This window comes from Gemmata obscuriglobus (assembly GCF_008065095.1).
GTDB lineage: Bacteria > Planctomycetota > Planctomycetia > Gemmatales > Gemmataceae > Gemmata > Gemmata obscuriglobus.
This window is the reverse complement of the sequence record NZ_CP042911.1, coordinates 7933642-7991312: the sequence shown is the minus strand read 5'-3', so window position 1 is coordinate 7991312 and position 57671 is coordinate 7933642. Positions and strand designations below refer to the sequence as shown.

The window sequence follows — 57671 nt, the reverse complement described above, 5'->3', positions numbered from 1 at the left end:
CGGCCACCGCGTCCGGGTCTGTCGCTTCGCGCGCCTCAAGCGGGAGCAGCACCACGAGCCGCTTCGCGCCGTTGGGGCGCCCGGGGAGCAGTGCGTAGAACTTGTCGAGGTACGTCGGGTTCTCCAGGCACGCCGCCAGGAGCGCGTTCAGGAGCGCGGGGCCGAGCACGCGCTGCACCGATTCGGCATCGGGCGCGGACGGCTCGAGCACCACCTGTAGCGTCGTATACGGGTTCACGTCGAGCGACTGGCGGATCAGGCGCGCGATTTCGGCGCTGTGCCGGGGCAGGTCGGCGGCGCGGAACCAGAGCGTGAGCGCCTGCGCCCGCTCGGCCGGGGCCGGGGCGGTGTCGCGGGGGCCGTCGAGGTCGACCCGCCACACGCGGGTCCGGTCGTGCGGGCCGAAGTCGAGCACCGGCGGCGGGGCGGCGTCGAACTCCACGTCGAACACGTCCTGCGCCTCGTGCATGAGCCCGAGCAGCGCGGCGCGGTCGAGCGTGGGCGTGCGGAGCACGTAGTACGGCGGGCGCGGCTGGAAGTGCAGCCCGAGTTCGCCGGCCTCGTGGCGGAACGCCGTGCCGGGCAGCACCGCGAGGTTGAACACCTGCGCGCGCGAGTACAGCCCGCCGTCGCGCAGGTAGCGGAACCCGCGGCGCACCGACTCCTCCGTGTCGCCGGGCAGCCCGACGATCAGGTCCACCGTGACGCTGATTCCCGCGTCGATCAGCGCGCGGACGCCCTTCTCGAACGCCTTCAGGTTGTTCCGGCGGGCCATCAGGTCCATCGCGTCACGCTCGACCGACTGGAGCCCGACCTCCACCTCCGTGAACCCGGCTTCGGCCAACAGGGACGCGATTTCGGGGGTGATCCCCTCGGCCCGCAACTCGCCGAAGTACTTGAACTTGCGCCCGGGGTTGCCCCGCGCGAGCAGCCGGACGAACTCGGCGAAGTCCTTCCGCTGGTTCAGGGTGGGGTCGAGCAGGAACACCTCCTCGGCGCCGCGGGTGCGGGCGTGCGCGAGGCTGGCGCTCACGAGGTCGGTGGAGAGGTAGTACTGCTTGTCGTAGCTCTTGGGGTAGTAGCAGAACTTGCAGTTGAACACGCACCCGCGGGTCGTTTCGAGCAGCAGCATGCGCTCGTCGGCGGCGTCGAGGACGCCCGCGAGGTACGGCGACCCGAGCCGGTCGAGGTCGGGGAGCGGGGTGCGGAACTTCGGCGCCAGTTCGGGGCGGAACCGCTCGCCCGCGCCGGGCGGAACGTACAGCCCGTCGATGCGGACCGGGGGCACGTCCTCCCCGCCGAGCAGCCCGAGGAGCAGCGCGGCGAACGTCTGCTCGCCCTCGCCCACCGCCGCGAAGTCGTAGTCGGCCGAGCCGAGCACCCAGGCGTTGTCGGTGGTGATCTCCGGCCCGCCGACCAGCACCTTCACGCCGGGCCGGAGCCGCTTCAGCTCGCGCGCGACCCAGAGGGTGCGTTCGACGTTCCAGAGGTAGCAGGTGAAACCGACGAGCCACGGCCCGCGGGCGGCGAGCGCCTCGGCCAGCGCGCGGTCGCCGAGCGTGTTGGCGAGCGGCGCCGGGAACACCTCGATGTCGTAATCGGCGCCGAGCCCGCGGGTTTCGGCGTACAGCTTGAGGTACGCCCCGGCGAGCGGCACGTTTCCCCGGATGGGGGCCGGGCCGAGGGGCGGGATCGGCAGTTGGACCAGAAGGACGCGGCGCGTGCTCATGCCCTGATTGTAGCACCCCCGCGGGCCGCTACGCCCCGGGTACGGTCGAGGCGAGAGCCGGGTATACGAGAACGCCCTCGACATCGATCCCGCCGAGGCGCGAGCCATCGAACCGGGTCATGAACGGGGACGGCTTCGGCTGCCACGGCTTCGGCTCGATCAGCTTGGCCGCCGCAACCGCCATCGTGTCGGACGGGGACACGAGCCGCACCTCGAACGGATCGAGACCTACGTTGTCAAATCGGCGCTCGTGCAACGTGAGATCGCGGTACGCCTCGTGCCCACCCTTTTCGTCAACGACCGGTGACGCCAAGTAGAGGAACCACTGCTCGTCGCTCGGCCGCGCCCAAAACGCCACCGCGATCGGGAACCCGACCGCGGACAGTTGCGCGAGGAACCGTTTGCCGGCTTCAACGCGCTCGGTCACCAGTGCGTCTTGATCCACGCGAAGACTCCATCAGAAGGGTCAACAACCGCCGCGTAGAGTCGCCGCGCCTCAGGTTCCGTGACCCGGTGATACCGTTTGTGCTCGGACCAGTCCTTGACCGTCTTCCAGTTGACATCGAAGTTGACGTTCGCCGCGGCGAAAGCGGTACGCGCCGCACTTAGTTGAGCGAGGTCGACTAACGGCTCAATGGCGTGAGTGTAGCAGTTGTGCGAGAAATCCTTTTTGGGGAACGCGTCGGTCGCCATCAGCACTTTGATGATACACGCCTTGAGCGCCAGCTCCACCGCGTACCCGGTTAGGTAGTACGCCCCGTCCCAGTGCCCGAGATCGAGGAGCGCTTTCGCCTCGACGAGGCGCACCTCGGCCAGTTGCTGGAAGTCCGCTCGGGTCTGGATGGGCGTACTCACGTTCCGACCTCGGTTCGGCGCCGTGATAATAGCCCACGGCGCCGCAATGCGGAAGGGGCCAATTACACCGACGGGCACGCGAGCGTCGCGCCGCCCTGCCGCGCCGACGCCAGACACGTGTCCATCACCACCTGCGTCTTCAGCGCGATCTCGCCCCACGTCGGGTCGGGCGTGCCGCCCAGGACCAGCCCGCTGAACGTGCGGACCATGTTGGTCTCTTGCGCGTCCGGCGCGCCGTCGCTGTACTCGGTCACCGCGAACCGCTTCGGGTGGCTCTCCCAGTGGTACCGGGTGCCCTGCACGTTGAACACCGGGCGGTCCGCGACGAACGCCGCCTCGCACCCGTAGTACGGGAGCACGAAGTCCTGCACCGCGATGCTGCCCTTCGTGCCGCTCACGTGCGCCCACTGCTGCAGCTCGGTGTTGAACGAGCAGTAGAACGCCGCCGACACGCCGCCGTCCCAGAACAGCTCGCCCGAGAACTCCAGCGGCACCCCCTGGTGCTCCGTGAGCAACCGCCCGCTCACCTTCGCGGGCATCTGGTACTTCATCACGAACAGCGAGAAGCGGAGGTTGTACCAGCCCAGGTCGCCCAGCGCCCCGAGCGGCTCCAGCGCCGTGCTGACGCGGATGTTGTTCTTCAGGAAGTCGTCGCCGGCCGCGAAGGTGAACTGCGTCGCGATGCGCCGCAACTGGCCCACCGTCTCGCCGTCGTCGATCGTGCGGCGGAGCAGCGGGAGCCGCTTCCCGTGCATGAACATCACGCCGTCCATGAACTGCACGTTGTTCGCCTGGCAGGCGTTGAGCATCGCGCGCAGCTCGCCGGCGTCGGGGCCGCAGGGTTTCTCGCACAGCACGTGCTTCCCCGCGCGGGCCGCCTTCACCACCCACTCGCGGCGCACGCCGGTGGGCAGCGGGATGTACACCGCGTCCACATCGGGACTCTTCAGCAGCTCGTCGTAGGTGACCGCGGCCGGGGCGGTCGGGAACGGGCACTCCGCCTGGTTGGCGTCGATCCACTCTTTCGCGCGGGCCGGCTCACGGCTGGCGACGGCGGTCAGGGTCGCGTTCTCCGCGAGCCGAATCGCCTTCCAGTTCTTGCGCGCAATGTTGGCGGCGCCCAGAATCCCCCACCGGCACTGAGAAGCCATGTCCTGCTCCGAGTTGCAACCACGAACCCAAGTGGAAGGGGTACGCGGCGCGGACGGCGTCGGCCACCCGGAGGCGCGCACCCGAGCGCGAGGGGCGCGCGGGTCGGTGCGGTCACGCTCGTTCGAGGAGCGCGGCCACCTCGTCCCACCCGAGCGCCCGGGCGAGTTGGAGCGGCGTCAGCCCGAGGTCGGTGACCGCGCCCGCGTCGGCGCCGGCCTCCAACAGCACCGCGACCGTCGCCGCCCCGCCCGCCGCGGCCTCCTGGTGCAACAAGGTCCACCCGTTGCCGTCGGTTTCGGAGAGCGCGGCCGGCTCCTGCGCCAGGTGGTCCCGGAGTGACGCGGCGAGGTTCTCGTTGAAGGTCGCGTGTTCGCTCTCGGTCGCGGTTCGAATCTGGAGCGGGTCGCCGAAGTCGAGGCCCCAGGCCGCGTCGTGCTCGCGGCGCTCGCGCGCGTCCATCCGCGACCGCATGAGGTTGATCGTGTAGCCGCCGAATGCGGCGCCGCTAATGGCGTACATCCAGTCGCTGATCTGTTCCAGCGGGACGCTCACCGCGTCGCCGGCCGCAACCGTCCGCAGCCGGTTCGGGCTGTTCACGAGCGTGCCGCTCACGGTCCGGCCGTCGAAATCGATGTCCGACAGCCACATGTGTTCGGTGTCCGAACCGCCCACGTCGGAAAAGGGCGCTTTGACGCACGCGAGGTCGAGGGCGGGAACGATCCGCCGCCGGTCGCGGGCCACCTCGCGCCAGAAGTAGCGGAACGCGGCGCGTGCGGACTCGTAAGCCCGCTGCATCGCGGGGTCGCTGTTGTCGAACATGAACACCGGGGACGACTCGCTCACGCGAAGCTCCTCTGTTCCGTGGCACCAACCAGGTCTCACGCCGCGCAACTTAGTCGATCACACGACGCGGCACAATCACCGTTCCCGCCGCGGCCGGGCGCCTCCAAAACACGACTTCCCCGGTTAGGTTTCGACCTGTCCCCCGTCCCCGTTGGGCGTAAACTCTAGTTCAGCCCCTCGCGTTCCACCCCGGAAGGATATTGCATGCGTTCGCTACTCGCGCTGGCCGTGATCGCCGGGCTCGTCGCCCCGGCCGCCGCCGAAGAGAAACTGAAGGTCGGCGACAAGGCCCCGGCGCTCAAGGCCACCACGTGGCTCCAGGGCGCCGAGGTCAAGGAGTTCGCCACCGGCAAGGCGTACGTGGTCGAGTTCTGGGCCACCTGGTGCGGGCCGTGCATCGTCATGATGCCGCACATGGCCGAACTGCAGGCCCACTACAAGGACAAGGTCACGTTCATCGGTCACACCTCCAAGGACGACAACAACACGCAGGAGAAGGTGGCCGCGTTCGTCAAGAAGCGCGGCCCGAAGCTCGGGTACACGTTCGCCTACGCGGACGAGCGCGCCGTCTACGACGCGTGGATGACGGCCGCCGGGCAGCAGGGCATCCCGTGCTGCTTCGTGGTCGACACCGCCGGCAAGATCGCGTACATCGGGCACCCGATGTTCCTCGGCGCGGTGCTGCCGAAGGTGGTCGCGGGCAAGTGGACCCCCGCCGACGTGGAGGGGCTCAAGGCGGTCGAGAAGGAAGTGGACGCGGTGTTCGAGGCGACCGGGAAGATGGACCCGGAGGCGTTCCTGAAGGCCCTGGCCGATTTCGAGGCGAAGCACCCGGACCTGGGGCACATCCCGTACTTCGACGCCCCGAAGCTGGTTTCGCTCCTCAAGGCCAAGAAGACCGACGAGGCCAAGAAGATGGCCGAGGCGCTGCTCGCCAAGGGCATCGCGACCGAGGACCCGAGCGTGCTGCGGAACGTGTCGGGGCCGCTCACCAGCCCGTTCGCGCGCGACAACAAGGAACTGGTGGCCCTCGGCGTGAAGGCGGCCGAGACGGCCGTGAAGCTCGCCGGCGATAAGGACGCGGTCGCCCTGTACTTCCTGGCCGAGGCGTACTTCGCCAGCGGCGACAAGGCGAAGGCGAAGGAGACCGGCGCGAAGGCCGTCGAGGTGGCGGACGGCGGCCTCAAGAAGCAACTCGAGAGCATGACCAAGAAGTACAGCGAAGAGAAGAAGGACGAGAAGAAAGAAGAGAAGAAGTGACCGGACTGGCGGCCCGCGGCAATCGCTGCCACGGGCCGCCCTCGCTCTCGCGAACGCACTTCACGCACTCAAATCACGCCCGCTGAACGGATTATCAAGGTTACCTGCCCCGGCTCCAGGGCTGCGGACGTGACGCACGGCGAGGACCGGTGCCGGGTGCGGCGCGGTCACGCCCCGCGCGTGTTGGCGTCGCTGCGGAACGTAGCCGTGTCCCTGTTGCGGAACGCCAAACATTCCGGTGTGACGGCCGCGACCCGGGCCATAGTCGCCCGCCCCGCCCTCGCGCGAGACCTGCTTACACCTTGCCCGGCTTCAATCTCTGAGCGACTCCTGTGTGACCAACTGGAAGGCTTCACACCTCACCACACCCGCAATCCGGTAGCGTGAGGAAATACAGTAACGCGCGCCGGTCACCCATCGCCGCCGCAGAGCCCGCCGGTGCCGAACCCGCGGCCCGCGAGCAAACTTTCGAGCTTCGCCACGAGCCGGCGCAGTTGCTCTTGCTCGTCGGCGCTCAGCGCGCGGAACAGCTCCGCCACCTTGTCGAGGTGCCCGCCCGAAGCCATTTCCAGACCGTATTTTGCTCCCGCCGGGGTCAGCTCGATCACCGTCGCGCGGCGGTCGGTCGTGTGCGGCACCCGGCGCACCAGCCCCTCGCCCTCCAGCGCGTCCACCAGCGCGGTCACGTTCCGCGCGGTCACGCCCAGCTCTTCGCCCAGCTCGCTCATGATCTTCGGGCCGGACGAGTGCAGCGCCCCGAGCAACTTCATGCGCGGGAAGCTCACCCCGCTCTCGGCGAAGCACGCGCGCAGCCATTTGTAATACACCGGCCCGAACGACGCGAACGCGCGAGCGAGCATCAAGGCGTCATCCGGTTCGGGAGGTGGTTCGGTTGGCATTGCTGAATAGGTACATTATCCGTTATTTCAGAAACACGGGCGGGGCGCCCGCGGTAGTGCTATTGTCCGGGTCCGAAGTGCGAACACAACACGAAGGCACAAAGGAGGAGCGATGGACCTCACTTCCGACGGCTTCGAGGCCGAACGGCCGCAACCGATCCGGTCGGGCTGGCGGCGCGCGCTGCTGATTTTCACCGCCCTCGGGGCCGGCGGCTTCGCGGCCGGGCGGATCGCGTACCGGCTCGATTCGGTCACGTTGCCCATGTCGCTGGTCATGTTGAGCACACTGGCCCCGTTCTTCGCCCTGCTCGGGTTCGGGCTGTGGTGGCTGGTCTTCGGCGACTACGGCCGGGTGACGCGCGTCCTCTTGGCGCTCGCGGCGGCGGCGGTGGTGGTGGCGGTTCCGTTCCTCGCGCACGGCTTCTGGGTCCCGCAACCGGGCGGGATGAAGATGTTTGGGCTCATCTGGGGAGCGCCGCTCGCGACCGCAGTTGCCGGCCTGGTGCTGGCGTTCGTCCCCGCACTACGCGGGTGGCCCGCGATTCTCGTGGCAATGGTTGCGGTAAGCCCGTGGCTGTTGACGCGCACGGAGGGCGTGACCGGGGCGTTCGACCTCGACGTCTCGTTCCGCTGGAGCACCCCGCCGACAGCCGCGGCGGAAGAGCAGCTCGCGGGCCGCGCGACGGTGGCCCCGACGGCTGCCGTCGCGGACGTGCCGGTCGGCCCGGCCGACTGGACCGGGTTCCGTGGCGCGGACCGCGCGGGCGTCGCGCCGGTCGCCGCGTTCCAGGGGTGGGACGGGACCGCGCCGAAAGAGCGCTGGCGGAAGAACCCGATCGGCCCGGCGTGGTCGTCGGTGTGTGTCGCGGGCGACTTTCTGTTCACGCAGGAGCAGCGCGGCGAATCGGAGTCCGTGGTCTCTTACCGCACCGCCGACGGCACAGAAGTGTGGGCGCACGGCGACGCCGGCAAGCACACCGACTGGGCCAGCGGAGCGGGTCCCCGCGCGACCCCGACGCTCGCAAACGGGCGGCTGTTCGCCGCGACCGCGAGCGGCGCCGTTGTCGCGCTCCAGGCCGGCTCCGGCGCGCCGCTCTGGCGCGTCGATCTGAAGGAGAAGTACGGGGCCACCAAGCCGCCGTTCGGGTGGTCCTCGTCGCCCCTCGCGGTCGGTGAGCTGGTGGTTCTGAGCCCGGCGGCGCCCGAGGCCCCGCGGCTGGTGGCCCTCTCGGCCGCGACCGGTGAACTCAAGTGGCAGACCGAAGCGAAGGGCACCTACGGGTACTCCTCCCCGCAGCTCTCGACCGTTGCGAACGTGCCGTTCGTGTTGATGTTCAACGGCGAGGGGCTGTTCGCCCACGACCCCGCGACCGGGGCCGAGGTGTGGCGCTACGACTGGAAGGTGCAGGCCAACGAGCCCGCAACGGTTCAGCCGTTGGTGCTCGCGGGCGACCGCATCGTGATCGGGGGCGGCATCAAGGGCACCGGCACGCGGTGCCTGGCGGTCGCCAAAAGCGGTGAGAAATGGTCGGTGACCGAGAAGTGGGCCACGACGAAGTTCACCCCGGTGTTCAACGACGTGGTGCGGTTCGGCGATTTCCTGTTCGGCCTCGACACCGGGCGGCTCGTGTGCCTCGATCTCGCGAGCGGCTCGATCCGGTGGCGCGAGGGGAACTACGGCTCGGGCCAGTTGCTGCTGGTCGGGGACAAGTTGCTCGTTGCGTCGGAACAGGGCCGGCTGGCGTGTGTGGCCGCGAGCGGCGACGAGTACGAAGAGCTGTGGGCGCTCCCCGCGGTGAAAGGCAAGACCTGGAACCACCCGGTGGTCGCGGGCGGGCGGCTGTATTTTCGCAACCCTACGGAGATGGCGACTTACGATTTGCCCGGGTATATGGGTAGAAAATGAAATTGCGGGTGAACCTGTTCGCTCACCCGTGCATCTTTCCGACACCCTTCGTGAGGAGCCGCGGCGATGACCGACGACACGTTCCTGACCCGGTTCGAACAGTGCTCGCTGAACCGCGCGGACTGGACCCACGAGGCGCACGTCCGCATGGCGTGGCTGTACGTGGCCCGGAGCGAGACGTACCGGGCGGCCCGGATGAAGGTGCGGTCGGGGATCAAGAAGCTGAACGCGGCGTTCATCGCCCAGCAGAACGCGCCGTGCGGCGCGACCCGCCCGGCCGAAGAGGTCGCGGCGGCCGAGGAGAAGCCGGCGACCGGGTTCCACGAGACGATCACCACCGCGTTCGTGCGGCTGGTCGCCTCGCGCATGAAGCCGGGCGAGAAGTTTTCCGGGTTCCGCAAACGCAACCCGGACCTGTTCGACCGGAAGCTGACGGCGCTGCTGGCCCACTACTCGCCAGAGGCGCTCTTCTCCGAACAGGCGAAGACGCAGTTCGTTGAGCCGGACCGCGAGCCGCTCCCGAAGCCGTGGCTCGCGGCCGTCGCGGTATGAGGGCAGATGGGTTCACCACAAAGAGGTTCTCCGCTTGCGGGGAACCTCTTTGTGGTGAACCCGTCTGCCTTTTCCCTCACTTCTTCTCTTTGACGTACCACTCGCGCCAGGCGGTCGCGGCGGCGGTCTTCTGCTCGGCGGTCGGCACTGCGGGCGGGCCGAAATCTTTACCGGTCAAGCTCTTTAACCCGGCCTTCGCGGCTCGCGTTACTGCGTCGTCGGCGTCCGTGATCGCCGCGATCAGGTCCGGAATGTGGTCCTTGTCATCCTTCATCGCGCAGGCGAGCGCGGCGGACCGGCGTAGCTCGGGTTCGTCGGTTTTGAGCATCGCGCGGAGCGTCGCGGCGTTCATGCGGCACAGCCGTTCGGTCAGTGCCTCGCGTGCCGCCGCCTTTCGGTCGCCCGCGGAGTGTGTCGCGGCGAGCACCAGAGCCCGGGTTTGGGTGGTCCCCTTTGCGTCGCGCGTTTCGGCGAGCAGCTTCGCCCAATCGCTCCCCGACGCCTTGAGTATTTTCGACGCCAGCGTGATCGCCTCGTCGCCAGTCGGGTTCGGCAGGTCGATCGTCTGCGCGGGCACGGCCGTGCTCGTTCGGGTCGGCACCACATCGACCGGCTTCTGCACCCCGGCCCGCATTTCCGTGCTGGTCGGGTCTTTTTGGACCTTGGACGACAGGTCACGGGCCAAATTCGACCGGCACAGGAACAGCACCGCGAACGGCGTGTTCACTTCGGCACCGTAGGAACCGCCGATGGTCCAGGTGCCGTCGCGGTTCTGCGACCGCACCAACGCGGTGGACCCGATGTCGTACCAGTCGAACCCGCCGATTTTCTCCTGGCCGTACACGACCCCCACGCGTTCGAGGGACCACAGGAAGTACAGGTCACCGATGCCGTGCCCGCCGCCCTCGCTGGCGAACAGCAACCCCTTGCCGGTGCGGATCTGGTCGGCGATGGTCAGCCCCAGCCCGGCGAAAGCGCGCTGCACCACCGCGTCGCGCTCGTCGGCCGGTCGGGCGGGGGCCTTTTTCGGCGCCGGTTCTTTCGGCGCCGGCGGGTTGTAGAACGGGTCGTCGAGCTTGTCGGACTTGGCCGGCTCCTTTTTGGGCGGTGGCACCTCCGCCTTGAGCCGCCGCTCCTCGCGCCGGGCCACCCCGGTGGCCATCCCCAGCAGCCCGGCGCAGTACATCGACGGGCTGCCCACCCCCATCCCGGCCGCCGCGACGCCGCCGCTGTACGCCCAGTTGCCGGTGCGCCCGTCTTGTGAGGCGATGAACCGCTTTTCGATCAAATCGAGCGCGGTGTCCACGGGCACCCCGTGCTTACGCGCCATCCACATCGCGATCACCGCGAACTGCGTGTTCGAGTTGTCGTCCGTCATCCCCGCGCCGTTGGTCTGGGCCTTGGCCGCCGTTAACGCTTGCCCGTACCGCTCCGCGTCGGTGTGCAACTTGGGCGGCTTCCCGGCGGCGCCGGCGACCAGTTGGTTCGCCTTCAAATTGGCCTTCAGCCAGTCCACGTCGGTCTGCGGAATCGAGGGGCAGCACTCGTAGGTCCACCCGCCACCGGCCGTTTGTCCGACGAGCAGCCGGACCGCGAGCATCTGAATGAGGGGCACGTCGTTCGAGTCCCCGAACCGGTCCAGGAACATGAGGGACAGCGCGACGTAGTAGGTGCGGTTCTGCGTGTACGCGTGGGTCCGGACCGTGTTCGCGATGGATTTCACGGCGGGATCGTTGACCGGGGTGCCGGCTTCGAGCAGCGCCAGCCCCGCGAGGCACGCCGCGCCGAGGGTGGTGTCCTGGGCGCCGATCGCCGGCCCGCCCTTGTCGTATCGGGCTTTGAGGGCGGCGGTGCCGGCCTGGATCGCGCGGTCGATCTCGCGCGGCGTGGCCCCGTGCGCGGTCGGCCCCGGCACCGCGAGCAGCCCCGCGAAAAGAACGGTGAGACGGGCGGCGGTTGCGATCACAACGCGGTCCCTCCGAACACGAGCGAAATGGTGAGCCCTATTCTAACATCGTGGCGAGTGCGACGCGACCGCGAACCGTTCCGCTCGCGCCGGGGCGCGGGTTTGGTACTGTAACAGGAAACGACCACACCTCACCCCCAAGGCTCCGATGGCGAAGTTCTTCAAGTATAAGTCGGTCGCGGACCTGGAAGCGGAAAACGCCCGCCTCGGCACCGACCTGCGCTTCTCCGACGACCTGGCCCCCCTGTTCCGTCCGATCGCCGTCGGCCCGCGCACGGCCGGCAACCGGTGGTGCGTTCACCCGATGGAGGGGTGCGACGGGGAACCCGACGGCGCCCCCGGCCCGCTCACCTTCCGGCGCTACGCCCGGTTCGGGGCGGGCGGCGCAAAACTGATCTGGGGCGAAGCGTGCGCGGTCACGCCGGGGGCGCGGGCCAACCCGCGCCAGATCGTGCTGAACCCGAACACGAAGCCCCACTTCGCGCGGATCGTCGAGGAGTGCCGCGCGGCGCACCGCGGCGCCAACGGGACCGATTCGGACCTGCTGTTCGGGCTGCAACTGACGCACTCGGGCCGGTACAGCCACCCGCACCCGATCATCGCCACCCACGACCCCGTTCTCGACCCGCGCACCGTCGCGAACAAGGCGACCGGTGAGAAGGTGACGGCGGACTACCCGCTCATCACCGACGACGAACTCAAGCGGCTCGTGGACGATTACGTTGCGACCGCGAAGCTCGCGGTAGAGGTCGGGTTCGACTTCGTCGACGTGAAGCAGTGCCACCGGTACTTGCTCAACGAACTCCTCGGGGCGCGCAACCGCCCGGGGCCGTACGGCGGCAGCTACGAGAACCGCACCCGGTTCGCCCGCGAGGTGATTCAGGCGGTTCGCGCCGCGGTGCCGGCCCACGTCGTCGTCGCCACGCGAATGAACCTGTTCGACGGCATCCCCTTCCACAAGGGGGAAGACGATGCCGGCGCGCCGGACGCGCACGCGCTGCCGCTCGTCAACGGGTGGGGCATGTCGGAGACGGAGCCGTTCGCGGTGGACCTCACGGAACCGCTCCGGTGGATCGGTGAGATGCGCGCCCTGGGTGTGACGCTCGTCAACGCGACGATGGGCAACCCCTACGCGCAGCCGCACTACGGGCGCCCCTTCGAGTACCCGCCGCCGGACGGGTACGAGTCGCCCGAGCACCCGCTGATCGGCGTGGACCGCCACTTCCGCGCCGCCGCCACGGTTCAAGCGGCGTACCCGGATCTGGCCCTTGTGGGGACGGGGTACAGTTACCTGCAAGAGTTCCTGCCGCAGGCGGGGGCGGCGAACGTGCGCGACGGGCGCATCAACATTGTGGGGGTGGGGCGCGCAACGCTCTCGCAGCCCGACTGGGTGCGCCAGCTCCTCGACACCGGTAAGCTGGACCGCAAACGGGTGTGCCGGACGTTCAGCTACTGTACGGCCCTGATGCGCACGAAGCAGCACCCGCTGGGCCAGTACGAGACCGGGTGCCCGCCGTTCGACAAGGAGGCTTACGGCGACGTGTGGAAGGAAGTGCAGCAGTTGCACGTGAAGAAAGCGTAACCAGAGGGCGCGACAGCAAGGCACTTGCTTGCAGGCCAGCCCCAAGCCCGGTATAAGTCTTTAGGCTTGATACCAGGCTTGGGGCTGCTGGGCGTTCCTTCGCACACCAAACACTGGTTCGGCGAGGGAGGGCGATGGGACATGGGGCGGTGGGGCACCGACACCTTCCAAAGCGACGACGCCTGCGAGTACGCCTGCGGCCTTGCCCGGCAACTCGTCGCCGAGCTCGACCGGTTCGCGGCCGATCCGGAGTTGAACGTCCACGACGTGGACGACGAGGTGGCGGCTCGGCTGGTGGTACTGGCTTTCCTGGTCGAGCGGTGCCGGGCGCACGTGGACGCGGCAATCGTGGCCCGGTGGTCGGCACGGTTCCTCGGGGTATGCGACTCGGACGAGGGGCTGGACAGCTACTACCGGGATGAGGACGTGGCACCGCGGCGGGCCTCCATCGCGGCGCCGCTGGAGGCGATGCAGCAGAGGGCCGGGTAAGGTGTTCAGGCCGAACCCGGCGCTGCACCTGACACCGCCATGTAGTTTGGACGGCATCGCTCATCGGGTGATGGTGGTGCAGGTGGGCTGTTCGTTCGGCACCCGAGGGCGCAGGCGCGCGTGCGGCGGTAGCCCAGTGGAGACGGCACCTGTCCCGTCGCGTAACCGCGTCGGGCCGGGGTGGGGTTCACCTTCGGGTGACGACCTTCGCGGGTTCGAATCCCGCCCGCCGCATTCGTGTCCCGGGAATGCCGTGCATCGCGCATTCCCTGCGCGGCCGAGGCCGCCCCAGACGCTGCACCTGACACCGCCGGCTGATTCGGGACGCACCGCTCATCCGGTGATGGCGGTGCAGGTGAGTTCATTGTTCGGCAAGGGAGGAGCGATGCGGGTGGGTAAAGGCGAGCAGTCGTCGCGGCGGTGGAAATGGGTTGCCGTCGCGTCGATGGTCGCGGCGGCCGGTCTGCTCGCCGCTCTGGTGGTGGCGGTTGCGGCCCCCGTTCGACTCACCCGCATGACCGACGACCGGCTGCTCGGCACCTGGCAGTCCGACGCCGACCGGACCGTCGCCGGCATCCGGGAGCGGAAGCCGGTGGACGACAAGCAGGAGGCCGCCCTCCGCACCCTGTTCGGCAAGCTGCGCGTGACGTACACCGCGACGGCCCTCACGACCGACCTCAACGGCCAAGCGGAGACGGACCGGTACGCCGTGCTGGGCAAGGACAAGCACTCGGTCGTCATCCGCGAGATCAAGGACAAGCCGTCGCCGCTGGACGGCGTGATGGAACTGAGCGAGTTCACGATCATCCAGTTCGACGGCCCGGACGCGTACTGGGTGACGACCCAGATCGGCGGCATCCGCGAGTACTTCAAGCGGGTCCGGTAGCGGCTGGCACCAAAGGCACGCCGCCTCCGGCGCGGCACCTGACACCGCCGCGGTATTGCGACGCACCGCGGCTCGGGGCGTGGCGGTGCAGGTGAACTGTTTGTTCGGCGAGGGAGGGCTCCGGGGTGCAGCGGTTGTGGAGTGAGATCGACCTCCATGTCGCCGCGATGCTCCTGATGCTCGCCCCGGCGGCGTGCCTAAGTTGGTGGGGGCTGGCGATCCCGCTCCTGGTTCCGCAGGGTCGGATCGGCACTCGGGCGTTCGTGGACTATCCGGCGTTCAAGCAGTGGCGGTGGGCGTACTTGGCCGTCAACGAGGTTCTGGTGTTCGGAACTGTTGGCTTGCTGGCCGGAGTTCGGTTCGCCGTCGCCTCGGCAGCGTAGGACGCCGAATCAGTCGCGGCACCTAACACCGCCGCAGTATTGCGACGCATCGCGGCTCGGGACGTGGCGGTGCCGGTGGGCTGTTTGTTCGGCAAGAGAGGCGCTGGGGTGGAGTCGGTGTTCAACAAGAATCCTGGCTACCGCCCCGAGGCCGAGTGGCGGCGGATGCTCGGCGGACTGGTGGAGTCGCTGTCCGCCCACACCGGCATCCGGTTCGCGCCGACCTCGTGGTTCATTGAGGATCACCCCGGCTACGCCAACTCCGGCGGGTGCGTGGACGTTCGCGGCCCAGTCAGCCCGGCGCTGCGGCTGGAGGCGTGCGGCGTGGTGTGCATCAGCGTCAACCACGGCCAGGCGGCCTCAGCGTCAGCCGCCGTCCTGCTGTTCTCCGGCGGGCGGCGGGTACTCGGGCCGGACGCCCAAGAGGTAGTCGTGTTCCGTTACACCCCGAACGGGTGGGTGGATCACGGTTGGGTGTGCGGAGAGTGTGGCGAGTGGGAGAAGGGCCAGTACCCCACCGACGCGAGGTGGCAACGCGCCGAACCTGACACCGCCGGCTGATTCGGGACGCATCGTTCATCCGGTGGCGGTGCTGGTGGGCTGTTCGTTCGGCAGCGGAAGGCGCGAATGCGCGGGGGGCATCAGTTGGCAACTGAGACGACGCTTCTAACGATCTCCTTCCTCGTCGATCAGGACCCCGAGGTTGCCCGCCGCACCTTATTACCGTTGCAAGCGGATGAGCAAATCCGCAAGGCTGTGCTCGCGGCATTGGCGGCGGTGCTGAGTGAGGAGCGGCCGGACGTGCGGGTGGAGTGGGAGTCGATGTCCCTCGTTCCGCTGGAGGGCAAGCCGGCCGTCGGTCGGTGTGCGGTGTGCAATCGGTGGTATACGACCTGGAGAACGCCACCGAACTGACCCCGACGCGGATCAGTCGCGGGGCCGTCGTGGCCGGGCGGTATCGGTGCGACGAGCACCTGCCGCCGGAGCACCCGGTGTGCTTCGGCCGCGGGTACGACGGGCCGGTCCCGGACGCCGTAGTGTAGCTGCGGCGTCGGCTGCTTCCCACAGGTCAAACGCAACGCGGCGTCTACGTCGCCAGTGGGCAACGTTACCGCGGTCCGGTTCTTCGCCCGGAAGCGGGTGCTCGACAACGGCGGGTTCGGACCAACGCGCCACAAGTTCCACGGAGGGGAGCGACATGCGCCGCACCGGGTTCACTCTGATCGAGCTTTTGGTCGTCATCGCGATCCTCGCGGTGCTGATCGGCCTCCTCCTCCCCGCGGTCCAGAAGGTCCGCGAGACCGCGGTGCGCATGCGCAGCTCGAACAACATGCGACAAATCGCCCTGGCCCTTCACAACGTGGCGAACACGCACGACGGGCGCCTCCCCTCGATTGATGCGAGGAAGGGGAGCATTAACCACCCGATCGACTCTCCGTTCGATTTCGTTCTCCCCTACGTCGAGCAGGACGCGCTGTACCGGCTCCGGCGCGAGAACCGGGCGTTCAACTACGTCTGTCCCGTCTACCGCAGCCCGGCGGACCCGACGCTGACCCCCGACGTCTCCTTCGCCACCCTGACCAGCTACGCCGTCAACGCGTTCGCGCTCGAGGGCTCGCCCTCGTTGGCCGCGACGTTCACGGACGGCACCTCGAACACCGTACTGCTGGCGGAGCGGTTCGCCCGGTGCGCGGACACGGCCACCGAGTACACGTACACCGATGTGGCCGTCGTCGCGCGGCGAGCGACGTTCGCCGACGGCGGCCCGGTCGCCGGCGGCCGCAACTTGAACGACGTTTACCCCGTGACATCGGCGGCCCCGCCCGTCAGTCGCGGCAGCCGGGGAGCCGTGACGTTTCAGGTTCTGCCGATGCCGTTCGCCGAGAGGTGCGATCCGTCCCTCGCGCAGACCCCGCACCGGGGCGGGATGATTGTTGCCCGCGCGGACGGGTCCGTCGGAACCGTCTCGCCTTCGATCGCCGAAACGATTTATTGGGGCGCCATAACGCCAAACGGTGGCGAGGTCCTGGACGAACGATAAGTGCCGCCAATCGGTACGCACAGAATAATTGGTATCACGGGACAATTCACGCCGTTCGCGGTGTTGGTCACCTTAACGGTGTGCCCAGCCGCGACCGCCCGCCGCGACCCCACCCGGCGTTCGAGCACGCCTCGATCACCAGCACCGCGCCCGGGTATCGGGCCAACAGTTGGTCCATTGTCGCGGGGGCGTGTCCAAGGTGCGGAACGTGTGCTCCTGAGTGCTCCGCTGGTAACCGCACGCCACGCTCTTGTACCGACCCAGGTCGATCGCCAGAATGGTGTCCGATGCCGTCGCAAGCCTCCGAGATCCCAAGGGCGAGCAGCCCTCACCGTGGCACACATTGCTTGCATGGATTCGTTCGGCACCCGGAGGGAGGGTGACTGGTGGCGTTCGTGAAACTCCTCCCACCCGAAGGTGGCGCCCCCCTGTCGGTCGCGGACGTGATCCGCCGGTTGGCGGACGAGTTCGCCGAGGTTCACGCCGATCCGGACGCAGGCCAAGACCATGTGGCAGGCATGATCGCTGCCACCCTGCGGTTCTCAGACGCGCTGCCCGGCAAGTGGGAGCGACTGGCGAGACTCCAGTCGGTTCAGCATGCGGCCGTGTGTGTCTCGTTCGGCGACGACCTCGGCAACGTGGCCGCCTGTTGCGTCATGCCGGACTCGGAGCTGTTCTTCGGTAGCCCGGACGAGGTGGACGGCCCCGCCTGGCCACTGGTCGAGCGCGCGGCCTCGGCGCTGGGATACAGGGTGGATGCGGGGTGAGCGCCGATCCGAACCCGACAGCGCCGCGGAGCAGTTCACCTGCACCGCGGCTCGGGACGTGGCGGTGCAGGTGAACTGTTCTTTTAGCGGCGGATGGAGCGATGCCAATCGACTGGTATTACACCCTCAATGGCGTCGAGCGCGGCCCGGCCACGGTATCCCAGATCGATCAGTTGGTGGCCGCTGGGGTTCTCCGGCCCACCGATCTGGCGTGGCGTAAGGTGGCGGCGCGAGGTCGGGAGGCCCAGTTCCTTGTTGCGAACCTCCTCGGAGGGGAGCCGGAAGACGAAGGCCAGCGGCTGGTGGCCGTGGCCGCCCGCGGGCGGTCGATGGGCGGCGGGCTGAGCACGGGGCACTGGCACGACGCGTGCGCGGCCCACCAGGAGGCGACGTGTTGGGCGCTCGCGGCGCTTGCCGCCCAAGCCGCCCTCCGCCGCCCGGACGTGCCCGCGAACGCGGCGGCTCTGGCCGAGTGCTACTTCGCCCTCGGCGCGCTCCACCAGTCCGCGGGCCGCCTCGGCAGCGCGGGGTGGGCGCTCGACGAGGCGGGCGCGATCCGCGAGCGGCTCGCCCGCTCCGCGCCCCGGGACCACGAGTACCAGCAGGCACTGGCCGCCAGCTTCAACCAGCGGGGCCTGCTCCACCGCGACCTCGGCGCGCTGGACGAGGCGAAGGCGTCGATCGGGAAGGCGGTGGCGATCCGCAGTCAGTTGTTGCAGGCGCGCCCGAACGACCCGTGGACGGCGGTCCTCCTGGGCGGGGCGCTTTGCAACCTGGGCGCCGTCCTGTGCGATCAGGGCCGTTACCCGGAAGCGCTCGACCAGTACGAGCAGGCCGTCCCACTGATTGAGGGCCAACTTGCGGAACGCGCGCGCGTGGGCTTGTCCGCCCTCTGGGGCTGGCTCTTCCCGCGCGCGCGGTCCCGCCGGCGCTCGCTGGAATCGACGGCGCGGTCGTACCTGGCGAATACCCAGGCGGGTCGTGCGAGGGTCCTTGAACTGCTGGGGGGGTAGGGGGGGCCGCCAAACAGCCGAACCCGCCGCTACATCGGACCGCGACCCCTGGGTTTTTCCCGGCACCGGTCGCGGGGGGTGCGGCGGTGAACTGTAAGTTCAACTTCGGAAGGCGTGCCGCGATGAAGAAGTCGGAGCGGGTTGCGAAGGCGGTCGCGCGGCAGGCCCGTCGGCAGCAGTACGCACACGAGGAAGCCGCTATGCGGGCCTTCCTCCGGGAGTGTCGCGCCTGCTTACCAGCTTCCAAGACGCTTGCACGGCCCCCGGCCCTCTGCGCGGAGAGTGTGAGTCACTTCTAACGGTCGCGCCGGCCGTAACGGTTAAATGACCCGCAGTCGGTCGGCGGTGCGATGCGTGGTCTGTAACGGCTGGGTAAAATGGGTGCCGTGAGCTATTTTTGCTAGGCTCCCTGATAATGCTGGAGCCGCGACCGCGCACGGCGGACCCTTTCATTGTGACCTCCGACGACCCGAGCGATACAGACGACCTGTTTCCGGATTATCTGGTCGAATGCGACGAGCATCTGACCGGGGCGCGGAACCTGTTGCTCGCGCTCGAAGCGAACCCCGGCGCCGCCCGGCCCGAACGCCTCGACGAGCTGTTCCGGCACTTCCACACCCTCAAGGGACTGTCGGGGATCGCGGGCGTCGGGCAGGCGGAGTCGGTCGCCCATCAACTGGAGGAGTACCTCGGCGCGGTTCGCAAGGGGCGCGCCGCGCTGAACCCGGAAGGGATCGCCGCGCTGGTGGACGGGGTGGCGGCGCTCGAAGCCGTCATTGCCGCCCGGCGGGACAACACGCCCGCGCCCGAAACCGGCGCGCTGGCCGCACGCCTGGCCGCGCTAACCAGCGCCTCGGCCGGTGCCACCGCCCCCCCGAGTCCGGAGCCCGCCCCCGCGTCAGAAACAACCGGACCCGCGGGAGGCGCGAGCCGAACGTGGAAGGTCACGTTCGCGCCCACTCCGGCGCTGGCCGCGTCGGGGGTGAACGTGGGCACCGTGCGCGAGCGCCTGCGCGCCGCCGGCCAGATCGTCCGCGCCGCACCGGTGGCCACCCCCGGGGGCGTTTCGTTCACCTTCGTCGTTACCAGTTCTGACCCGCACTTTGAATCGCTCTTCGCCGCGGACGGGCTGGGCGTGGAACCCCTCGATCGGCCCGCCCCGGTGCCGGCGGACGAGCCGGCGCGGGTGGCGCCGCTGGCCCCGAGCAACGTCGTCCGCGTGGACCTCACGCGCCTCGACGAGCTGATGCGCGCGGTCGGGGAGCTGGCGATCACCCGGGCGCGCCTGGACGGGGCGCTGGAGCGCGTGGCGCAACTGCTCCCCGCCGCCGAGCGGCGCGAGCTGCACGAAACGAGCCTCACCGTGGGCCGGCAGTTGCGCGACCTGCGCGACGGCGTGATGCGGGTCCGGCTCGTGCCCGTGCGGGACCTGTTCGCGCGCATGCGGCTGGTGGTCCGCGACCTGGCCCGCGAGCCCGGGCGCGGCGTCGATCTCGTGCTCACTGGCGAGAGCACCGAGATCGACAAGTTCGTAGTCGAGCGGCTCGCCGATCCGCTGCTGCACCTCGTCCGGAACGCCGTCAGCCACGGCCTGGAACCCGCGTCGGAGCGGGCGGCCGCCGGGAAGCCGGCGCGCGGGCGCATCGACCTGCGCGCCGCCGCGGCCGGCGGGGCGGTGGTGATCGAGGTCGAGGACGACGGGCGCGGGATCGACCCCGAGCGGGTGTTCGCCCGCGCCCGGCAGGCCGGGCTGGCGCCGCCCGGCGGTTGGACCGACCCGGGCGCCGTTCTGGACCTGATCTGCGCGCCCGGGTTCTCCACACAGGACGCGGCGGACCGCGCGAGCGGGCGCGGGGTCGGGATGGACGTGGTCCGGCGCGCGGTGGAGGAACTCGGCGGGACCCTCGACCTGACGACCCGGCCCGGCCGCGGCGCCCGGTTCGCCGTCCGGCTCCCGCTCACGCTCGCCATCGCCGACGCCCTGATCGTGACCGTCGGCGGGCAGACCTACGCCGCGCCGCAGGCGGCGGTACGCGCGGTGCTGGCGGTCGAACCGGACGCCGTCACCGCGCTGGAGAACAACGAGCTGATCCGGAACCACGAGGGCGTGCTCCCGCTGCTGCGCCTGGCGGACCTGTTCGGCGCGCCGCGGCCGGCTGGGGCGTTCCCGGCGCTGGTGGTGGGCGAGGGGCGGTCCGCGCTCGCGCTGGGCGTCGATCGCGTGATCGGGCTGCGCGAGGTGGTCGTGCGCCGGCTCGCCGACCCCCTGGTCCAGGTGCCCGGGCTGGCAGGCGCGACCGAACTCGGCGACGGCCGCGCGGTCCTCATTCTCGACGCCCCCGGGCTGGCCCGGTACGCCCGCACGCGCGCACCCCGCTGACCACCAACGAGGCGAACTGACCGTGGCGACCGCAGAACCGTACGTCCTGTTCGAGCTGGCCGGGACCGCGTATGCGGTGCCCAGCGCCGCCGTGCAGCGGATGGAGATGGTCGAGCAGGTGACGCCGGTGCCGAACGCCCCGGCGTTCGTCGACGGGGTCGTGTTCTCGCGCGGCCAGGTGGTGCCGGCGATGAGCCTGCGGGGCCGGTTCGGGTTCCCGCGCCGCGGGTACGACGCGGCGACGCGCCTCATCGTGGTCGCGCACGGCGCCCGGACCGTCGGCCTGATCGTCGATTCGGCCCGCGAGTTCGTGACCATCCCGGCGGACGCGGTCCACCCGCCGCCCGAGGGCATGGCCGGCACCAGCGGCAAATACCTGGGCGGCGTCGCCACGGTCGGCGGCCGCGTGGTGCTGATCCTGAACGTGGCCGAAGTGCTCGGCCACACGAACGCTCACTGATTTCAGTCGTTTCAAGTTCCAAGTTCCACGTAAAGCCAAAAGGCACACGAAGGGCACGGCTTTTGTTCAGCCGGTTCCCAACCTTGGAACCTGGAACTTGAAACTACTGGATTTACGATCCGGTTGCTGGTGTCAGTTTTTGGCTTTGTGGCACAGACGTTCCTGTCTGTGCGGCGGGGTAAGGGCGCCCAGACAGGAATGTCTGGGCCACAAGAAGCAGTCACCGTCAGCCGGATTGTCGGGTACGGGTCCGCAGCGGCACAACGAACTCACCGGAGAACCACATGGCCACCGAGTCCGCCGACGCCGCCGTTCCGCTCGCCGCCGCCGCGACGGACGAACTCGCCCGCATTGTGGACGCCACGCTAACCGGCGCGAGCGCCCAGGCCCAAGCGCTGGACGCGGCGGCGGCGGCGGCGAGCGGAACGGCGGCGTCCCTCAAGGAGACCGCGGGGCAGGCCGGCGCCGTGGCCGGCGCGATGGAGGAGTTCGCCTCCTCGATCAACGAGATGGCGGCGTCCGTCGAGCAACTGAACGCCACCACCGCCGAGTTCAACGTCGGGCTCACCGAGACCGCCGCGGCCACCGAGGAGGCGGCCGCGTCCGTCCGCGCGGTGACCGGCAAGGCGCAGGAAATGGGGGCCGCCGCGGCCACCGTGCGCGGCGCGATGGCCGAGGTGGCGGCCTCGGTGAAGGCGGTGAGCGGCGACACGGCGGCCCTGGCCGCCTCAGTGGAGCAGGGCGCGACCGCGGTCGAGCAGCTCGGCCGCTCGATCCGGCAGGTGGCCGGGAGCGCCGACGAGATGACCGCCGCGGCGGAAACCGCGGCCTCCGCGATCAACCAGATGGCCGCGTCGACCGAGCAGATGGCCGCGACCGCGGAGAGCCTCAGCGCCGAGGTGGAGGGCGTCGCCACCGGGATCGAGCAGGCCGCGCGGTCCGCCACCGGGGTGGCCCAGAGCGCCGAAAGAATCACCGACGTGGCCGCCGGCGCGGCCGCCAGCGCGACCCAACTCGACCGGTCCATCCGCGCCGTCGCCGACCTCGCCAAGGAGGCCAACGCGGTGACGGCCCGCATCGCCCGCGAGGCCGAGGAGGGCGGGGCGGCGGTGCAGAAGTCGATCGCCGGGCTGGGCCGGGTCCGCGACTCCATGACCCAGTCGGCCGGGGCGATCAAGGAGATGGGCAAGCGGGCCGGGGAGATCGGCGGGATCGTGTCGACCATCAACACCATCGCCGAGCGGACCAACCTGCTGTCGCTCAACGCGTCGATCGAGGCCGCCCGCGCGGGCGAGGCCGGGCGCGGGTTCGCGGTCGTCGCGGAGGAGATCCGCAACCTCGCCAACCGGGCCGCCCAGGCGACCGCCGACATCGCCGTGATCGTGCGGGGGCTGCAAGAGGCGGTGCAAGAAGCGGTCGCCACGTCCAACGAGGGCGCGAAAGTTGCTTACGAAAGTGGGCAGCTCGCCGAGGACGGCATCGCCGGGTTGAAGAAGATCCTCACGGGCGTTCAGGGAACCACGCAAATCGTCGCCCAGATCGCCCGGGCGTCGGAGGAGCAGTTTCAGGCGAGCAACCAGGTAGTGAGCGCGATCGGCACCACGGCGGCGCAGGCGCGACAGGTGGCGGCGGCGTCTGCTGAGCAGACCCGGGCGCTACAAGGGACCGTTCTGTCGACCGGCCAGATGCGCAAGATCTCGCGCCAGGTCGCGCAGGCGATGGGCGAGCAGGGCCGGAGCACGCGGGACATCATCAAAGCCGGCCAGGCGACCCGGCTCCTCGCCCAGCAGGTCCGGCACGCAACCAACGAGCAGGCGGCCGGGGCCGCCCAGATCACGCAGTCGCTGGTGTCCATGCGGAAGGTCGCGGCGAGTACGGCGCGGGCCGTCGCCGAGCAGTCGGCGGCGACCGACCAAGTGGCGGCGGAAACGGACCGGCTCGTCGCGCTGATCGCCGACGTGACCCGCGCCACCGCCGAACAGGCGACGGCGGCCGACCAGGTGGCGAAGGCGGTCGGGGGGATGCGCCGCCAGTCCGGGCAGGTGGGCCAAGCGCTCGGCGAGCAGACCCGGGCCACCAAGGACATGACGGCCACGGCCGAGCACGTGTCCCGGCAGATGGCACTCATCACCCGGGCCAACCGCGAGCACTCCGCGGCGTGCGAGTCGGTGCTCGGCACGCTGGCCGCCGCCCGCGAAGGGACCGAGCGCACGCTCCAGGGCGCGCGGGAATCGCAGCGCCTGACCGAGGGGTTGCGCGAGCGCGTGGCGGCGCTCAGCGCGGTGGCCAGTAAGCCCCGGCGCCCGGCCCCGAAGCCACGCCCGCCGAAGGGTAACAAGCCGTAGCGGCGTGGGGCGGTGCTGGCAGGCGGGTGCAACCGCCTCCCTGCCGAGCCGTTGCTCTTCAACCGGCTTTGGTCTGAATTACGGGAACCTGTTCGATGGGGCCGAAAACGTCGAAGCGCGCGCGGGGGGGGGGCCCCCGGGCGCGCGCGTGCCGCCGGCCGGTAGGGGCACCCGAGCGCCCGGCCGGGTGCCGGATATGACGCCGGCCGGGGAGCAGCCCGAACTGCCGCTCGGGACCTTCGTCATCTTGCGCGACCTGATCCGCGACCGCATCGGCGTGTCGTTCGAGGATGAGAAGCGCGACCTCCTGGGCAGCAAACTCACCGACCGCGTCCGGGACCTGAAACTGGACTCGTTCCTGGACTACTACTACCTACTCAAGTATGGCCCGGGGTCGGACGAGGAGTGGCCGCACCTGACCGACGCGCTGTCCGTTCAGGAGACGTACTTCTGGCGCGAGCACGAGCAGGTGCGGGCGCTCGTCGACGTGCTCGTGCCCCAGCACGTGGCGGCGGGGCGCGGCCCGGTCCGGGTGTGGTCGGCCGCGTGCGCCACGGGCGAGGAGCCGCTCAGCATCGCGATCGCGCTCAACGAGGCCGGCTGGTTCGACCGGGCCGATGTCGAGGTGTGGGCCAGCGACGTCAGCCCCGCGGCGCTCGAGAAGGCCCGGCGCGGCGTGTACCGCGAGCGCTCGTTCCGGGTCCTCCCGCCGCACCTGCGCGAGAAGTACTTTGCTCCCGCCGAAGGCGGCACGAAGGTGGCCCCCGAGCTGCACGCGCGGGTCCAGTTCCGGCCGGCGAACCTGCTGAACGCGGACGACACGCGCGCCCTCGCGGCCGCCCCGTTCATCTTTTGCCGGAACGTGTTCATCTACTTTTCCGCCGCGACCGTTGCGCGGGTCGTCCGCGGGTTCGCCGAGCGGACGCCGGCGCCGGCGTACCTGTTCACCGGCGCGGCGGAGTCCCTGCTGCGGGTGGCGAGCGCGTTCCAGTTGGAAGAGATCGCCAAGGCGTTCGTGTACGTCAAACGCTGATCGCCCGGGAGAGCCGTGAACGACATCGTGCGTGTCTTGATCGTGGACGACTCCGCGTACGTCCGCAAATCCGTCCGCCAGATGCTGGCCCGGAGCCCGTTCCTCGAAGTGGTCGGGGTGGCGCGGGACGGCGACGAGGCGCTCGAACAGGTGGAGGCGCTCCGGCCGGACGTGGTCACGCTCGACCTCCACATGCCCCGGTCCGACGGGCTCGACTTCCTCAAGCGGCAGATGGCCAAGCGGCCGCTCCCGGTCGTCGTCCTGAGCACCGCGGGCGAGAGCGACGAGCTGGCGGTGCGTGCCCTCGAGGCCGGCGCCGTCGAGGTGGTCCAGAAGCCGACCGCGCTGGCCACCGAGAAGGTGTTCGAGGTGGCCGACCGGCTGATCGCGACGGTGAAGGCCGTCGCCGCCGCGCGCGTGGCCCCCGTGGCCCGGGGGCCGCTCCCCGGTGCGCCGCCCCCGGCCGCCGCGCCGAAGGCCAAACGGGCCGACGTGCTGGTGGTCGGGGTTTCGACGGGCGGGCCGCAGGCCCTCAAGCACCTCGTCCCCCGGTTCCCGGCGGACTTCCCGGTGCCGATTGCGATAGTCCTGCACATGCCGGTCGGCTACACTGAGCTTTTCGCCAGGAGCCTTGCAGCGGTCGCGCGCGTGGCCGTGTCCGAGGCGCGCGAGGGCGATACGTTTCGTCCGGGCGCGGCGCTGGTCGCGCCCGCCGGACACCACCTGACGTGTGCCCGCCAGCGGGACGGAACGGTGGCCGCCCGGCTGAGCCTGCACCCGCTCGACACGCCGCACCGGCCGGCGGTGGACGTGCTGTTCCGCTCGGCGGCCGAGGTGTACGGCGAACGCACGCTCGGGGTGGTGCTCACCGGCATGGGGTCGGACGGCACACAGGGGGCGGCGTGGATCAAGGCGCAGGGCGGCCGGGTGTTCACCGAGGCCGAGTCGTCGTGCGTGGTCTACGGGATGCCGCGGTCGGTGGCGGAGGGCGGGCTGAGCGACCGGGCGGTCCCGCTGGATCAGATGGCCGAGGCGATTCTGGAGGCCCTGTGATGGCGAAAATCCTGGTGGTGGACGACTCGGCCCTGTCGCGGCGGGTCTCGCGCCGCATCCTGGAGGGCGCGGGGCACAGCGTCGCGGACGTGCCGGACGGGCTGGCCGCGCTGGAGCGGTACGCGCTCGACAAGCCGGACCTCGTGCTGCTCGATGTGACGATGACCGAGATGAACGGGCTGGAGGTGCTCCGGCAGCTCCGGGTGATGGACCCGGGGGCCGTGGTGGTGATGGCCACCGCCGACGTGCAGACCTCCACCCGCGAACTGGCCGACGCGGGCGGGGCGTCCGGGTTCGTGCCCAAGCCGCTCGCCGCCGACGCCGTCCTCCGGGCCGTCGCCGCCGCGCTCGGGCGCCAGGGGGCCGCCCAGTGAGGCTCACCGAGGGGCAAACGGACGCGGTCACCGAGGCGGTGAACATCGCGTTCTCGCGGACCGCGGCGGCGCTGTCGGAGATCACCGGCAACCGCGTCGAGCTGGCGGTGCCGGAGGTGTCCGCGCACCCGATCGCCGAGCTGCTCCCGGCCCTCCACCGGTTCGTCCAGGGGGAGGTCGCGACGGTCCACCAGATCTTCGGCGGGCCGGTGTCGGGGGACGCGTTCCTGCTGCTGGACATCGACGGGGCCTCCAAGCTGGTCGGGCTGCTGGCGGAGGCCGGGGCGCCGACCGGGCAGATGGGCGACTCCGCGCGCGAGGTGCTGGCCGAGATCGGCAACATCCTGCTGAACGCGTGCCTCGGGGTGTTCGGCGATTTGCTCCAGGTCCGATTTACATTCGCGGTGCCGCGGCTACACTTAGATTCACTCGGCTCAATGCTGGACACGCTGGTCATCGGCGCGGACGAGATCCGTCACGCGCTGCTCGTCGGCGCGCGGTTCAAGGTCCGCGCCAGCGAGGTGACCGGGTGCATGGTGCTGGTGCTCGGCATCAACTCACTTGATCTGTTCGTTCGGGCGATCGAGGACTGGGCCGAACGGGCCGCCAGCGCGTGAGGACACCGGGGCGCACGCGAACGAGTGAACAGATGGTTGTATCGGCCGATCTCGTTCGCGAACTGGACGCCGTCGGGGACTGGGGCCTCCTCGCGACGGACGCCGGGCTTGTCGTGACCGGTTGGAACCGGTGGCTGGAGCGGGCCAGCGGGTGGCCCGCCGCGGCGGTGCTGGGGCGCGGGCTGCTGGACCTGTTCCCGGATCTCGCGGCCCGCGGGCTCGAACGGTACTACCGGCAGGCGCTGGCCGGGCAAACGGCGATCCTCTCGCAACAGTTCCACAAGTACGTGCTTCCCATCCCTACGCCCGTGCCCGGGGCGCCGCAATCGCTAATGCAGCAGTCGGTGCGGGTGCTCCCGCTCGTCACCGGGGTGAACGCCGGTGGCACGCTGACGCTCGTCGCGGACGTCACCGAGCGGGTGGTCCGCGACGCCGAGCTGCGCGCCCGCGGGCGGCAGCAGGCGTCCCTCGCACAGTCCGCGCGGGCCGCGCTGGCGGGCCACGACATCGTGGAACTGTGCGGCGACGCGGTCCGCCGGCTCGCCGAAACGGTGGGCGCCGAGCTGGCCGAGGTGCTCGAACTCCTGCCCGGCGGGGGCGAGTGGGGGCGGCTCGCGGGTTCCGGCTGGGCCGAACCGTCCGCCCTGCTGCGCCCCGGCACAAGTCCCCGGATCGACACCGCGCTGCGCTCCGAAGGGGCCGTCGCGCTCGGCGACCCCGGGGGCGGTGCCCCGCTGGACCCGGACCTGAAAGCGGCGGGCGCCGCGAGCGGGCTGGTCGTGCGCATCCCCGGCCGCGGCCCGCGCCCGTTCGGGCTGCTCGGCGCGTACACCCACGCCCCGCGCCGGTTCACCCCCGACGAGATCCAGTACGCGCAAGCGCTGGCCGACGTCATCGGCAGCGCGGTGGAGCGGAAGCGCCTGGAAACCGAGCTGCGGCTGCGCGCCAAAGAACTCGCGGACGCGGACCGGCGCAAGGACGAGTTCCTGGCGATGCTGGCCCACGAGCTGCGCAACCCGCTCGCCCCGGTGCGCAACGCCGTCTACGTCCTCCAGTCCACCAAGTCCGACGACCCCGACGTGGCCCGGCTGACCGGCATCCTGGGCCGCCAGGTGGGGCAGATGGCCCACTTGGTGGACGACCTGCTCGACGTGTCGCGGCTGACGAGCGGGAAGGTGACCCTGCACCGGGAGCGGGTGGCGCTCGCGGACGCGATCGCCCGGGCGGTCGAAACGGCCCGCCCGCTGATCGAGTCCCGGCGGCACGAGCTGATCGTTTCCGTCCCGCCGGACCCGATCCCGCTCGACGCCGACCCGACGCGGCTGACCCAGATCTTCGGCAACCTGCTGAACAACGCCGCGAAGTACACCGACCCCGGCGGGCGCATCGAGCTGAGCGCCGCGCGCGAGGGCGGCGGGGCGGTGGTCCGCGTCCGCGACAACGGGATCGGGCTGAGCCCCGAGATGCTGCTGCGGGCGTTCGACCTGTTCACCCAGGAGCCGCGCACGCTGGACCGCGCGCAGGGCGGCCTCGGCATCGGCCTCACCCTCGTGCGCAACCTCGTCGAGCTGCACGGCGGGAGCGTCGAGGCGCACAGCGCCGGCCCCGGGCGCGGGAGCGAGTTCGTGGTCCGCCTGCCGGCCCTCGGGACGGGCACCGCGGGTACACGCCCGAACGGCGAGCCGACGCACGCGGCCCCCGCGACCCACCGGCTCTTGATCGTGGACGACAACGTCGATTCGGCCGAAAGCCTGGCCGAGCTTTTGTCGCTGAGCGGCCACACGGTGCGGACCGCGCACGACGGCCCGGCCGCGCTCCGCGACGCCGCGGCGCACCCTCCCGGTGTCGTGCTGCTCGACATCGGGCTGCCCCGCATGAGCGGTTACGAGGTCGCGACCCGGTTGCGCCAGATCCCGGGCCTCCGGGACGTGACGCTCATCGCGATGACCGGCTACGGCCAGGACGACGACCGGCGCCGGTCGCAAGAGGCGGGCTTCAACCACCACCTCGTGAAGCCGGTCGACCTCAACGAGGTGACCGCCCTGCTCCAGTCGATTCCCGCCTCGCCCCACACGCTTTAATCACGGTCCGGTTGCCGACGCCGGGTTCGGTGCGGGCCGCTGCGCACAGCGGGCGCGTGGCTCGTCGTCGTCGCGCCGCGGGAGCCGGCTCCGTTTGCGGAGGTTGTTCAGCCCGTGGAGGACATCGAACTCGCAGCGCTCGCCGGCCCGGGCGCGAACCAACTCCAGGAACTCGGCGCGGAGTTCGGGATCGCACAGGATGCGATCGACCGAACAATCGACGGGATGGGACTTCAGCATCACCCGGTACGACTCGATCAGAACCGGTTCCATGTCGCGGCTCCGTGGGGGCGGTTCCGCGAGTTGTTCCGGCCGGGTGGGCGGAGTTCGACAAAAAATTCCGCCGCTCACGACCGCCCGGAGCAGGTGCGGCATGCAACGGCGCATGCGCGGGGTGGTTGCGGGCCGCGCGCCGATTTGTTAGTCTCACGCACAGTACAATCTCAGTGGTTTCAAGTTCCAGGTTCCAAGTTTCACGTAAAACTCAAAAGGCATACGAATGGCCGGAGCTTTTACTGGACTGATTCCCGACTTGGAACCCGGAGTTTGAAACTGCTGGATCCGAGCAATCGGCCTCGGTGGCGACTGGTTTTCGACACGAATCCGGTCCGCACGGGGCACCGTCGTCCGGTGCGCCGGGCTCGTGCCAAATCAGACAAACCCCGCGGCTCGTTGCTTCGCGAACGTCACTCACGCCGGAGGAGCGGGACGGATGGCCGAATCTACCTCTGTTCGATCGATGGTCAGCGCCAATGCCACCGCGGTCGTCCGGCAAAGGCCGTCGGTTCTGCTCATGATCGCTCGCGTTCGGGCCGCCGGGGCCACCCTGGACGCCTCACTGGCTGAGATGCACCAGTTGGCAGACGACACCGTGCGCCGGCTGATGCGCCTGGGGGCCACCCGCGCCTGGGCCGGCGATTCGCACCCCGACGATCAGGCCGACCCCGACCCGATCGCCCGGATGCGTGCGGCCGCCGGGCGCGGCGCGCGGGGAGCGACCCCGGAGGACCGGCGGGGCGTGAACGTGGCGGTGGCGGCCACCTGGGACATTACCGGGCTGTCGGCCGACGCGGTGTTGAGTTTGGTCGATCAACTCCGGTTCGATGTCGCGGCGAACGTCAACCCGTCGGAGCCGACGTCGGAGCGGGAGCCCTTACCGTGGGCCGACCCGGCGGCACAGATCCAGCATATGATCGCAAAAGCGACCCAACCGGAGGACGACCGCTCGCCCAAATTCGTGTACATCGCCCGGCCGACCGATGAGCAACTGACCCGGGCTTCAGCCGAGGCGTACCGGGCCGCCCGGGGCCGCGCCGAGCGCCTGGCCCGGGCGGCCGGGCGGCAACTCGGCGTGGTGTCTTCGCTGAACTACGGGCACGCCGCCTCCGTCCGGCCGGACCGCATGATGACGGATCAGCGGTGCAGTGCCCTACTGGCCGCGGTCGGTTACGTGCTTGAGGAAGACGAGGTCGCGTCGGACGACCCGCGTGCGACCGAACTGGCCGTGACCGTCCACGTCTCCCACTACCTCGCGGAGTGACCGCCCTTGTGTCCGTGCCACGCACTGCCCAACGTCTCCGATTCTGCTCACACCGGGGCGCCAGCCTTTCGGCGTGGGGCAACCGAGTGTTTACTCGCCGGGGCTTCGGAGCAGACTTAGCGTGCGCCGGAAAAGGCGGGCGGCGTCACGCGTTTGCGACACACCAATCGAGGCGAGCGTCAACCCCGCGTTTCGAGCCGCCGGGCGATGACGTAATCGCAGTAGTTGAAGGTGAACGTACCGTCCACGTCGTAGACCTGGAGCAAGAACGTTTTGTTCAGGCAGAAGTTTCGGTTAATCGCGGACCAGTACGGATTGCTGTATTTCCCGAAATCGATCGAGAGGAACGCTTCCGCCGCCTCGATCAGCAATTTGTGGTACACGAGCCGCTTGCTGTCTGGTTCGTTGTGCCACGCCTCGTACTCATCTCGAATCAGCGACCCGTCGGACTCGGCTGAGAAGTAATATTTCCACGCCGCGATGTCGTCGGATCTGTCATCGCGGGTCTGGATGGTGACGGACGACATGCGGTGCCAGGGTACGAACTCGTAGAGCACCCCGCGCAGGTCATGATCGGCCCACTGCTCGGCGGGAATCTTGGCAAGCAGTTGCTCGATCTCGCGCCTGAACTTGGCTCGCACATCCGGCCCCGGGGCGTAAGTGGCGGTCTCAACCACGATCATTCCTCGGTCGGAGCCAAGTTGGTGAAACCGATTCGGTGCGTCGCGCCGTCGTGATGCACCAACACCTTGAGTACCACCAGTATCCCGGTTGAGCGAAGGGCGGATCGATTGGCGCGGCCTATTCTTTGTGCTGCCGGGTCATGTTGCGTTGATATAAGTTTCCGGAGACTTACGATGAATTTGTCGTAAATCGCATCTGGCGCGGAGATGCTCCGTGAGAGCTGTTCCTGGTGGCAGTGTCCCGCTCAACGACATCTAACACGCGCTGGCTGCCTTTGCAGATCGCACAATCTCTTCTGCTCCTCCGTATTTAAGCAGCGCGCATGTCTTTGCATCGTCTCGGGTGCGCCACTCCTTGCACGTGCCCTTCTCGGTGCTGAATGTCTCGCCTGGGCGGAGGCGATCCACTGCCACCCGATCCCGCGCTTCAGCGACGCAGTCCGCGCGGATGCCGACGAACCGGAACGGGAGCGTCCGGCCTGACTCTTGGTCACTTCGTACCGCAGCACTCCTGCTTCGCTTGGCGTGACAACACCTCAGCCGACAAGGCTACAGACCACGGCAATGTGGCCGCTCACCAAAGCGTTGTCGTCACGGCGACTGGCTCTTCGCGTGCCGTGCCATCAGTTAGATAGGCGAGTTGTTTCGCCCGCGGTTGGTCTTTCTCGCGGATCGCGTCCGAGGGCCATCGAGCGGTTTGGGCGGTCCCGGCTCACGCGGGGCAATGCTGGACCGTGGCCGTGCGCAATCGAACGGATTGAGCCAGTGCGGGTTGCGGGAACGTGCCGGGGATGCGGATAACCGATGGGGCGCCGACTGGACATTCGCTGCCGTTGGACTGGTCACGAGCTACCGATTCGCTGGGTGGTCGCTACCACCGAATCCCACGCTCGGAGCGTGCCAGAAGTGCCCGAGACGAGCGGAGGACAGTTTCAGCGCCGTCCGCGCAACGCGATGCAACGTCATACCGAATAGACCCTTGCGGCGGTTCTGGTTCGGATGTGCTGTGCGATTGTCCTGGGCAAAAACTTGATGTCGGTCACCCCAAGAGCTGCCGTTCGGACTTTTGGAAGTGCGACGTGGGAGAAATGCGATGGAACAATACCCGATGCACCGGCGATGCGGTCGCCGGCGCCCACGAGCGAGAGTGGGGATTTCCAAGCCGATCACAGGGCGTGTTGGGGCCAGCCTCTCATTCCGCCAGACGCAGCTTCGCTTGGCTCGGGTCGATGCTGACCAACAGCGGTCGGGCGAAGTGCGGAAAGCTGACCACCGCCTGACCCGGGGCGAGGTTCGGGAGCCGGTCCCAGAGTCCTTCGTCCACGCCGCCGACGGTGCGCTTCAGCAGCGTCACCACCTGCGGGTCTTGCAGCTTGTGGAGGATGAACGAGTTGCACAGCCCCAGCACCTGCTTCGGGAGGTGCGCGGGGAGCTGCGTGACGAAGCACAGCCCGAGCCACCGCTTGCGGCCCCGCTTCGCGATCTTCGCCACCTGCTCGAACAGCACCGGGGTCTTGTTGATCCGCTCCTCGCTCAGGAACTCGTGCGCCTCCTCGATCACGATCAGCACCGGCGTCGGCGCCGACTTCTGCTGCTCGGCCTTTTCGCACGCGAGGTCTTGCGCGTCCTGGATGCCCCGCAGGATGTCCGCGATGACGAGGTTGTTCAGCTCCGAGAACCCGGTGTCCGACAGGTCGATCACGGACAGCGCGCCGGGCTTCAGCAGGTTCGCGTACTTCAGCGGCTGGGTGCCGTCGCGGGTCTCGTCGAAGAACACCTTGAGCCGGTTCAGCCGCGACAGCCGGCCGTGGACCGCGTGCCACGACACCGTGTTGCCCGGCGGGTTCGCCGCGTGGACCCGCTTGTTCAGGTGGTCGACCGCGCCGGACTGCTTCAGCTCGCGGCACCACGGGTCGAAGGTCGGGGCGTCGTCGGCGTCGTCGTCGCCCTTCTTCCCGCGCTTCTTGTCGCCCTTGGGCTCGGCCCGCAGCGCGCACGCGCGGGTGATGTCGATGAGCAGCGGGACGGTGACCCGCGGGTAGCCGCGCTCGAACTCGTCGAGGTCGAGCGCCATCTGCTCCTGCTCGGGGTGCCCCCTTTGCGGGAAGATGTCGAGGTCGCGGAGGAGCGGCTTGGCGATGTCGTACACCTTCAGGAACCGCTCCTGCTGGGCGTCGGAGAGGTCGAGGATCTCCATCACGGCGTAGGGCGAGAGCCGGGCGAACTGGAGCGAGAACGGCTTGCAGTTCGGGAAGTCCGGGTTCGCCGTCCCGCGGCCCACCAGGTGGTAGACCGTCATGTCCTGCTCGGGCACGCCCGCGGGTGCCAGCCCCCGGGCGCGGAGCCCGTCGCACATCGTCTTGTGGTCGGTGGGCTGGTGCAGCGCGGTGTACTCGCCTTCCACGTCGAGCACGACGACCGCCATCCCGGCCGCCCGCGCCCGGGCGATGAGGCCCGCGACGGTGGTGGACTTCCCGCCGCCGGTGGTGCCGAGCACCGCGGTGTGGCGGGGGAACACGGCCTTGGCGTGCGACGGCGCCCCGACCTCGACGGTCTGGTGCCCCACCGCCAGCCCGAGCCGCACGTTCCCGCCGCACTTCAGCACGCGGGCGGCGTCCGCGTCGTCGAGCACGAACACCGGGCTGTTGGGGAGCGGGCGCAGGCGCGGCGGGGCCAGTTCGCCGCCCTTGAGTTCTTCGCCGAGGATGGTCACCTGAACGCGGCCGTGGAACGGCGGCAGGTAGTCGCCGCGGTGGGTGGCGACGGCCTTGAGGATGTCGGAGTCGGCGCGGAGCCCGTCCGGCTCGGCGAACGGGCCGGCGGTGACCACCCCGAGGTAGTTGCGCTCGTCCTTGCGGCTCTTGATCCGCACCAGCGACTGCGACGGCGCGAGCTGAAGGTGGTCGCGCCCGAGCAGCACCGTGACGGTGAGGTCGTCGCTGCCGGGCAGGTCGAACATGGTGACGCCGACCGACCCGGCGTCGTCGGGGTGGGCGAACTTCGGCCCGCCCGCGCGGGCGATCTCGTTCGCGAGTTGCTGTTGCGGCTCGGTCAGCACGCCGTTCGATCCGGGCATTGGAACGCCTCCGAGAAGAAAGAGGTTTCGCCGCAGAGGGTACGAACGGGCGCAGAGAGGGGAAACCGAACGATGAAGATCGTCTGGCCAATTTTCCGCGCGCGGCGCCCTCTCATGCTCTCCGCGGTGAGACCCGTTTTGTTGTTCTCACTCCGGCCGGTTCTGGCGCTCGCTGCCGTACCGCACGCCGACCCCGGCGCGGGCGTAGGCGGCGGTCGCGATGTCTCGCAGGCTGCCCCCGCCGTACACCGACTTGCAGGTTCGGTCGGCCAGATCGATGAGCGCCGGGAACCCACGGTCCCCGAGCAGCGCGCTGTCGGCGATGGCGATGCGGGCCGCGGTGTGGACGTGGTCCCGGTGCGCGTAGAACATTTGCGGCGGGGCCAGCAGGGACGCCCGGTACACGCCCACCAGCACCTGCGGGGCCACCTCGTCGAGGAACCGTGTCGCCCACAGTTCCGGCGACAGCGGCTTGTCGTCCCAGGTGTCGTCGACGGTCACACGCCCGGAGAACTGAAGGTCGCCGACGAACCGCTCGATGCGCTGGTCGAGGGAGCCGACGACGGCGTACTCGCAGGGGCGCAGGGCCTGGCCGATCGAGAGGTACAGACGGTCGCCCGGCTCGCTGGCGACGAACACGAACCGCTTGTGGCCGGCGATCAGCCGGCGGAGCAGGCGGACGGACCGGATCATGATGTCCGGGTTGCCGGCCCCGCTCAGCAGTTGGTACGGGGCCGGGCTGCCGTGCCCCATCTTCCAAGGCGCTGTCGAGTGCTCCACCAGCACCGCCGCCTCGGCGTAGCTCATCACCGCCCGCTTGGCCAGTTCGGACAGCCCGTCGCGCCGGTCCGGCTGGTTCAGGCCGCCGCGCTTGGCGCGCGCTTCGAGCAGCGCGACCGTTTCCGCGACCGGGTCGCTGCGCGCCTCGTTCAGGTCGCGCCGGTACAACCGTTGGCTCCACTGGCCGCGGTTGCCGGCGTAGGACACCAGGCACACGCCGATCTGGTAGATCGTGAGCGCGAGCGAGTCGTGAACGTCCACCGTGCCGTCGCAGCAGTCGGTGCCGCCGTTGAACAGCAGGCCGTTGTGCGTGTCGCGGACCTCGTCGGGGGTGACGGACCAGTGGCCCGCTTCGGGCGGCGCGCCCGCGAACGTGCGCAACTTCTCGACCACGTGCGCACGCACCCGGGCTTCGTGCGCCCGCTCCGCGCGCACCGCGAGAGCGATCATGTCGCCGAGGTGCGTGTACACCCGGGCGAGGTCTTCTCCCGCGTGCCACGTGGCGAGGTTGAGCACGTTATCGAGCGGCTCGCCGAAGCAGCGCTGGAACGCATCGCTGGTGGCGCCGCTGGGGCGCGAAACGGGCAGCTCGACGGCCGAAGTTGAGTCCGACATAGGCGACCTCCGTTAAGCCGTTCCGCGTCGGGAGGCTGACATCGACACGATTTTGATGATTTTTCGGGAGGCGTGTAGTGGTCTTTTGTGAGAAGTGGTTAGCGGAGCAGCGCCGCGGCGTATGTTCGGGCCGGCTCGGGCGGCAGCCCGCAGGTATCGGCGAGCCGTGCGGCGAGCGATCGGTGCGTGTCGGACGCGGAGGGGGCCACGGTCTCAAACGGGGCGAGCAACTCGAACGCCAGCCGGTCGGCGGCCTCTTCCGCCTCGTGCGCGTCGTCGCCGGTCACCCGGCCCCACCGGTCGCGCTCAAGGAAGTGCGTGAGGGGGCCAACGGGGGCACCGCGGAGCGCGCCCGCGAACCGCTCGGCATACGTCGCCTCGCGGGCGCCGTCCAGAACTTCGAGGATGGCGGGGCCGAACCGGCGCACCGCCGCACGGCGCGGTTCGCACCAGTCGCGAAGGAAGTGAGCTAATTCATGCGCGAACGTGAACCGGAGTTGGTCGGGTTCGTCATCGGGATCGATGAGGATGATAGCGCGTGTACGCGCGCCGAAGCACCCGCACAGCGGTCGGTCGTGCGTCGGTTCGGCGCAGGGGACACCTTCGCGCCGGAAGTGCTCCGCGGCGCGCGACAGAGTGAGGCGCGGTACTTCTTGAACGGTCAGATCGGTGAGCCAGCACGCGACATCGCGCAGGTTGCGCGGGAACGGCGGCGGCGGGCCGACTTCGGCCCAGAACCGGGCTGCGAGATTGGACACCCGGACCGGCGGCCGAACGGTCATGACGTTGTGCCCCGGTCGCGCGCCGCCAGAACCGCGCCCGCGGGTTCGGTCGCACCGGGGCGCGCCAGTGCTTCAACCGGGACCGCCTTGGCGGCCTCGGCGAGTGCGACCGTGTTCAGACCGAACTTGGTGGCGATCGCGGTGACATCTTCGCGGTACGCGGCGCTTGAGTCGAGTCGCGGCGCCCGGCACAGGCGCACCTGCGCGAGTACCGGAACGGCGCAACCGAGTCGCGCGGCCAGGGCGGGGTCGTCGAGGCGCTCACGCGCCGCGAACGCCTTCAGCCGAGATCCAAGGAAGAACGGTTCCGTGGACGCTCGCTCCGCGAGCCGGTCGAGTGGGAACGTGGTCATGGCCGACCTCCGACGGCGCGCCGCAGTCGCGCCTTGAGGGTGTCTTTGATCCGTTTGACAACGATCGCGACGTCCGGGCGGTCCGTGTTCAACCCGAGCGCCCGGGCGAACGCGCCGGTGTCGCGGACGCCGTCGCGCAGGAGCCCGAACGTGGTCTGTTCCGCAGGGGAGAGGGTGGCGAGTTCCGCCGCGAGCGCCGGGTGCGCCCAATTCGGCCCGTCACCGGTCCCCGGGAACCTGTTCCCGGCAGCAGGCGGATCCGCGACAAAATCGAGCGAAACTTCGCGCCGCCGGCGCCGGGTTTCGCGCTCACAGGCGGTGGTCAACTTGCGTCGCGCGGCCATCCGCAGGTACGCGCACACCGGAAGTTGTTTCGGGTCATACTGTTCCGGGTGTTGAATCAGTTTCAAGATCAGATCGCCCGCAACGCTCACAAGCAGATCCTCGGGGACGTGGCGGTAGGTGCGGGTCAGGTATGCGCACAACGGATCGTAAAATGCGTCAGCGAAAGTGGATGTGGCAGCCGGATCGGTGCCGGGCAGGGTCGCGTGAAGTCGGCGGCCCTCGTCTTCGCTCGGCCATTTGAGGGGATTGGGCATTTTGGACCTCCTGTTACGCACAAACCCTAAGCGAACGGTTTTCGCGCGCCGATGTACGTTGCCGATTTTCACGGTTCGGAGGCGGTTCACCGACGCGGCTCGTCAGGAGAAAACCCATTTATGAGCCGGCGTCTGCAAGATCAGGGTTTCGATTGTTGGGTGACTGCGTAAAATGTTCCGCGTACCAACGGTATCGACGGCGGTTGGCTGTGACGCTGGCTGCGTAGCACGGACACCGTGTACGTCGACCCCCTGTGCGCAACCCGCGCCCTTCTCGAGCGTATTGGGCGGCGAATGCCGTCCGGGCGCCGAACCCGCCCGATCGGACCGATTCGATGAACTTGACGCCGCGCCTTCCCCTCTCTGTGCTGGTCGTTGAAGACCAGCACGATTGCGCTCAGTCAACGGCCGAACTCCTTACCATGTGCGGCCACGCCGTCCGGGTCGCCACGTGCGGTCCGGACGCGCTCCGTGACGCCGCAGTCGAGATTCCGGACGTGGTCCTGCTCGACATCCAACTGCCCGGCCCGAGTGGGTGGGAGGTGGCGAGCCGGTTGCGCGAGCGTGCCGGCGGTCGGCAACCGCTGGTGGTCGCGGTCACTGGGTGCGGGTCCGAGGAGGACCGGTGGCGCTCGGCCGACGCCGGCATCGACCTGCACCTCGTGAAGCCGGTCGCGCCGGCCGACCTGATTCGGCTGCTCGACTGGGTCGGTGGGCACCTCGCGGCCCGCACGGTGCCCACTACGGCGTGCGGGTGATCGAGCCCCCGTATTGGGTGAGCGGCGTGCTCTGGAGCACCGGTTCCCGCCGACCCGCCACGAGGGCGTGACGTTCCGTACTCAGGGTGTGGTGGTTCGTGAAACTGTTCCGCGTGGGTTGGTCGTACCATCCCTCTCAATACATCGCGTCTGTTCAGTGCCGAGCAGCCGCGATGTCGCGACGTGTTTGGCCTCGGGGAATCGGGTGCGGGGCGGCTTCGGTTTTTTCGGCCCGCGGGTGGCCTTCCGATACCGCCCCAGGTTCGCACCCCGGGCCGGCTCCTTGAGCCATTCGGCCATCGGCCCGACCGACCACGCTCCCAGACCCGCCCATGTTTCGACCGGAACGGCGATCCACGGTCCCGGGCACGCACCCGACACTTCCAACTCCGGGTCGCGGCGTGCCGGCGGATGACGAACGAACCGTTCCGTAGGGCGATCCCGAACAGGAACCCGGTGTGCAGAAGTTCCGGTCCGCGACCCACACGTCGTTCTCGGCCACCGTCGCCAGGATCGGGGCGGGCCGGGACCGCTCCTGGGCGTGCCCGTCCTCGCAACAGACCACGTCGATCGCCAACCCGAGGGCCGGGTCGAGAGCCACCAGGGCCTGGCCCGGCGACCACGTCCCGCAGCGGCTTGAGCCGCCTGTGGGTCTTGCACACGTGGTTCCCGTCGAGCACCTTTACCCGGTAACCGGCCAGCGGGTCCGGGGCCGACCCGCCCATCGCCCGGATGACCGGCCCGAGGCGGTCGGCGGTGTGCCGCACCCGTTCCCGTCCCGCGGCCGTCGGGACACGGGCCAGGCGGGCGCACACGGCCGATACGGACACCGACACGCGTGGCCGTCGGCCGGATACGCGGCGTGGACCGAGGGCTTCACCCGGCACACGACGTTGGCCATCAGCTCGACGCACGTGGGGAACAGCAACTCGCGGTCGTCCCGACCCCGGCGATGCGAACGAACAGGGCGTCGAGGTCGGATTGAGGGCGCACTCGGACGCACCACGGACCGCGACCGCCATCGGGCTTCGCTCCACGAAACGCTCAACGACCGCGCCCAGTAACGCCCCTGCACCTCAATAATGCTCACGCAACATCTATCCCCATAGGCTATTACGGATCACTCACCCGTGTTGAAAGGGATGCGCGAGAGTAGATATCGCTTTGCCGCGATAAAGTGCAGAAGATACGGTAGGGCGATCGCACCCGTCGGGGGGCAGGGCCGGGGTCGTGATCAGGTGGCCGCACCACCAGCACGCTTTCGGTATCGTCTTCGTTCCAAAGCGCCTCGGCGCTTTTGGAACCGGTGATTGATCTACTTGATCAGCGCCCCACCCACGAGCGGGTACTCGGCGGAGCCGGCTAGCGGTACTTGTTCACGGTCCGTTCCAGGTTTGTGTCGTTGTGGCCCCGGGCGTTGCAGTCCGTTCACCCTCCAGGAGCCGCGCAGATGGAGACGACTAAAATGCAATGACACAAGATCAATCAACCGGATCGTGGATCGGATTCACTTCCCACTGAGCCGCTTTCCCGCGGCCTTCGCTTCCTGGGCCAAGAGGCCACCCGCTTCCGCCCACTCACCAAGTAACTTCGCTGCGGCCGGGGTGCCGATCGCCTCGACCACTTCCACCGCCCGGACGACGCGGAGTTCCTCTCCCGCCGGTTTGGCGTGCGCCAGCACCGCGTCGAGCCGCTGCCGCACTTCGGGCCATTCGGACGCCTCTCGCGCCTTCCGGAGTTCGGGCTCCACCAACCGGGCGACCTTCGCCAGCGCGGCCGAGGCCCGCTCCCGCGTCGCGAAGTCGGCCGAACTGAGGTCCGCAACCCACTGATTCACCGTTTTCAGATCCGGCGGGCGGACGGCCTTCATCCGCTCGCGCAGAACGGGAATCGCATCCGAACCGGCAGCGAGCAGCCGGACCGCGCGGAACGCCACCTGCGCGTCTGCGCCGGCCAAATCGTCCCACCCCTTCCCCAGGGCATCCGGGGCGGGAAGCGGCCTGCGATCGGCGGACGTGCCGTACACGTCCCACAGCAACACCGGCGCGTCCGGGCTGGCGGCAGCGAGTACCCGACCATCGGGGCGGAACCGAAGGGCACTCACCCGCCCCTCGTGGCCGATGAACGTGTGCCGCAGCCGCCCCGTGAGCGGTTCCAGCAGGTGGACGTGGCGCCCGGAGGCAACGGCCAGGGTCCGGCCGTCCGGACTGACGATGGCCACTCGCGGTAGCGGCGTGGGCACGTTGAAGGTGGTCACGACCTTTCCCGTACCGGTGCTGTACGCGCGGACCCGGGCGACCGTGTAGTTCTCGCCCGCTTCCACGGCGTACAGCGTTCGGCCGTCCGGTGCGAACGTCAGCGCAACGGCTTCAAAGCCGTCGCTCTCCCCGGCCCACAGTGGCTTCCCGGTGGCCGCGTCGAACAGGCCCATAGTACCCGCTCGACGGGTCGCCGCCCAACCGCCGGCCAGCGCGACGGACCGGCCGTCGGGGTTGACCGCCAGTGCCGTCCCGACCGCCCCGCGCCCGGTGCCGGCCGTGGCCGTCCAGAGCGTCTTCCCGGACTGCCCGTCGAACGCGATCACCCGCCCGGAATGAGCCGCGAACACCCGCCGCCCGGTCTGATCGAACTCGGCGTGAACGAAACCGAGATGAAACCCCTCTTCCGCCCACACGATTTTACCCGTGCCCGTATCGCTCACGTCCGCGAACCGGTGAGACGAATCGGTTCGGAACACACGCCCGCAGTCGGCAGATACGGCCCACCGCGAGGACCAGACCGGCTTGCCGATGGGGAACGGACCGGACCGGCTCGCGACCCGGCCGGTTGCCGCGTCCCACGTGACCAGCGCACCGTCGGCCAGCGCGGTCAACCGGCCCGCGCGGTCGAACCGGAGGTCGGTTATTTCTCTAGGACTTACGCAGTTGCGCTGGCGCAGGATTTGCGCATGGTGTGTTGTTGGTCTATGATCGGGCCATGAACGCACCACGTGCGAGCGCCGAGGACTACATCCAATTCCTGATCGCCACCCCCAAGGTGGCGTCGGCCGCGGAAGCCGCGCGAGCCCAACCGGACCATCCGACGGCGCCCGCGCATGATGCGTTCACCCGACTGCTGCACCGGCTGGAACCGGACCCAGCGGCGTTGTGGGACGAAGCCCGGTCGTCGGTCCGCCCGGGCGGTGCCGTGGTGCTCGACGACTCGGTGCTGGACAAGCCGTTCGCCCGGCACATGGGGCTGGTGCGCCGGTGCTGGTCCGGGCGGCACCGCCGGGTGGTGAGCGGGATCGGGCTGGTGACCCTGCTGTGGACCGACGGGGCCGCCCTGGTACCGTGTGATTACCGGCTCGCCGACCCGGCCCGAGCCGAGACCAAGAACGACCACTTCCGAGCCATGCTGGCGGTCGCCAAGGGACGGGACCTGTCGCCCCGGGTGGTACTGTTCGACACCTGGTACTCGGGCAAGGACAACCGGAAGGCGGTGCGGGCCCTGGGGTGGCACTTCCTGACCCGGGTGCGGAGCAACCGGCGGGTGAACCCGGATCGCACGGGCAATCGGGCCATCGAGGGGTGCCCGATCGGGGCCGCCGGTACGGTGGTGCACCTGGAGGGGTTCGGATTGGTGAAGGCGTTCCGGATCGCCACCGGTGATGGGGGCACGGAGCATTGGATCACCAACGACCTCGACATGGACGAGGCCACTCGTGCGGTTCTGGCCGGGCACGCGTGGGGCATCGAGGAGTATCACCGGGGCCTCAAGCAGCATTGCCACGTGGACCGGTGCCAGGTGCGCATGAGCCGGGCCCAAGCGGTCCACATCGGGCTCGCGATCCGCGCGTTCCTGCGGCTCGAGTGGCACCGGCTCAAGTCCGGCGTCAGTTGGTTCGCGGCCAAGACGGCCATCGTGCGCGAAGCGGTGCGAACCTACCTCGCCGCACCTACATACCTACTTACCCAAAAGTCAACTACGTAAGTCCTATTCTCCTGTCGTGTCCGGGCGCGGTTCGATCGCGCGGCCGCTCGCCACGTCCAGAACGGTCACGACAGAATCCCGGTCCCGGATGGCGTACAGCGTCCGGCCGTCCGCGCTGAGCGCCGCCCGCTGGCTCGTTCCGGGCTGGGGAATGCGGCCAACTTCCTTCGCCGTGGCGGTGTCCCGAACCGTCCACCCGACGTGCCGCCGGAACGTGGCGACCCGCGAGCCGTCGGGGCTGATCGCGATCGAGTCCTCGGCGTACGGCCCGTCCCCGTCGCCGAGCGTTCGCGCGGTTTTCGCCCCGATGTCCCAAACCTTCAGCACCGCCTTTTCCCCGTCCAATCCCCAGAACACAAGCGCCCGTCCGTCCGGAGTCGGAACCGTCAGCCGCGTGTCTTCGGTCAAGGCCCGGATCGTGGTCATCTGCCGGCCGTTCTCCCCGCCGAACCGGAACTCCCCGGTTTGCTTCCCGGTCGCGGCGTCGAACGCCCGGAAGCTCGCGCCGTGATCGACGAGCACCACGGTGCGGCCGTTGGCGGAGAACTGGACCGAGAGGCGCAGGCCGCGGCCCAGCACGGCGATTTCCTTGTTGCTCGCGACATCGAACAGCGTGTAGGAGATCGGTCGGGGTGCGGTCGGTTCGATCACGGCTGCCCCCGCGTCCCAACGAACGATGCGGCTCCCATCCGGGCTGACCGCCACGCCCCCGGCGACCGGCGCCCGCGTCAGTTCCCGTCCCGTTCGCGGGTCGAACGAGACGACCGAGTACCTCTTGTCCTCACGCCCGTTACCGTCAGCTCTGATGCCCCGAACGGCGTCGGCGGCAGCGAACAGCGTCCCGAACGACCGGCCGCCGGTGTCCGCTCCGATTTCGACCCGGAACAAACGTCGGCCGTCGCCCGCGTCCCACGCCGACAGCCAACCGCCGCCGCGGGCGTAGACGGTCCCGCCGTCCGGCGAAACGGCGAGGAGTTCGATCGGTTCGGTGTGCCGGAACCGGACCGACCCGAGCCGGGCGAGAGCCCCGGATGGCAGACCGGGATCGGCAGGTGCGTTCGTGACGACGCGCGGTGCGGGGGCCGTGGGCGGCGCCTCGGGGCGGGCGGGCGCCAGGCCCCCGATTGCAACGGTAGCCGCGACCGTGAGCCCGGCGACCAACCCGACGACAGCGGCCCACCGGCCCGAGCCGAGTTCGGCCCGAACCAGGTCCGAAACCCGACCGGTCACGGGGCCGGTCCCGAGTTCGAGCGGCATCGAGCGGCCCGGGCTCGCAGCCACCGCGAGGGCCGTCAGAACGGCCCCGAGTTCGACGCCCCGGCGGCCGAGACGCAGGCGCAGCCGGTCGCGCCCGGCCGCCAGCCGGCGCCGGACCGTTCGGACGCTCCACCCGCAGACGCGCGCCGCTTCGTCCTGGGTGAGGCCTTCCAGGTAGCACAGCACGAGTGGCACCCGTTCGCCTTCGGGTAATCGAGCGAGTTCGTCGTCGAGCACGCGCAACAGGTCGCTCCACCCGGGATCGCACGGGGCCGGGGCCGAGAGGTCGGCGCGGAGGGTCGCGGCTCGGTGCTGCCGGCGCACGCGCACCGCCCGCAGCGCGACCCGGCGGCTGACCCCGAACAACCACCCGGCGAGTTGGTCCGGACGGGTCAGCCGCTCGGCCTGACGGGTGAGAATCAGGAACACCGCCTGCAAGACATCATCCGCCGCGTGGCGGTCCCGGAGAGCGCGATAGGCCACGGACCGGACCATCGGACCGTGGCGGCTAAGCAACTCGGCGAACGCCGCCTCGTCCCCCTCGCCGGCGTATCTGGCGAGCAGGTCGGCGTCGGGCGCGGCGGCGCACGGTCCCGGGCGGATGAGGCGGGCGAGCGTAATGTGGGTCACGACGCACTCCAGCGAGTGGAACTCGATCCCGTGATACTGCCAGACCGGGCCGCCGAGCGGACAGAAATCCGTCGGTTCAAATTCCAGGTCCGAACGGTGCGCTTCACCGTCCGGCGCGACCCGCTCGTGCGCCGGACGGCACATGAACTGCATCCTCCCGACCGGGAGGGGTCACATGGCGAAAGCATCTCCGAACCGCCGCGCGCCGCGCTCGGACACGAAGCCGAAGCGCCCGGCCGCGCACCGCAGCCCGACGTTCGACTACGCGCTCGACTTCCGCACGGTCAACTTCCGCGACCACCCGGAACTTTATAAAGTGGGGCGCGGCGAGGAGGGCGTGCTGCTGGTCGAGCCGTACAAGGGCGAGATCCTGCCGCACTGTCGGTTCGCCACGCCGGACGTGGCCCAGGAGTCGTCGCGGGCGATCTACGCGCTGTTCCTCGGTTACAAGGGGCGGGGCGATTTTGTCGGCATGGACATGGCGCGCAAGTTCCTCCAGATGGGGTACACCCGCGCGCGGCGGTACGCCAACCACAAGGGCGGCCGGAAGTACGGCGCCGACGGGCGCGTGCGGCCGTACAAGAACGATCCGGTGAAGGCCGAAGCCGCCGCGGTGTTCTACACCGTCTGGAAGCAGGCCGAAGCCGACCCCGAGTACACACGGCTCAAGACCGAGCACAAGCAGAAATACGGCTGAGCGCCGCGGAACAACGGATGGCGGCGCCCGGCGCGCCCGGGTACAACGGAGAGCGTTCCGGTCGTTTCCGGTTTCGGGTTCCGGGGCGGTGCCGCGGGCGACACACGTCGCCCGGAGCTCGACCGAGCCGGTCCCCGACCGGAAACGTGAAGCGACCGACCCGCTCCCCGCTCAACCAACCCGGCTTTTGTTATGCGATACACGCGCGCGGCGCTGGCTCTCGTGCTTGTGGGAGGATGGTTCCCGATGGCGCATTCCGACGAAGGGATGTGGCTCCTCAACGACCCGCCCCGGCAGCTCCTCAAGGAGCGCCACCAGTTCGACCTCACCGACCCGTGGCTGAAGAACGCGATGCTCGCGTCGGTGCGGCTCAACAGCGGCGGGTCCGGCGGGTTCGTGTCGCCGGACGGGCTGTTCGTGACGAACCACCACGTCGCGGCCGACTCGCTTCAGAAGCTGAGCGCGGCCGGCCGGGATCTGCTCCGGGACGGCTTCTACGCGGACGCCCGCGACAAAGAGCTGAAGTGCCCGGACCAGGAGATCAATGTTCTCCAGGACATCGCCGACGTGACGAAGGAGGTGAACGCGGCGGTCAAACCGGAGATGACCGCGGCCGAGGCGTTCGCGGCCCGCCGGGCGGTGATGGGCCGCATCGAGAAGGAGTCGCTCGACAAAACCGGCCTGCGGTCGGACGTGGTCACGCTCTACAACGGCGGGCTCTACCACCTCTACCGCTACAAGAAGTACACCGACGTGCGGCTCGTGTTCGCGCCGGAAAAGCAGATCGCGAGCTTCGGCGGCGACGTGGACAACTTCGAGTACCCGCGGATGAACCTCGACGTGACGTTCTTCCGCGCCTACGAGAACGGCCAGCCCGCGAAGACGCCCCACTTCCTCAAGTGGAGCCAAGTCGGACCGCAAAGCGGCGAGCTGGTGTTCGTCACCGGGCACCCGGGCACGACCCAGCGGCTCGAAACGCTCGCCCGCCTGAAACACCGGCGCGACGAACTGCTCCCGTACACGCTGTACCGGTTGCGCACCCTCGAAGCGGCGCTGAAGCAGTACGGCGAGCAGAGCCCCGAGTGCGCCCGCCAGGCCGCCACCGACCTGCACAGCGTGGCGAACGCCCGGAAGGCGTTCAGCGGGCAGCTCCAGGGGCTGCTCGATCCCAACATCATGGAACAGAAGCAGGCGGCCGAGCGCGACCTGCTCCTCGGGGCCGCCCGCGCCGCCGAACCGAAGGGCCGGTCGGCGTTCGATGACGCCATGAACGCGCTGGCGAAGGTCGAGGCGGTGCAGGCGAAGCTGCGCGGGTTCGAGAAGGCGCACGCGCTGGTCGAAACCGGGCACGCGTTCTTCAGCCCGCTGTTCGGCATCGCCCGGCACTGCGTGCGCATGGGCGACGAGCTGCCGAAGAAGTCGGCGGACCGGCTCCGCGAGTACCGCGACAGCAACCTGGAGTCGCTCAAGTACCAGCTCTTCAGCCCCGCGCCGCTGTACCCCGAGCTGGAGCGCGCGAAGCTCACCGCGTCGCTCACCTTCCTGGCCGAGAACCTGGGCGGGGAGCACGACCTCGTGAAACTCGCGCTCGCGGGCAAGAACCCGGCGGCGCGGGCCGAGGAGCTGACCGCCGGCACGAAGCTGTTCGCCCCGGCCGAGCGCAAGCGCCTGGTCGAAGGCGGCGCCCAGGCAGTCGCGGAGAGCAAAGACCCCCTCATCCAGCTCGCCCGGGCGATCGACGCCGAGGCGCGCAAGCTCCGCGCCCGCTACGAGAACGAGGTGGAGGAGCCCGAGCGGCAGGCGTACGCGGCGCTCGCCGCCGTGCGGTTCATGACCTACGGGAGCACGGTGGCCCCGGACGCCACCTTCACCCTGCGGCTCGCGTTCGGGACCGTGCAGGGGTACGAGGTGGGCGGCGAGAAGCTGAACTTCCACACCACCTTCGGCGAGGCGTTCGAGAAGTCCGCGAAGCTCGGCGGCGCGGAGCCGTTCGACCTGCCGAAGCGCTGGCTTGACGGCAAGGACAAGCTCGACCTGAAGACGCCGTTCAACTTCGTCTCGACGGCGGACACGATCGGCGGGAACTCGGGCAGCCCGGTGCTGAACCGCGCCGGCGAGCTGGTCGGCATCAACTTCGACCGCAACCGGCACGGGCTGGTGCGGAACTTCGTGTACACCGACGTGCAGGCCCGGCACATCGCCGTCCACTCGAAGGCGGTGCTGGAGGCGCTCCGCAAGCTGTACCCGGCCGCCCCGCTCGTCAAAGAACTGGTGAGGCAGTAGCCACGCCGGGCGCAACTCGATCGGGCACCGAATCCGGCTGATCCGTATCCACGCCGTATTCTGTAGCCGGCCTCTGCCGGGCGATTTCGAAGCGCACCCTTACTCGGCTACAAACTCATGCGCGGCGTGGGCCAGTGTTGGGATCGTGCGGCAATGGAGAGCTCCTTCGCCGGTCTGAAATAAGGAACGGGTTCGCGACGAGGGCGACGCCACCCGCGACGACGCGCAGGCGAGCATCTTCGAGTACCCCGAAGCGCTCGACGACCGGGTCCGAAGGCACTCGTCACTGGGGCACGTTGCCCCGGACGAGTACGAACACCCATCAAAACCCACCGCTAAAAGCTGTCCACTTTTCGTGGGGACCTCCAGTATGTGCGTCCGTGTCGCGTGGCGAAGGTCCGCCAAACATCTTTCGGCGCTTACCTCGGCGGGCCAGAGGCCCAATGGGTTCGCAACTACCGAATTCGCGTTGTAGACATCGCGCGCGCGACGGGTTACGCTCTCGGCACCCCTTTTCTCTCCGCCGGAGTGCTTCCATGTCCCGTATCACTCGCCGCCGCGCGCTGCAACTCGGCACCGCGGGCGCCGCCGGTTACCTGCTCACCGCATCCAGTGCGTCAATGCGCCGGGTTTGGGGCGCGGGCGACAAGATCCGCGTCGCCGGGATCGGCGTCGGCGGTAAGGGCTCTGGCGACATCGAGCAGGCCGGGAAGTTCATGGACGTCGTCGCGCTGTGCGACATCGACGACCAGCGGATCGCCACACGCGCCCGCACGTGGCCCGACGCGAAGCAGTTCTTCGACTACCGCGTGCTCTTCGACAAAATGGCGAAGGACATCGACGCCGTGGTGGTGTCCACCGCGGACCACTCGCACGCCCCGGCGTCGATGCGGGCCATGAAGCTGGGCAAGCACGTGTACTGCCAGAAGCCGCTCACGCACACGGTCCACGAGGCCCGCGTGATGCGCGAGCTGGCCGCGAAGGCGAAGGTCTGCACCCAGATGGGCAACCAGGGCTCGGCCCTCAACGGGCTGCGCCGGGCGGTCGAACTGGTCCGGGCCGGCACCATCGGCGCCGTCCGCGAGGCCCACGTGTGGACCAACCGGCCGGCACAGTACTGGAAGCAGTCGCCCGACATCGTCGCGCGGCCGAAGGAGGCGCCCGTCCCGAAGCACGTCCACTGGGACGAGTTCATCGGCCCGGCGCCGATGCGGCCCTATGCCGTGGCGTTCGCGCCGCGGCCCGCGTACCACCCGCACGACTGGCGCGGGTACTGGGACTTCGGCACCGGCGCGCTGGGCGACATGGCGTGCCACACCGCCAACATGACGTTCCGCGCGCTGCAACTCGACGCGCCCGTGGCGGTTGCTGCTGAGGCCGCGGAGATCAATTCCGAAACGTTCCCGGCCTGGGCACACATTCAGTACCTGTTCCCGGCACGCGGGGACGCGCCGGCCTGTACGCTCCACTGGTACGAGGGGAAGAAGGACGGCAAGACCGTGCTGCCGCCGGCCGAACTGCTCGCGAAGCTGCTGAAGAAGGGCGAGAAGCTCGCCGACAGCGGGTCGATCCTCGTCGGCGAGAAGGGAATCCTGTTCTCGCCCAACGACTACGGCGCGCAGTTCCGGATCACGCCCGAGAAGGACTTCACCGGGCTCCAGACCACCAAGCCCGAGAAGCTGCCCGCGGGCGTGGACGGGGACCAGGACGTCCACATGAAGCGCGAGTGGGCGGAGGCGATCAGGGCCGGCAAGCCGGAACTGGCGTCGTCGAACTTCGACTACGCGGGCCGGCTGACGGAGGCGATGCTGCTCGGCAACATCGCGGTGCGGTTCGCCGGCACGAAGCTCGACTGGGACGCGGCGAAGCTCGCCTTCACCAACTCGGCCCCCGCGACGAAGCTCGTGAGCAAGGAGTACCGCAAGGGCTTCGAGCTGCCGCCGGTGTGAGCGGGGGCGCGGCCCGCGGTTCGTTTCACTTCGCGGGCGAACCGCGGGCGTTCCGCGGGTGTCGCTCCGCACACACCCGCGGAGGTTCGTCATGCCCGAGATGCGCAAAGAGTTCCTCACCGAGCGCGACGACCTGTTCGTGATCCACGACTTCTTCTCGCCGGACGAGTGCGATTACTACATCACGATGACCGAGTCCGCGGGTTACGGGGACGCGCCCATCACCACGACGGGCGGCCCGGTCATGCGCAAGGACATCCGCAACAACGACCGCGTCATGATCGACGACGCCGGCATCGCGCGGTCGGTGTGGGAGCGGCTCCGGCCGTTCGTGCCGGACCGGGTGCAGTTCTGGCAGCCGGTGGGGCTGAACGAGCGCTGGCGGTTCTACCGGTACGACCCGGGGCAGCAGTTCGACTGGCACTTCGACGGCGCCTACGAGCGGTCGCCGGCCGAGCGCAGCGCGTTCACGCTCATGATCTACCTGAACGGCGGGGTTTCGGGCGGGGCCACCGAGTTCAACTTGCGCTCGCACGGGGGGACTCGGGGCGACGACCCCATCGTGCGGGTGCAGCCGGAAGCCGGGAAGGTGCTGGTGTTTCCGCACCGCCTCTACCACCGCGGCGCCCCGGTCGCCGACGGCCGCAAGTACGTGATGCGGTCCGACATCATGTGCCGCTGGCTCGGCGGCGACGAGTGACACGTTCCGATTTTTCCCTTCCAATCCGCCCCAGCGGCGTCAACTAAGTAGCAAAGAACCGCTCCCTTTGCCGAACCGCTTTTCCGGCGGGGTATAGTGGACCCCGAAAACTGGACCGCCGGTTAAGCTATACCGGAGGCCCAGGAAAGGGGAACCCATGGCGGGCAAGCGGAAGAGTCACTCGGCGGCGTTCAAGGCCCAGGTCGCGCTGGCGGCCCTCAAGGGCGACAAGACCATCAACGAACTGGCGAGTCAGCACGGCGTCCACCCGACCCTGATTCATGGGTGGAAGAAGCAGTTGCTCACCGGGGCCGAGGCCGTGTTCGCCTCGGGGGCGAAGGGCACCGGCCCCCCGGAAGACAAGACGACCGAGTTGTACGAGCAGATCGGCCGCCTCAAGGTGGAACTCGACTGGGTGAAAAAAAAATCGGCCGCCCTCGGCTGAGGCCAAGCGTGCCCGGATCGAGGCCGAGCACCCGGAGCTGAGCGTCCGGCGCCAGTGCGAGCTGATCGGATTGAACCGCTCGACGGTGTACTACGAGCCGACCCCGGAGAGCGCGGAGAACCTGACGCTGATGCGGTTGATCGACGAGCAGTACACGACGTGCCCGTTCTACGGGAGCCGGCGCCTGGCCGCGTGGCTGGGCACCCAGGGCCACGAGGTGAACCGCAAGCGGGTGCAGCGGCTGTTGCGGATCATGGGGTTGGAGGCCCTGTACCCCAAGCCCAAGCTGTCGGTCGGGTCCGGGCACAAGGTGTACCCGTACCTGTTGCGGGGCGTGGCCATCGACCGGGTCCATCAGGTGTGGAGCACGGACATCACGTACATCCCGATGCCCACCGGGTTCATGTACCTGGCCGCAACGATGGACTGGTTCAGCCGGTACGTGGTGGCCTGGCGACTGTCCAACACGTTGGACGGGTCATTCTGCCAGGACATGCTGGAGGAGGCCTTGGGCCGGGGCAAGCCGGAGGTGTTCAACACGGACCAGGGAGTCCAGTTCACGGCCGCCGCGTGGGTCGGGCGATTGGAGCGGGCCGGGGTCGCGGTGAGCATGGACGGGCGGGGCCGGTGCCTGGACAACGTGTTCGTGGAGCGCCTGTGGCGGAGCGTCAAGTACGAGGACGTGTACCTCAAGGGTTACGAGTCGGTGCCGGCCCTGGAGAGTGGGCTCCGGGCGTACTTCGGGTTCTACAACACCGAGCGGTTACACCAGTCCCTGGACTACCGCACCCCGGCTCAGGTGTATGGCGTCGGAGCCACGAAGGCCCCGACGAAACAGTAGCGAAGGATAGCAACTTTTTGGTCTAGACAATGGGGTCCACTGTAGGGTGCGGTTCTTCTCGCCCCGGCCCGCGTGCGGCCGGTCACCTCTATTCCACGCGCAGGTGTTCGACATGACCGTGAACGCCGACGCGGGGCCCGACGCGCCCGCCGCTCCCTCGGACGGCACGCCCCGCCCCGCACAGGACAAGCACAAGCTGTTCTTGCGACTGTTCCTCCAGAACGAGCGCCGGCTCTACGCCTACGTGCTCACCCTGCTGCCGCACCGCGCCGACGCGGACGACGTGCTCCAGGAGACCAGCCTCACCATGTGGGACAAGTTCGACGCGGACGCGCCCCCCACCGAGTTCATCGCCTGGGCGCGCAAGGTCGCGTACCACAAGGTGCTCGACTTCCACAAGAAATCGACCCGCGCGCAGGCCCGGCTCAGCGCCATCTTCGTGAAGCGGCTCGCCGAGACCGCCGCCGCACAGGCCGACGAGCTGCAACTCGAGGAGCGCCGCGCGGCGCTCACCCGCTGCGTCGAAAAGCTCCCCCAGCCGGACCGCGACCTGCTCGCGCACCGGTTCGCGGACGGGGCCACCACGCAGTCCGCCTCCGAGCAACTGGGCCGCTCGCTGGACGCCGTTTACAAGGCGCTGGCGAAGGTCCGCGAGAACCTGTTCCGGTGCGTCCAGAACTCGCTCGTGCAGGAGGGGCAGGCATGACACCCGCGTCCGAAATTCTCACCGAACTGCAGCCGCTGCTCGACGCGCTCTGCGAAGAGACGATCACCCCCGAGCAAACGCAGCGGCTCGAAGAGCTGGTCCTGATGCACCCGGAAGCCGAGGCGCATTACATCCGCTTCATGAGCTTCCAGGCCGACCTGATCGGGCACTTCGCCGGCCTGCCCGAACCGGCGACCGCGCCGGAGCCCGGCACCGCTACCGCCGAACCGAAAGCCGACCCCGCAACGGCCAAGAAGGCGAGCCGGGTGCCGTCGTGGCAAGCGATCGCGTGGGTGGCCGTCATCGGCACGGTGGGCGGGCTGATCGGCTCGCAGGTGTACGGCTACGCCGCCCGGGCGCGCGATGTCGCCCGGGCCGAAGAAAAGATCGCGGAACGCCGCGCCGAACTTGCCCGGGTCCAAGCCGAGCAGGCTGCCACACGCGAGGAGCAGCGGAGGCCGCTCGCCGCCGCCCTCGCGCGGGAGGCCGAACTCGCCCAGGAGTACACCACGGCGCGGAACGACGCCCGCAGAGCCATTGAGGAGAAAGAGTTCGTCGTCCGCCTGTCCGGCCCGACCCACGTCCAGCCCGGCGCGCCCAACAAGTGGACCGTCGAGACCTTGCGCCACGGCGCCGTCGGGCGGCCGAAGCGGCTCGACCTGATCGTCAAGGACGCCCGCGGCGGCGAACTGCTGCGGAAGACGGACGACAAGCCGGTCGGGGCCACGAACCTCGAACTCCCGGTCGCGTTCTGGGAGCGGGTGAAGCCGGGCACCGACCTGTTCCTCGAAGTCGTCGCCCACACGAACGACGACCGCAAGAGTGTGCTCGCCGAGCGGCTGTCGCTGGCGCGCCCGGTGTACGTCACGCACCTGGTCACCGACAAGCCGCTCTACAAGCCGGGCGAGGTGGTGCGGTTCCGGTCGCTCACGCTCGACCGGTCCACCCTGAAGCCGCCGGCCCACGAGCAGCACCTCGCGTTCAAGCTGCGTGACCCGGCGGACACCGTCACCCCGCTCGCAACGGGCAACGGCCGCGTGCTGCGCGACCTGAAGCCCGTTAATGGCCCTGATGACCAACCGCTTCGCGGGCTCGGGGTGGGCGAGCACGCGCTCTCGGCCGACGCACCGGGCGGCGAGTACAAGCTCGACCTGTACGAGGTCGAGAGCGGCACGCAGAAGGAAGTGCTGCTCGAGACGCGCAAGTTCATCGTGAACCGGTACGTGCCCGACGTGTTCGAGAAGAAGCTGGAGTTCGACGGCAAGAGCTACGGCCCCGGCGACGTGGTGCAGGCGCGGATCGAGGTCTCGCGTACCGCCGGCGGCCCGATGAAGGACGCCCGCGCGAACGTGGTCGCCGCGTCCGGCGACAAGCCGTTCCACGAGCAGCCGAACGCGCGGTTCACCACCTCTGAAGGGAAGACCTACCTGGACGTGCGGTTCAAGCTGCCCGCGGAGGTGTTCGAGAAGGTCGCGCCCGGTGCCGTTCCCAACGCCACCCTGAGCGTGAACGTGGTGGACGGCAGCGACGCCGAACCGATCGTGCGGCCGATCCCGCTCGTCACGAAGAACCTGAAGGTCGAGTTCTTCCCCGAGGGCGGGGAGATGGTCGAGAACGTCCCCGGGCGCGTCTACTTCATGGTGCGCACGCCCGGAGCTGCCGGGAAACCGGCGGATCTGAAAGGCACGATCACCGACGGCACGAACACGATCGCCGAAGTGAGCACCCTCACGGACGCCGAAAATCCCGGCGTGAACCGCGGGCACGGCGCGTTCGTACTGACGCCCAAGCCCGGCGTGAAGTACTTCCTGAAGGTTTCGTCGCCGCTCGGCATCACGCCGCCCACCCCGAACGGGTTCCCGCTGCCGGCGGCCAAGCCCGACGGCGTCGCCCTGACCGCGCTCGACGCGGCGACGCCCCGCGGCGGCGCGGTGCGCGTGCGGCTCCACAGCGCCCGCGGCCCGAAGACGCTCCACGTCGGCGCGTACGCCCGCGGCAACCTCGTCGCGCACCAGAAGGTCGAGTTGGAGGCGAACGCGCCGCTCGACGTTTCACTGAAGGGCGACGAATCGGCCGGCGGCGTGACCCGCGTGACGGTGTTCGAGGAACTGAGCGGCGACGCCCCGGGGCGCACGGCGCTGGTTCCGCGGGCGGAGCGACTCGTGTTCCGCGGGTCCGGCGAACACCTCGTTCTGGACGCCAAACCCGACCGCGACCGCTACACCCCCGGCGGGAAGGTGAAGCTCGACCTGTCCGCCCGGAATGAGAAGGGCCAATCAACGCCCGCGGTGCTGCTGGTCGGCGTGGTCAACCGCAGCGTCATCACGATGGCCGACAACAAGCACGACCGGCTCCAGTCGACGCACTTCCTCCTTTCGGGAGAGGTGCGCAACTCGGCAGAACTCGAGCACGCGGACTTCCTGCTCACCGATCACCCGAAAGCGGCGGTCGCGCTCGACCTGCTGCTCGGGACCCAGGGCTGGCGCCGGTTCGCGGAGCAGGACGTGGCCCCGCCGCAGGCCGAGGACCGCGCCGACGTGGACCAGATGCTGGTGGCCCACGGCCAGCGGCTGACGGCGCCGCTGGAACTGTTCAAGCTCGAAGAGCAGCGGATCGCCGCCGAGTTCGCGCCGCGGGTCGAGCAGGTGCGGCTGGCGACCGCGGCGGTCGAAGACGAATTCAACGCTCTGAGTGCGAAGGGGAACGAAGCGGTCACCGCGGCCAACGCCGCCGTCTCCGCGGCGCAGATCAAGAAGTCCGTCGCGACGAGTGAACTCAACGAGTACAGCGAGCGTTTCGATACAGCGCGCGACGCGGCCGTGCCGGTGCTCACGGTCGTGCTCGTCCTGACGCTCGCGTTCCTGGGGTTCAAGGGCCTCGTGGCGGCGACCGGAGCCGGCCGCTCCCGCGCGACACTGGTAACGGCCGGTCTTGTGGTGCTTGGAGTCCTGGTGCTGATTGCCGTGAAGTCCGTGACGAGTGCGAAGAAGTCCGCCCCCACGTTTGAGTTCGTGGGCAGTTCGATTAAGCCGCCGGGTGCGGGTGGCGGCGAGCTGTTCTTCCGGAAGTCACCGCTTGAAGCGGACGCGCGAGCGGCGATGGAAGCCGCGCCGATGGCTCCGGTTCCCCTCACGGGAATTGGTCCGCAGGGACCACGAAAGGGGATCGACCTGGCGGGCGGCACGCCCGCCCCCAAGGGACCGACGCCGGTGGGCGTTCCAAGCTCACCCGCTCCAGCCGGCTTCTTCCCGGCCGGTCGCGGCCTCGTACTCGACCGCAACCAACGGACGCCCCCACAGGTAGGAGTCAAGCCGTCGCCCGAAAAGGAATGGCTCGCCCACGCGCTTGCCCAGCGACCCGTGGGTGGCAAGGTGGCTCTCGGGCCACCGGTACGAGACGGTTTCCCAGAGGCGCCGGTGCTCGACCCGGTGGCACAGTCGACAGCACGGCCGGTCACACCGACGGTCACGCCATCCGTTGTGCGCGAGTACGCCCACGAGCGCGACCCGGCGCTGGGCGAGGTGCGAGCCGACTTCGCCGAAACCGTGTACTGGCACCCCGTGCTGGTGCTGCCGGCGACCGGGACAGCAAGCGTCGAGTTCCAGCTCTCCGACGACATCGCCCGCTATCAGGTGCTGGTCGCCGGGCACACGCTCGACGGCCGCGTCGGCGCGATCACGAAAACCATTGAGGCCCGCAAGCCGTTCAGCCTCGACCCGAAGCTGCCGCTGGAGGTCGCCCACACCGACACCATCGACGTGCCCGTACGCGTCACCAACGACAGCGCCGTGCGCCGCAACGTGGCGTTCGCGACCACCGCAACGGGCTTCAAGACGGACGGTTCGCTGAAAGGCGCGATCAACCTCGACCCGTTCAAATCGGGCCGCCAGTTCCTGAAGCTGAACGCCGACACGCGCGACGGTCCGGCGAGCCTCGTGATCGAGGGCACCAGCATCCCGGCCGCCGATAAGGACGTCATCCGGCGGACCGTCCGCGTGGTGCCGGACGGGTTCCCGGGGGTGGGCGCGTTCAGCGACATGCTCGAGAAGGGCCGCGCGACCAGCAGCGTCACGCTCCCGAAGGATGTGGTGCCCGGGACGCTCAAGGTGCGCCTGGAAATGTACCCCACGTCGATGTCCGATCTGGTGAAGGGGCTCGACGGGCTGCTCCGTGAGCCGCACGGGTGCTTCGAGCAGACCTCCACCACGAACTACCCGAACGCGCTGATCCTGGACTACCTGAACCAGTCGAACCAGGCCAACCCCGAGGCCGCGACGCGGGCGCGGGGGCTGCTCGACCGGGGGTACGGCCGGCTCACGTCGTTCGAGTGCCCGGACACCCCGAACCGCGTTAAGCACGGGTTCGAGTGGTTCGGGAAGGCCGACAGCCAGCACGAGGCGCTCACCGCGTACGGGCTCCTGCAGTTCAAGGACATGGCCCGCGTTCACCCGGTGGACCCGGAACTAATCAAACGCACACAGGCGTTCCTGCTGTCGCGCCGGGACGGGAAGGGCGGGTTCCTGCGGAACGCCCGCGCGCTCGACGGGTTCGGCGGCTCCCCGAAGCCCACCACCGACGCCTACATCGTCTGGGCGCTGGTCGAGAGCGACCCCGAGGACAAGGAGAAGCTCGACCTCCGGACCGAAATCACGGCACTGAAAACCGCGGCCCTCGACGAGAACTCCGCGACCGGCAGGGACGCGTACACGGTGGCGCTGGCGGCCAACGTGGCGCTGCTCCGCGGCGACCGCGAGACCGGCCACAAGCTGCTCGACCGGCTCAAGGAGAAGCACGCGAAGGGCGGGGCGGTGACCGGCGGGATCATGAGCATCACGCGGTCCGGCGGGCGCGACCTCCAGATCGAAACCACCGCGCTTGCGCTTCTGGGCTGGCTCCGGGCGAACGACCCGAGCTACGCGACCGCCGCGAAGGAGTCGATCAAGTGGATCGCGCAGCAGCGCGGGGGCTACGGCGGGTTCGGGTCCACGCAGTCGACCATCATGGCGCTGAAAGCGCTGGCGCTGCACGCCCAGAAGAACAAGCACCCGGCCGAGGCCGGGGAGCTGCGCCTGCTGGTAGACGGCACGGTGGCCGCGACCCGCACGTTCACCCCGAACGACGTGGACGTGATCGGGCTGGACGTGCCGAACCCCGAAACCGTCTTCAAGCTCGGGGGGCGGAACGAGATCGCGATCGCCACGGACGCGAAACAGCCGTACCCGTTCGCCCTGAGCTACACCTACACCACCCTGACGCCCTTGAGCGCGGAGCGGTGCGCGGTGCGCATCGCGACCAAACTCGCGAGTGCGGAAGCGGCCGAGGGCGACACGGTGCCGCTCGCGGTCACGCTGGAGAACCGCCAGAAGCAGGGCCAGGGGATGACCACGGCGGTGATCGGCATCCCGGCCGGGATGAAGGTGCCCACCGACCTGAAGCAGCTCACGGACCTGCGGGAGAAAGGCGCCGTCGCGTACTTCGAGCTGAAGGGCTCGCGCGAGCTGGTGCTGTACTGGCGCGAGCTGGCCCCCGAGCAGAAGGTCGAGTTGAGCATCGACTTGGTGTGCGACGTGCCCGGAACGTACCGCGGGCCGGCGAGCCGCGGGTACCTCTACTACGACGCGGACCACAAGCACTGGGTGGAGCCGCTGTCGATCCGGATCGCGCCGGCCGCCGGGAACGAGTAACCGCGAGTGCGGTAGCGACGCACCCCCGCTTGCTGATGCAGGCGGGGGTAACCTTGGGGGATTTGGTGCCATCAGTGCTGCCGATTCCCACATTCAATTCGGTGCCTTACCGGACGGCGGCGGGCTGGCACTTTTCGCGTCCTCCACGCGTTTCCGGGCGAACTTCAGCCGCACGTCGAACGCCTTCAGCTCGGCGAGGCGGATCTCCAGTTGAGGGCCATCTTGACCTCCAGTTTCGCCCGATCGAACTCCTCGACGGCCAGGGCTCCGCCGCCCAGCGCCTTCTTGAGTCGCACCGCCCCGAGTTCCGCCGCTTTCACTCCGACCTCGGCCGCCTTAATGTGCGCCTTGTTCACGTCCCGTTCGGCCTCCAGCACCTCGGCCTCTTCTTCCACCTGGGCCAGCCGCGCGGCCGGGCGCACCGGCGGCGGTTGCCGCTCTTGAGCCGGCCCCGGCGCCACCGTGGCACTCACCAGCGCGACGAACAGCGTTTGACGCATCGCACGTCCTCCGTTGTGAACTCACCCACGGGCGCCCGACCCATCACACCCCGAGCCGGGCGCTTTCACGCCCGGCGGCCCAGCAATTGCCGTTCCCAACGCCGCGCCGGTGTGCGATGCTGAACGCTCTGAACCGTTGTCCGCCCCGATCCGCT

At 69.3% G+C, this 57671-nt stretch carries 47 protein-coding genes, 1 tRNA gene and 1 pseudogene (1 of these 49 running past the window's edge); 32 read left to right on the top strand and 17 right to left on the bottom strand.

Annotated features, from left to right (window positions below):
- From GobsT_RS33195 to GobsT_RS33175, 5 genes are all read right to left on the bottom strand, one after another.
- Positions 1–1729, bottom strand: partial view of a B12-binding domain-containing radical SAM protein gene (locus GobsT_RS33195; RefSeq protein WP_010046267.1) — the 5' portion only. The gene continues 122 nt to the left of window position 1, outside the view; only the first 1729 of its 1851 coding nucleotides appear in the window; its start codon is at positions 1727–1729; its stop codon lies off the left edge, out of view.
- 28 nt (positions 1730–1757) lie between these two features.
- Positions 1758–2174 carry a hypothetical protein gene (locus GobsT_RS33190; RefSeq protein ID WP_010046270.1) on the bottom strand — a complete coding sequence of 139 codons (417 nt, stop codon included), beginning with the start codon at positions 2172–2174 and terminating at the stop codon, positions 1758–1760.
- Positions 2153–2584 (bottom strand): HEPN domain-containing protein, encoded by a 432-nt coding sequence (locus tag GobsT_RS33185; RefSeq protein ID WP_010046272.1) that lies wholly within the window; start codon positions 2582–2584, stop codon positions 2153–2155. Before GobsT_RS33185 ends, GobsT_RS33190 begins: the two co-directional genes overlap by 22 nt.
- A gap of 62 nt (positions 2585–2646) precedes the next feature.
- A complete protein-coding gene (locus tag GobsT_RS33180; RefSeq protein ID WP_010046275.1) occupies positions 2647–3735 on the bottom strand; it encodes a Gfo/Idh/MocA family protein in 1089 nt (362 codons plus the stop codon).
- A 112-nt stretch (positions 3736–3847) separates the two neighbouring features.
- On the bottom strand, positions 3848–4579 hold the full coding sequence (locus GobsT_RS33175; RefSeq protein WP_010046277.1) for a DUF2314 domain-containing protein: 732 nt from the start codon (positions 4577–4579) through the stop codon (positions 3848–3850).
- A gap of 204 nt (positions 4580–4783) precedes the next feature.
- On the opposite strand from GobsT_RS33175, the gene GobsT_RS33170 reads away from it, so the two are divergent.
- Positions 4784–5839 carry a TlpA disulfide reductase family protein gene (locus GobsT_RS33170; protein ID WP_010046280.1) on the top strand — a complete coding sequence of 352 codons (1056 nt, stop codon included), beginning with the start codon at positions 4784–4786 and terminating at the stop codon, positions 5837–5839.
- A gap of 410 nt (positions 5840–6249) precedes the next feature.
- Here the strand turns inward: GobsT_RS33170 and GobsT_RS33165 are convergent, their stop codons facing one another.
- A complete protein-coding gene (locus GobsT_RS33165; protein ID WP_010046281.1) occupies positions 6250–6699 on the bottom strand; it encodes a MarR family winged helix-turn-helix transcriptional regulator in 450 nt (149 codons plus the stop codon).
- 151 nt (positions 6700–6850) lie between these two features.
- On the opposite strand from GobsT_RS33165, the gene GobsT_RS33160 reads away from it, so the two are divergent.
- Together GobsT_RS33160 and GobsT_RS33155 are read left to right on the top strand one after the other, a co-directional pair.
- A complete protein-coding gene (locus GobsT_RS33160) occupies positions 6851–8644 on the top strand; it encodes an outer membrane protein assembly factor BamB family protein (protein ID WP_010046282.1) in 1794 nt (597 codons plus the stop codon).
- A 66-nt stretch (positions 8645–8710) separates the two neighbouring features.
- Positions 8711–9196 (top strand): hypothetical protein, encoded by a 486-nt coding sequence (locus GobsT_RS33155; protein WP_010046283.1) that lies wholly within the window; start codon positions 8711–8713, stop codon positions 9194–9196.
- 76 nt (positions 9197–9272) lie between these two features.
- On the opposite strand, the gene GobsT_RS33150 is transcribed toward GobsT_RS33155, so the two are convergent.
- Positions 9273–11162, bottom strand: a complete 1890-nt coding sequence (locus GobsT_RS33150; protein ID WP_010046905.1) for a HEAT repeat domain-containing protein — start codon at positions 11160–11162, stop codon at positions 9273–9275.
- 148 nt (positions 11163–11310) lie between these two features.
- On the opposite strand from GobsT_RS33150, the gene GobsT_RS33145 reads away from it, so the two are divergent.
- The 18 genes from GobsT_RS33145 to GobsT_RS33065 all read left to right on the top strand — a co-directional run bounded on the left by GobsT_RS33145 (position 11311) and on the right by GobsT_RS33065 (position 28666).
- A complete protein-coding gene (locus GobsT_RS33145; protein ID WP_010046907.1) occupies positions 11311–12744 on the top strand; it encodes an oxidoreductase in 1434 nt (477 codons plus the stop codon).
- A 141-nt stretch (positions 12745–12885) separates the two neighbouring features.
- The gene (locus tag GobsT_RS33140; protein WP_010046909.1) at positions 12886–13233 is read left to right on the top strand and encodes a hypothetical protein; all 348 of its coding nucleotides are present in this window, start codon (positions 12886–12888) and stop codon (positions 13231–13233) included.
- Positions 13234–13355: 122 nt separating this feature from the next.
- Positions 13356–13467 (top strand) — tRNA-OTHER (locus tag GobsT_RS33135).
- A 121-nt stretch (positions 13468–13588) separates the two neighbouring features.
- Positions 13589–14119: a hypothetical protein gene (locus GobsT_RS33130; protein WP_162097391.1), complete on the top strand. Its 531-nt coding sequence runs from the start codon at positions 13589–13591 to the stop codon at positions 14117–14119.
- 125 nt (positions 14120–14244) lie between these two features.
- On the top strand, positions 14245–14502 hold the full coding sequence (locus GobsT_RS33125) for a hypothetical protein (RefSeq protein ID WP_010046913.1): 258 nt from the start codon (positions 14245–14247) through the stop codon (positions 14500–14502).
- A gap of 108 nt (positions 14503–14610) precedes the next feature.
- The gene (locus tag GobsT_RS33120; RefSeq protein ID WP_010046914.1) at positions 14611–15063 is read left to right on the top strand and encodes a hypothetical protein; all 453 of its coding nucleotides are present in this window, start codon (positions 14611–14613) and stop codon (positions 15061–15063) included.
- Between the two features lie 311 nt (positions 15064–15374).
- Positions 15375–15545 (top strand): hypothetical protein, encoded by a 171-nt coding sequence (locus tag GobsT_RS38445; protein ID WP_157506941.1) that lies wholly within the window; start codon positions 15375–15377, stop codon positions 15543–15545.
- Between the two features lie 155 nt (positions 15546–15700).
- Positions 15701–16543, top strand: coding sequence for a DUF1559 family PulG-like putative transporter (locus tag GobsT_RS33115; protein WP_010046919.1), 843 nt, complete (start codon positions 15701–15703; stop codon positions 16541–16543).
- Between the two features lie 386 nt (positions 16544–16929).
- Positions 16930–17310 (top strand): hypothetical protein, encoded by a 381-nt coding sequence (locus GobsT_RS33110; protein ID WP_010046922.1) that lies wholly within the window; start codon positions 16930–16932, stop codon positions 17308–17310.
- A 101-nt stretch (positions 17311–17411) separates the two neighbouring features.
- Positions 17412–18323 (top strand): tetratricopeptide repeat protein, encoded by a 912-nt coding sequence (locus tag GobsT_RS33105; RefSeq protein ID WP_010046924.1) that lies wholly within the window; start codon positions 17412–17414, stop codon positions 18321–18323.
- A gap of 454 nt (positions 18324–18777) precedes the next feature.
- Positions 18778–20703: a chemotaxis protein CheA gene (locus tag GobsT_RS33100; protein ID WP_029601173.1), complete on the top strand. Its 1926-nt coding sequence runs from the start codon at positions 18778–18780 to the stop codon at positions 20701–20703.
- Between the two features lie 22 nt (positions 20704–20725).
- Entirely contained in the window at positions 20726–21163 is a 438-nt protein-coding gene (locus GobsT_RS33095) for a chemotaxis protein CheW (protein ID WP_010046929.1), read from the top strand.
- A gap of 284 nt (positions 21164–21447) precedes the next feature.
- A complete protein-coding gene (locus GobsT_RS33090; protein WP_109570710.1) occupies positions 21448–23508 on the top strand; it encodes a methyl-accepting chemotaxis protein in 2061 nt (686 codons plus the stop codon).
- Positions 23509–23704: 196 nt separating this feature from the next.
- Positions 23705–24541 (top strand): CheR family methyltransferase, encoded by an 837-nt coding sequence (locus GobsT_RS33085; RefSeq protein ID WP_010036209.1) that lies wholly within the window; start codon positions 23705–23707, stop codon positions 24539–24541.
- Positions 24542–24556: 15 nt separating this feature from the next.
- A complete protein-coding gene (gene cheB, locus GobsT_RS33080; RefSeq protein ID WP_010036211.1) occupies positions 24557–25594 on the top strand; it encodes a chemotaxis-specific protein-glutamate methyltransferase CheB in 1038 nt (345 codons plus the stop codon).
- Positions 25594–25968 (top strand): response regulator, encoded by a 375-nt coding sequence (locus GobsT_RS33075; protein ID WP_010036214.1) that lies wholly within the window; start codon positions 25594–25596, stop codon positions 25966–25968. The genes cheB and GobsT_RS33075 overlap by 1 nt, the downstream gene beginning before the upstream one ends.
- Entirely contained in the window at positions 25965–26585 is a 621-nt protein-coding gene (locus tag GobsT_RS33070; RefSeq protein ID WP_010036216.1) for a chemotaxis protein CheC, read from the top strand. Before GobsT_RS33075 ends, GobsT_RS33070 begins: the two co-directional genes overlap by 4 nt.
- A 32-nt stretch (positions 26586–26617) precedes the next feature.
- Positions 26618–28666: a hybrid sensor histidine kinase/response regulator gene (locus tag GobsT_RS33065; protein ID WP_010036218.1), complete on the top strand. Its 2049-nt coding sequence runs from the start codon at positions 26618–26620 to the stop codon at positions 28664–28666.
- On the opposite strand, the gene GobsT_RS33060 is transcribed toward GobsT_RS33065, so the two are convergent.
- Positions 28667–28939 (bottom strand): hypothetical protein, encoded by a 273-nt coding sequence (locus tag GobsT_RS33060; protein WP_010036220.1) that lies wholly within the window; start codon positions 28937–28939, stop codon positions 28667–28669.
- 520 nt (positions 28940–29459) lie between these two features.
- Between GobsT_RS33060 and GobsT_RS33055 the strand changes: the two genes are divergently transcribed.
- Positions 29460–30206, top strand: coding sequence for an SIMPL domain-containing protein (locus GobsT_RS33055; protein WP_157506590.1), 747 nt, complete (start codon positions 29460–29462; stop codon positions 30204–30206).
- Between the two features lie 179 nt (positions 30207–30385).
- Here the strand turns inward: GobsT_RS33055 and GobsT_RS33050 are convergent, their stop codons facing one another.
- From GobsT_RS33050 to GobsT_RS33025, 6 genes are all read right to left on the bottom strand, one after another.
- A complete protein-coding gene (locus GobsT_RS33050) occupies positions 30386–30883 on the bottom strand; it encodes a hypothetical protein (RefSeq protein ID WP_148087967.1) in 498 nt (165 codons plus the stop codon).
- A 1198-nt stretch (positions 30884–32081) separates the two neighbouring features.
- The gene (locus GobsT_RS33045; protein ID WP_010036230.1) at positions 32082–33965 is read right to left on the bottom strand and encodes an ATP-binding protein; all 1884 of its coding nucleotides are present in this window, start codon (positions 33963–33965) and stop codon (positions 32082–32084) included.
- Between the two features lie 147 nt (positions 33966–34112).
- Positions 34113–35360 carry a hypothetical protein gene (locus tag GobsT_RS33040; RefSeq protein ID WP_010036232.1) on the bottom strand — a complete coding sequence of 416 codons (1248 nt, stop codon included), beginning with the start codon at positions 35358–35360 and terminating at the stop codon, positions 34113–34115.
- 98 nt (positions 35361–35458) lie between these two features.
- The gene (locus GobsT_RS33035) at positions 35459–36142 is read right to left on the bottom strand and encodes an ImmA/IrrE family metallo-endopeptidase (RefSeq protein WP_010036234.1); all 684 of its coding nucleotides are present in this window, start codon (positions 36140–36142) and stop codon (positions 35459–35461) included.
- Positions 36139–36495, bottom strand: a complete 357-nt coding sequence (locus GobsT_RS33030) for a hypothetical protein (protein ID WP_010036236.1) — start codon at positions 36493–36495, stop codon at positions 36139–36141. Before GobsT_RS33030 ends, GobsT_RS33035 begins: the two co-directional genes overlap by 4 nt.
- Positions 36492–37166 (bottom strand): hypothetical protein, encoded by a 675-nt coding sequence (locus GobsT_RS33025; RefSeq protein WP_148087966.1) that lies wholly within the window; start codon positions 37164–37166, stop codon positions 36492–36494. Before GobsT_RS33025 ends, GobsT_RS33030 begins: the two co-directional genes overlap by 4 nt.
- 263 nt (positions 37167–37429) lie before the next feature.
- Here GobsT_RS33025 and GobsT_RS33020 point away from each other — a divergent pair, with 263 nt between their 5' ends.
- Entirely contained in the window at positions 37430–37852 is a 423-nt protein-coding gene (locus tag GobsT_RS33020) for a response regulator (RefSeq protein ID WP_081471495.1), read from the top strand.
- A 1507-nt stretch (positions 37853–39359) separates the two neighbouring features.
- Here GobsT_RS33020 and GobsT_RS33015 read toward each other — a convergent pair.
- Positions 39360–40724 carry a WD40 repeat domain-containing protein gene (locus tag GobsT_RS33015; RefSeq protein WP_010036244.1) on the bottom strand — a complete coding sequence of 455 codons (1365 nt, stop codon included), beginning with the start codon at positions 40722–40724 and terminating at the stop codon, positions 39360–39362.
- A gap of 104 nt (positions 40725–40828) precedes the next feature.
- On the opposite strand from GobsT_RS33015, the gene GobsT_RS33010 reads away from it, so the two are divergent.
- Complete coding sequence (locus GobsT_RS33010) at positions 40829–41824, top strand: IS701 family transposase (protein WP_010036248.1); 996 nt, start codon at positions 40829–40831, stop codon at positions 41822–41824.
- Between the two features lie 3 nt (positions 41825–41827).
- Here the strand turns inward: GobsT_RS33010 and GobsT_RS33005 are convergent, their stop codons facing one another.
- Positions 41828–43855 (bottom strand): sigma-70 family RNA polymerase sigma factor, encoded by a 2028-nt coding sequence (locus GobsT_RS33005; RefSeq protein WP_010036250.1) that lies wholly within the window; start codon positions 43853–43855, stop codon positions 41828–41830.
- Positions 43856–43886: 31 nt separating this feature from the next.
- Between GobsT_RS33005 and GobsT_RS33000 the strand changes: the two genes are divergently transcribed.
- The 8 genes and pseudogenes from GobsT_RS33000 (at position 43887) to GobsT_RS39135 (ending at position 57016) form a co-directional block, all read left to right on the top strand.
- Positions 43887–44408: a DUF4385 domain-containing protein gene (locus tag GobsT_RS33000; protein WP_010036252.1), complete on the top strand. Its 522-nt coding sequence runs from the start codon at positions 43887–43889 to the stop codon at positions 44406–44408.
- Between the two features lie 246 nt (positions 44409–44654).
- A complete protein-coding gene (locus GobsT_RS32995; protein ID WP_010036254.1) occupies positions 44655–46691 on the top strand; it encodes a S46 family peptidase in 2037 nt (678 codons plus the stop codon).
- A gap of 129 nt (positions 46692–46820) precedes the next feature.
- A pseudogene (locus GobsT_RS41345) lies at positions 46821–47025 on the top strand (IS3 family transposase); the annotation flags it as partial.
- 202 nt (positions 47026–47227) lie between these two features.
- The gene (locus GobsT_RS32990) at positions 47228–48640 is read left to right on the top strand and encodes a Gfo/Idh/MocA family protein (protein ID WP_010036257.1); all 1413 of its coding nucleotides are present in this window, start codon (positions 47228–47230) and stop codon (positions 48638–48640) included.
- Positions 48641–48731: 91 nt separating this feature from the next.
- Complete coding sequence (locus tag GobsT_RS32985; RefSeq protein ID WP_010036259.1) at positions 48732–49340, top strand: 2OG-Fe(II) oxygenase; 609 nt, start codon at positions 48732–48734, stop codon at positions 49338–49340.
- Between the two features lie 157 nt (positions 49341–49497).
- Positions 49498–50626 (top strand): IS3 family transposase gene (locus tag GobsT_RS32980; RefSeq protein WP_417936319.1). Its coding sequence is split into 2 segments (ribosomal slippage): positions 49498–49776 and positions 49778–50626, totalling 1128 coding nucleotides; the frame shifts between segments, so codons are not numbered across the junction.
- 112 nt (positions 50627–50738) lie between these two features.
- Positions 50739–51332 carry a sigma-70 family RNA polymerase sigma factor gene (locus GobsT_RS32975; protein ID WP_010036261.1) on the top strand — a complete coding sequence of 198 codons (594 nt, stop codon included), beginning with the start codon at positions 50739–50741 and terminating at the stop codon, positions 51330–51332.
- Positions 51329–57016 (top strand): alpha-2-macroglobulin family protein, encoded by a 5688-nt coding sequence (locus GobsT_RS39135; RefSeq protein ID WP_010036263.1) that lies wholly within the window; start codon positions 51329–51331, stop codon positions 57014–57016. The genes GobsT_RS32975 and GobsT_RS39135 overlap by 4 nt, the downstream gene beginning before the upstream one ends.
- A 185-nt stretch (positions 57017–57201) precedes the next feature.
- Here GobsT_RS39135 and GobsT_RS32965 read toward each other — a convergent pair whose 3' ends face one another.
- Complete coding sequence (locus GobsT_RS32965) at positions 57202–57516, bottom strand: hypothetical protein (RefSeq protein ID WP_010036264.1); 315 nt, start codon at positions 57514–57516, stop codon at positions 57202–57204.
- Between the last annotated feature and the right edge of the window lie 155 nt (positions 57517–57671).

Excerpts from the sequence above, each read along its gene's own strand:
- GobsT_RS33105 (WP_010046924.1), top strand. The coding sequence starts at position 17,412 with ATGCCAATCGACTGGTATTACACCCTCAATGGCGTCGAGCGCGGCCCG.
- GobsT_RS32965 (WP_010036264.1), bottom strand. The coding sequence starts at position 57,516 with ATGCGTCAAACGCTGTTCGTCGCGCTGGTGAGTGCCACGGTGGCGCCG.
- GobsT_RS33085 (WP_010036209.1), top strand. The coding sequence starts at position 23,705 with ATGACGCCGGCCGGGGAGCAGCCCGAACTGCCGCTCGGGACCTTCGTC.
- GobsT_RS32975 (WP_010036261.1), top strand. The coding sequence starts at position 50,739 with ATGACCGTGAACGCCGACGCGGGGCCCGACGCGCCCGCCGCTCCCTCG.
- GobsT_RS32985 (WP_010036259.1), top strand. The coding sequence starts at position 48,732 with ATGCCCGAGATGCGCAAAGAGTTCCTCACCGAGCGCGACGACCTGTTC.
- GobsT_RS32990 (WP_010036257.1), top strand. The coding sequence starts at position 47,228 with ATGTCCCGTATCACTCGCCGCCGCGCGCTGCAACTCGGCACCGCGGGC.
- GobsT_RS33030 (WP_010036236.1), bottom strand. The coding sequence starts at position 36,495 with ATGACCACGTTCCCACTCGACCGGCTCGCGGAGCGAGCGTCCACGGAA.
- GobsT_RS33065 (WP_010036218.1), top strand. The coding sequence starts at position 26,618 with ATGGTTGTATCGGCCGATCTCGTTCGCGAACTGGACGCCGTCGGGGAC.
- GobsT_RS33040 (WP_010036232.1), bottom strand. The coding sequence starts at position 35,360 with ATGTCGGACTCAACTTCGGCCGTCGAGCTGCCCGTTTCGCGCCCCAGC.
- GobsT_RS33020 (WP_081471495.1), top strand. The coding sequence starts at position 37,430 with ATGAACTTGACGCCGCGCCTTCCCCTCTCTGTGCTGGTCGTTGAAGAC.
- GobsT_RS33115 (WP_010046919.1), top strand. The coding sequence starts at position 15,701 with ATGCGCCGCACCGGGTTCACTCTGATCGAGCTTTTGGTCGTCATCGCG.
- GobsT_RS33165 (WP_010046281.1), bottom strand. The coding sequence starts at position 6,699 with ATGCTCGCTCGCGCGTTCGCGTCGTTCGGGCCGGTGTATTACAAATGG.
- GobsT_RS39135 (WP_010036263.1), top strand. The coding sequence starts at position 51,329 with ATGACACCCGCGTCCGAAATTCTCACCGAACTGCAGCCGCTGCTCGAC.
- GobsT_RS33075 (WP_010036214.1), top strand. The coding sequence starts at position 25,594 with ATGGCGAAAATCCTGGTGGTGGACGACTCGGCCCTGTCGCGGCGGGTC.
- GobsT_RS33140 (WP_010046909.1), top strand. The coding sequence starts at position 12,886 with ATGGGGCGGTGGGGCACCGACACCTTCCAAAGCGACGACGCCTGCGAG.
- GobsT_RS33170 (WP_010046280.1), top strand. The coding sequence starts at position 4,784 with ATGCGTTCGCTACTCGCGCTGGCCGTGATCGCCGGGCTCGTCGCCCCG.
- GobsT_RS33160 (WP_010046282.1), top strand. The coding sequence starts at position 6,851 with ATGGACCTCACTTCCGACGGCTTCGAGGCCGAACGGCCGCAACCGATC.
- GobsT_RS32995 (WP_010036254.1), top strand. The coding sequence starts at position 44,655 with ATGGCGCATTCCGACGAAGGGATGTGGCTCCTCAACGACCCGCCCCGG.
- GobsT_RS33000 (WP_010036252.1), top strand. The coding sequence starts at position 43,887 with ATGGCGAAAGCATCTCCGAACCGCCGCGCGCCGCGCTCGGACACGAAG.
- GobsT_RS33145 (WP_010046907.1), top strand. The coding sequence starts at position 11,311 with ATGGCGAAGTTCTTCAAGTATAAGTCGGTCGCGGACCTGGAAGCGGAA.
- GobsT_RS33010 (WP_010036248.1), top strand. The coding sequence starts at position 40,829 with ATGAACGCACCACGTGCGAGCGCCGAGGACTACATCCAATTCCTGATC.
- GobsT_RS33090 (WP_109570710.1), top strand. The coding sequence starts at position 21,448 with ATGGCCACCGAGTCCGCCGACGCCGCCGTTCCGCTCGCCGCCGCCGCG.
- GobsT_RS33060 (WP_010036220.1), bottom strand. The coding sequence starts at position 28,939 with ATGGAACCGGTTCTGATCGAGTCGTACCGGGTGATGCTGAAGTCCCAT.
- GobsT_RS33180 (WP_010046275.1), bottom strand. The coding sequence starts at position 3,735 with ATGGCTTCTCAGTGCCGGTGGGGGATTCTGGGCGCCGCCAACATTGCG.
- GobsT_RS33045 (WP_010036230.1), bottom strand. The coding sequence starts at position 33,965 with ATGCCCGGATCGAACGGCGTGCTGACCGAGCCGCAACAGCAACTCGCG.
- GobsT_RS33155 (WP_010046283.1), top strand. The coding sequence starts at position 8,711 with ATGACCGACGACACGTTCCTGACCCGGTTCGAACAGTGCTCGCTGAAC.
- GobsT_RS33055 (WP_157506590.1), top strand. The coding sequence starts at position 29,460 with ATGATCGCTCGCGTTCGGGCCGCCGGGGCCACCCTGGACGCCTCACTG.
- GobsT_RS33035 (WP_010036234.1), bottom strand. The coding sequence starts at position 36,142 with ATGACCGTTCGGCCGCCGGTCCGGGTGTCCAATCTCGCAGCCCGGTTC.
- GobsT_RS33005 (WP_010036250.1), bottom strand. The coding sequence starts at position 43,855 with ATGTGCCGTCCGGCGCACGAGCGGGTCGCGCCGGACGGTGAAGCGCAC.